Annotated in this window: 45 protein-coding genes; 20 read left to right on the top strand and 25 right to left on the bottom strand. The window is 43.7% G+C overall.

The window, feature by feature from the left end:
* Positions 1-468: 468 nt before the first annotated feature.
* Entirely contained in the window at positions 469-2,100 is a 1,632-nt protein-coding gene (locus EXT47_RS01950) for a response regulator (RefSeq protein WP_039491432.1), read from the top strand.
* 22 nt (positions 2,101-2,122) lie between these two features.
* On the opposite strand, the gene msrB is transcribed toward EXT47_RS01950, so the two are convergent.
* From msrB to EXT47_RS01920, 6 genes are all read right to left on the bottom strand, one after another.
* Positions 2,123-2,563: a peptide-methionine (R)-S-oxide reductase MsrB gene (gene msrB, locus EXT47_RS01945; protein ID WP_039491435.1), complete on the bottom strand. Its 441-nt coding sequence runs from the start codon at positions 2,561-2,563 to the stop codon at positions 2,123-2,125.
* 1 nt (position 2,564) lies between these two features.
* A complete protein-coding gene (locus tag EXT47_RS01940) occupies positions 2,565-3,077 on the bottom strand; it encodes a DUF2919 domain-containing protein (protein WP_039491437.1) in 513 nt (170 codons plus the stop codon).
* Between the two features lie 4 nt (positions 3,078-3,081).
* A complete protein-coding gene (gene ligA, locus EXT47_RS01935) occupies positions 3,082-5,100 on the bottom strand; it encodes an NAD-dependent DNA ligase LigA (RefSeq protein ID WP_130125791.1) in 2,019 nt (672 codons plus the stop codon).
* Positions 5,101-5,166: 66 nt separating this feature from the next.
* The gene (gene zipA / locus EXT47_RS01930) at positions 5,167-5,892 is read right to left on the bottom strand and encodes a cell division protein ZipA (RefSeq protein WP_130125790.1); all 726 of its coding nucleotides are present in this window, start codon (positions 5,890-5,892) and stop codon (positions 5,167-5,169) included.
* 18 nt (positions 5,893-5,910) lie between these two features.
* A complete protein-coding gene (locus EXT47_RS01925) occupies positions 5,911-9,300 on the bottom strand; it encodes an AAA family ATPase (RefSeq protein ID WP_130125789.1) in 3,390 nt (1,129 codons plus the stop codon).
* Between the two features lie 64 nt (positions 9,301-9,364).
* On the bottom strand, positions 9,365-10,099 hold the full coding sequence (locus EXT47_RS01920) for an RNA methyltransferase (RefSeq protein WP_193522075.1): 735 nt from the start codon (positions 10,097-10,099) through the stop codon (positions 9,365-9,367).
* A 127-nt stretch (positions 10,100-10,226) separates the two neighbouring features.
* Between EXT47_RS01920 and EXT47_RS01915 the strand changes: the two genes are divergently transcribed.
* A complete protein-coding gene (locus tag EXT47_RS01915) occupies positions 10,227-10,523 on the top strand; it encodes a hypothetical protein (RefSeq protein ID WP_010378819.1) in 297 nt (98 codons plus the stop codon).
* 32 nt (positions 10,524-10,555) lie between these two features.
* On the opposite strand, the gene gpsA is transcribed toward EXT47_RS01915, so the two are convergent.
* From gpsA to EXT47_RS01895, 4 genes are all read right to left on the bottom strand, one after another.
* Positions 10,556-11,563: an NAD(P)H-dependent glycerol-3-phosphate dehydrogenase gene (gene gpsA / locus EXT47_RS01910; RefSeq protein WP_010607583.1), complete on the bottom strand. Its 1,008-nt coding sequence runs from the start codon at positions 11,561-11,563 to the stop codon at positions 10,556-10,558.
* Between the two features lie 3 nt (positions 11,564-11,566).
* A complete protein-coding gene (secB, locus tag EXT47_RS01905; protein WP_010607582.1) occupies positions 11,567-12,055 on the bottom strand; it encodes a protein-export chaperone SecB in 489 nt (162 codons plus the stop codon).
* An 83-nt stretch (positions 12,056-12,138) separates the two neighbouring features.
* A complete protein-coding gene (gene grxC, locus EXT47_RS01900; RefSeq protein WP_010607581.1) occupies positions 12,139-12,396 on the bottom strand; it encodes a glutaredoxin 3 in 258 nt (85 codons plus the stop codon).
* A 12-nt stretch (positions 12,397-12,408) separates the two neighbouring features.
* On the bottom strand, positions 12,409-12,840 hold the full coding sequence (locus EXT47_RS01895) for a rhodanese-like domain-containing protein (RefSeq protein ID WP_010378806.1): 432 nt from the start codon (positions 12,838-12,840) through the stop codon (positions 12,409-12,411).
* 277 nt (positions 12,841-13,117) lie between these two features.
* Here EXT47_RS01895 and gpmM point away from each other — a divergent pair, with 277 nt between their 5' ends.
* From gpmM to EXT47_RS01870, 5 genes are all read left to right on the top strand, one after another.
* Positions 13,118-14,659 carry a 2,3-bisphosphoglycerate-independent phosphoglycerate mutase gene (gpmM, locus tag EXT47_RS01890; RefSeq protein ID WP_130125787.1) on the top strand — a complete coding sequence of 514 codons (1,542 nt, stop codon included), beginning with the start codon at positions 13,118-13,120 and terminating at the stop codon, positions 14,657-14,659.
* 12 nt (positions 14,660-14,671) lie between these two features.
* Positions 14,672-15,817 carry a murein hydrolase activator EnvC gene (locus EXT47_RS01885; protein WP_130125786.1) on the top strand — a complete coding sequence of 382 codons (1,146 nt, stop codon included), beginning with the start codon at positions 14,672-14,674 and terminating at the stop codon, positions 15,815-15,817.
* 38 nt (positions 15,818-15,855) lie between these two features.
* Complete coding sequence (locus EXT47_RS01880; RefSeq protein ID WP_130125785.1) at positions 15,856-17,067, top strand: S41 family peptidase; 1,212 nt, start codon at positions 15,856-15,858, stop codon at positions 17,065-17,067.
* An 81-nt stretch (positions 17,068-17,148) separates the two neighbouring features.
* Entirely contained in the window at positions 17,149-17,892 is a 744-nt protein-coding gene (locus EXT47_RS01875) for a divergent polysaccharide deacetylase family protein (protein ID WP_045990310.1), read from the top strand.
* A 9-nt stretch (positions 17,893-17,901) separates the two neighbouring features.
* Positions 17,902-18,375, top strand: coding sequence for a GNAT family N-acetyltransferase (locus tag EXT47_RS01870; RefSeq protein ID WP_039491453.1), 474 nt, complete (start codon positions 17,902-17,904; stop codon positions 18,373-18,375).
* Positions 18,376-18,396: 21 nt separating this feature from the next.
* Here EXT47_RS01870 and EXT47_RS01865 read toward each other — a convergent pair whose 3' ends face one another.
* Positions 18,397-19,050: a DUF2987 domain-containing protein gene (locus tag EXT47_RS01865; protein ID WP_039491455.1), complete on the bottom strand. Its 654-nt coding sequence runs from the start codon at positions 19,048-19,050 to the stop codon at positions 18,397-18,399.
* A 136-nt stretch (positions 19,051-19,186) separates the two neighbouring features.
* Here EXT47_RS01865 and EXT47_RS01860 point away from each other — a divergent pair, with 136 nt between their 5' ends.
* On the top strand, positions 19,187-19,606 hold the full coding sequence (locus tag EXT47_RS01860) for an HPP family protein (RefSeq protein WP_010378791.1): 420 nt from the start codon (positions 19,187-19,189) through the stop codon (positions 19,604-19,606).
* 53 nt (positions 19,607-19,659) lie between these two features.
* Here the strand turns inward: EXT47_RS01860 and pepB are convergent, their stop codons facing one another.
* Positions 19,660-20,955 (bottom strand): aminopeptidase PepB, encoded by a 1,296-nt coding sequence (gene pepB, locus EXT47_RS01855; protein WP_130125784.1) that lies wholly within the window; start codon positions 20,953-20,955, stop codon positions 19,660-19,662.
* A 76-nt stretch (positions 20,956-21,031) separates the two neighbouring features.
* Here pepB and sfsA point away from each other — a divergent pair, with 76 nt between their 5' ends.
* The 10 genes from sfsA to EXT47_RS01805 all read left to right on the top strand — a co-directional run bounded on the left by sfsA (position 21,032) and on the right by EXT47_RS01805 (position 29,233).
* Positions 21,032-21,751, top strand: a complete 720-nt coding sequence (sfsA, locus tag EXT47_RS01850) for a DNA/RNA nuclease SfsA (RefSeq protein WP_039491458.1) — start codon at positions 21,032-21,034, stop codon at positions 21,749-21,751.
* A 174-nt stretch (positions 21,752-21,925) separates the two neighbouring features.
* Positions 21,926-22,369, top strand: a complete 444-nt coding sequence (dksA, locus tag EXT47_RS01845) for an RNA polymerase-binding protein DksA (protein ID WP_039491461.1) — start codon at positions 21,926-21,928, stop codon at positions 22,367-22,369.
* A gap of 10 nt (positions 22,370-22,379) precedes the next feature.
* Positions 22,380-23,327 (top strand): tRNA glutamyl-Q(34) synthetase GluQRS, encoded by a 948-nt coding sequence (gene gluQRS / locus EXT47_RS01840; RefSeq protein WP_130125783.1) that lies wholly within the window; start codon positions 22,380-22,382, stop codon positions 23,325-23,327.
* Between the two features lie 173 nt (positions 23,328-23,500).
* Complete coding sequence (gene pcnB, locus EXT47_RS01835) at positions 23,501-24,817, top strand: polynucleotide adenylyltransferase PcnB (RefSeq protein ID WP_029215927.1); 1,317 nt, start codon at positions 23,501-23,503, stop codon at positions 24,815-24,817.
* A complete protein-coding gene (folK, locus tag EXT47_RS01830) occupies positions 24,818-25,300 on the top strand; it encodes a 2-amino-4-hydroxy-6-hydroxymethyldihydropteridine diphosphokinase (RefSeq protein ID WP_039491463.1) in 483 nt (160 codons plus the stop codon).
* A 20-nt stretch (positions 25,301-25,320) separates the two neighbouring features.
* Positions 25,321-26,115 carry a 3-methyl-2-oxobutanoate hydroxymethyltransferase gene (gene panB / locus EXT47_RS01825; protein WP_017216568.1) on the top strand — a complete coding sequence of 265 codons (795 nt, stop codon included), beginning with the start codon at positions 25,321-25,323 and terminating at the stop codon, positions 26,113-26,115.
* An 85-nt stretch (positions 26,116-26,200) separates the two neighbouring features.
* Entirely contained in the window at positions 26,201-27,049 is an 849-nt protein-coding gene (gene panC / locus EXT47_RS01820) for a pantoate--beta-alanine ligase (RefSeq protein ID WP_039491464.1), read from the top strand.
* Between the two features lie 9 nt (positions 27,050-27,058).
* The gene (locus EXT47_RS01815) at positions 27,059-27,289 is read left to right on the top strand and encodes a hypothetical protein (RefSeq protein ID WP_039491465.1); all 231 of its coding nucleotides are present in this window, start codon (positions 27,059-27,061) and stop codon (positions 27,287-27,289) included.
* A gap of 331 nt (positions 27,290-27,620) precedes the next feature.
* Positions 27,621-28,814, top strand: coding sequence for a porin (locus EXT47_RS01810; RefSeq protein ID WP_069022159.1), 1,194 nt, complete (start codon positions 27,621-27,623; stop codon positions 28,812-28,814).
* 11 nt (positions 28,815-28,825) lie between these two features.
* Positions 28,826-29,233, top strand: a complete 408-nt coding sequence (locus EXT47_RS01805; RefSeq protein ID WP_039491468.1) for a phosphate ABC transporter substrate-binding protein — start codon at positions 28,826-28,828, stop codon at positions 29,231-29,233.
* Here EXT47_RS01805 and EXT47_RS24225 read toward each other — a convergent pair.
* From EXT47_RS24225 to EXT47_RS01735, 13 genes are all read right to left on the bottom strand, one after another.
* Positions 29,123-29,383: a hypothetical protein gene (locus EXT47_RS24225; protein ID WP_084204145.1), complete on the bottom strand. Its 261-nt coding sequence runs from the start codon at positions 29,381-29,383 to the stop codon at positions 29,123-29,125. The genes EXT47_RS01805 and EXT47_RS24225 overlap by 111 nt on opposite strands.
* A gap of 184 nt (positions 29,384-29,567) precedes the next feature.
* The gene (locus EXT47_RS01795) at positions 29,568-31,190 is read right to left on the bottom strand and encodes a methyl-accepting chemotaxis protein (protein ID WP_010378764.1); all 1,623 of its coding nucleotides are present in this window, start codon (positions 31,188-31,190) and stop codon (positions 29,568-29,570) included.
* A 209-nt stretch (positions 31,191-31,399) separates the two neighbouring features.
* Positions 31,400-32,368 carry a PstS family phosphate ABC transporter substrate-binding protein gene (locus EXT47_RS01790; RefSeq protein ID WP_017216573.1) on the bottom strand — a complete coding sequence of 323 codons (969 nt, stop codon included), beginning with the start codon at positions 32,366-32,368 and terminating at the stop codon, positions 31,400-31,402.
* Positions 32,369-32,445: 77 nt separating this feature from the next.
* Positions 32,446-33,774, bottom strand: coding sequence for a phosphate regulon sensor histidine kinase PhoR (gene phoR / locus EXT47_RS01785; protein ID WP_039491473.1), 1,329 nt, complete (start codon positions 33,772-33,774; stop codon positions 32,446-32,448).
* A gap of 51 nt (positions 33,775-33,825) precedes the next feature.
* Positions 33,826-34,515, bottom strand: a complete 690-nt coding sequence (phoB, locus tag EXT47_RS01780) for a phosphate regulon transcriptional regulator PhoB (RefSeq protein ID WP_010378755.1) — start codon at positions 34,513-34,515, stop codon at positions 33,826-33,828.
* A 300-nt stretch (positions 34,516-34,815) separates the two neighbouring features.
* A complete protein-coding gene (locus EXT47_RS01775; protein ID WP_017216574.1) occupies positions 34,816-35,769 on the bottom strand; it encodes a porin in 954 nt (317 codons plus the stop codon).
* Between the two features lie 528 nt (positions 35,770-36,297).
* Positions 36,298-37,362 (bottom strand): class II fructose-bisphosphate aldolase, encoded by a 1,065-nt coding sequence (gene fba, locus EXT47_RS01765; RefSeq protein WP_010378749.1) that lies wholly within the window; start codon positions 37,360-37,362, stop codon positions 36,298-36,300.
* Positions 37,363-37,560: 198 nt separating this feature from the next.
* Positions 37,561-38,739, bottom strand: coding sequence for a phosphoglycerate kinase (locus EXT47_RS01760; RefSeq protein ID WP_039491475.1), 1,179 nt, complete (start codon positions 38,737-38,739; stop codon positions 37,561-37,563).
* A gap of 127 nt (positions 38,740-38,866) precedes the next feature.
* The gene (gene epd, locus EXT47_RS01755) at positions 38,867-39,877 is read right to left on the bottom strand and encodes an erythrose-4-phosphate dehydrogenase (protein ID WP_010607557.1); all 1,011 of its coding nucleotides are present in this window, start codon (positions 39,875-39,877) and stop codon (positions 38,867-38,869) included.
* A gap of 109 nt (positions 39,878-39,986) precedes the next feature.
* Complete coding sequence (locus EXT47_RS01750) at positions 39,987-40,604, bottom strand: 3'-5' exonuclease (RefSeq protein ID WP_130125782.1); 618 nt, start codon at positions 40,602-40,604, stop codon at positions 39,987-39,989.
* Positions 40,605-40,607: 3 nt separating this feature from the next.
* The gene (locus EXT47_RS01745) at positions 40,608-42,446 is read right to left on the bottom strand and encodes a DUF294 nucleotidyltransferase-like domain-containing protein (RefSeq protein ID WP_130125781.1); all 1,839 of its coding nucleotides are present in this window, start codon (positions 42,444-42,446) and stop codon (positions 40,608-40,610) included.
* 90 nt (positions 42,447-42,536) lie between these two features.
* Positions 42,537-44,261 (bottom strand): sodium:solute symporter family protein, encoded by a 1,725-nt coding sequence (locus EXT47_RS01740; protein WP_017216580.1) that lies wholly within the window; start codon positions 44,259-44,261, stop codon positions 42,537-42,539.
* Between the two features lie 11 nt (positions 44,262-44,272).
* Positions 44,273-44,536 (bottom strand): DUF4212 domain-containing protein, encoded by a 264-nt coding sequence (locus tag EXT47_RS01735; RefSeq protein ID WP_010607553.1) that lies wholly within the window; start codon positions 44,534-44,536, stop codon positions 44,273-44,275.
* A gap of 410 nt (positions 44,537-44,946) precedes the next feature.
* Here EXT47_RS01735 and EXT47_RS01730 point away from each other — a divergent pair, with 410 nt between their 5' ends.
* Positions 44,947-48,372: a PAS-domain containing protein gene (locus EXT47_RS01730; protein ID WP_039491481.1), complete on the top strand. Its 3,426-nt coding sequence runs from the start codon at positions 44,947-44,949 to the stop codon at positions 48,370-48,372.
* Between the two features lie 117 nt (positions 48,373-48,489).
* Positions 48,490-49,320: a formyltetrahydrofolate deformylase gene (purU, locus tag EXT47_RS01725; protein WP_017216586.1), complete on the top strand. Its 831-nt coding sequence runs from the start codon at positions 48,490-48,492 to the stop codon at positions 49,318-49,320.
* Positions 49,321-49,579: the final 259 nt, after the last annotated feature.

The raw sequence follows: 49,579 nt of genomic DNA, 5'->3' as shown, positions 1-49,579 counted from the left end.
GTTGTTAGCTCAGTTGGGAGAGCATCGCCCTTACAAGGCGAGGGTCACTGGTTCAAGTCCAGTACAACCCACCACTTTATTTTCTAGATAGAGTGGCCGATACAAAACATCACGCTAAATCTAAGCAAGGCTAAAACCATAACTTTAAATCTAGTACAAGACACTTTTTCACTTTATTTATAGTCATTGTTACTTGTCACATACTCAAACAGCACATCAAACTGAATAAATTTAAACCTGCCATAAAGCCCATAGAAACAACCTCGTTTTTCTCATTTATTAACTAATTAGTTACTCTTCTTAGCCTCCCAAATTTTAGTTATATCCTTAACTATTTTGCCACTAACCTCAGTAAATAGTTGGGATAAGCTAAATAGACTAACCTACTAAAAATGAGTTAATTTTTGTTTTCAAAACTACACCTAAGTACTAGACTAGAAGCAAAGCCATTGTCTAAAAATTGTTTCTATGTCAGCTCCATCTATTCAAAATGCCAAAATGTTAATCGTTGAAGATCAACCATTAGCATTGAGCTATATGAAACAATCTTTAGAACAGTTAGATTTCAGAAATTTAAAATTTGCAGAAAGTGCAGACAGTGCAAAAGAGCTTTGCACTATCAATAAGTTTGATCTCATCGTATGCTCTTTTGGTTTAGCAAAAAAGCAAAATGGCTATCAATTTTATGAAGAGTTACGGTCCAAACAGTTAATTCGCTCAAGTACCGCTTTTATTTTTATTTCTTCTGAAACTAGCCCCGAGTTAGTCCATAGTATTATCGAACTCCAACCCGATGACTTTTTAGTTAAGCCCTTTTCAATAAAAGAACTACAAAACCGTATAGAACGAGTTTTAAAGCGTAAACAGGCTTTAAGGCATATAAACTTGCTTGTAGACGATAAGAACTATTCAAAGGCCTTAAAAGCGCTAGATCTAGAACTAGACAACAAAGATCATAACTACACTTCCCTACTCCTAAAGCTAAAAGGAGAACTTCTACTCAGACTTAATCAACTAGAAGAAGCTAAGTCTTTTTACAAGTCGGTTTTGGCTCTGCAAAAGTTTACATGGGCTAAGCTAGGCTTGGTCGAGGCGCTCATTACCAACAATGAAGATGTTATTGCTCAAAAGATGTTAAAAACCTTAATCGAGCGACCGGAAACTCGTCTTCCTGCGCTCGATTTATTGAGCAAACTCGAAATAAAGCTAAACCAATATGAGAATGCCCAACAATTGTTAGAGCAAGCAATTGAGATGGCACCCAGAAACATAAATAGGCAACAGTCACTTGGTCGAGTTGCGCAAATTAATCACGACTATGAAGCCAGCTATAAAGCGCATAAAGATATCGCAAGTTTCGCGCGCTACTCGATCCATGACAAACCCGAAGTGTATTTGAATGCAGCACGAGCTGGAATAGACTTTGCCCTGAGTACCGATCAATCAGACCAAGTTACTCGTCTCACAAGGCAGACACAACAATACCTGAGTGATTTAAAGCACCAATTTCCAAACGCACAAACCCAAGCGCAAATCGATGTCCTCAACGCCCGCGTCCATTATCTAAAAGATGAGCATAAAAAAGCGAAACAACTGCTAGAACAGTTAGAAGATGAACCCGTTATTCGCTCGGTAGATTCCACTTTAGACAAAGCAAAAGCACTACATGAGGTGGGATTAAACCACAAAGCTCAGGAGCTATTTAGTCAAGTTATTGCACACTGTGAGCGCCACAACTCAAGCGCAGATCCCATCACAATGCACTATCTATATCAGCAGCAGCAAGAGAAAAAAGAGATCACTATGGGCCCAAGAGAGCTCAATAACCATGCGGTCACACAGTTTAACAAAGGACAATATGAAACCGCTTTGGAGGCATTCACTCAAGCATTTAGAATTATGCCTAAAAACTCGGGAATAGCGCTGAATTTACTGCAATGTATGAGTGATAGTTGCGCTAAGTCAGGAAGTACATTTAATTCCAATTTAGCAAAGCGTTGTACTACCTTGCTAAATCAGTCTGAGTTGGATAGTGAACAGCAGATCCGCTACGGTAAACTCAAAGCTAAACTAAATGAAATGAAACTCGACTTTGAGTAATCACTTGTTTATCGCAATTGAGCTATTTCTTTTCCATCGCAAGGGCATTAACACAATAACGCAGTCCACTTGGTTCAGGGCCGTCAGGGAATACGTGACCTAAGTGGCTATCACATACATTACAAGTGATTTCGACGCGCGTCATTCCATGGCTCTTATCGCCATGATACGCAACCGCTTCCACTGCTGCAGGCTGTGTAAACGAGGGCCAACCAGAGCCACTATCAAACTTTTCTTCGGCATCGAATAACAACTCGCCACAGCATACACAGTAGTATTTACCAGGTTCAAAAAGCTGACAACTTTGTGAGCTAAACGGGCGTTCAGTCCCCTTTTTCCTGGTGATCATGTAAATTTCTGGAGCAAGCTCTGATTGCCATTGCTGGTCCGATTTTTCAACTCGGCGAGGAGCAACAGGATTACCATTTCTGGCAAAGTTTAGTATATCTAACCACTTTAACATCTCAATTCTCTCTCTTGTTTACTTCTGTCTTTTGCTCTTCAACAGGAAGTGGCCAATCGCCAAAAAAGCAACTTAGATAGCGGCTTTTAATTAAATATAAAAGTACCCAACTCACCAACACAATTTGTACGGCAATATAAGGAGAAAAACTATAATGGGTTTTCCCAGCTTGCAGGATCAACCACGCTAAATCGAGTACTGCTGTTAATATAAGTGGCAAACGCATATAACGCCAGACGGCTGCCAGCTTTGGAGAGCTTGTTGGTCGCCTAAGAGAAAACACAACGGTTGGTATGAGCGCGATACAAGCGATCCCTGTCGCGACAAAAAAGTGAAACTTAGACTCAAAGAATAACGACATCAAATCCAAGTCTGGGCGTCTCGCAAGTGCAGAAAACACCCAAATAAGCAACGGGCGGAGCAACACAACCAGCGCTAAATTAAAAGCGCTTGGCGTACGATAAACGCCATATTTATCCCAGTATTCAGGGCCGTATCGTGTTACTGATTTCATTTTACTACTCGTATTTGTTTAACAGTGCGATCAGCGCCTCTTCATCGAACACCTCAACACCTAGTTCTTGTGCCTTAGTGAGCTTAGAGCCTGCTTTTTCGCCGGCATAAACTGCATCCGTATTTTTCGACACACTACCCGCGACCTTAGCGCCAAGCGCTTGCAATCTCGCTTTAGCATCGTTGCGGTTCAATTGGCTCAAGGTTCCAGTCAATACATAAGTTAGCCCTGCTAAAGGTTGTGTATCCTCTGACGGTGCTGCAACATCTTGCCAAGTTACACCCACTTCGATCAATGCAGTTACCACTTCTTGATTATGCTGCTCGGCAAAAAAGCTATGAATGTGTTGTGCAACAACAACACCAACATCACTTACTTGCTGTAGAGTATCAATGGAGGCGGCCATCACTTTTTCAAGCGTCAGGAAGTGATTTGCCAAGTTTTGTGCTGTCGCTTCACCGACTTCTCTGATCCCAAGCGAATACAAAAATTTGGCTAACGTTGTTTGCTTTGCTTCTTCAAGCGCCGCAACCAAGTTTTTAGCAGACTTTGGCCCCATACGTTCAAGAGATTCAAAATGGCCCTGCTTTAAGATAAACAGATCGGCAGGGGTTTTGATTAGCTCTCGCTCAACTAACTGCTCAACTATTTTGTCGCCAAGGCCATCTATGTCGAGGGCCTTTCTCGATGCAAAGTGCTTAATTGCTTCTTTACGTTGTGCACGGCACACTAAACCACCAGTACAACGCGCAACCGCTTCTCCTTCAACACGTTCAACATGAGAATCACACACAGGACAAGTATCTGGAAACTCAATCTCTTTGGCATCATCAGGACGCCTATCTAACACGACCTGAGTTACCTGAGGGATCACATCCCCAGCTCGGCGTACAATAACGGTATCACCAATCTTTACACCTAAACGCGCAATTTCATCACCATTATGAAGCGTGGCATTCGATACCGTAACACCACCAACAAAAACAGGCTCTAAGCGTGCAACGGGCGTGATCGCACCAGTACGACCGACCTGAAACTCAACATCAAGCAGCTGAGTGATCTCTTCTTGTGCTGGAAACTTAAATGCAATCGCCCAGCGCGGCGCGCGAGCAACAAAGCCAAGCTGCTCTTGCTGCGCTTTATCATTCACTTTGATCACTACGCCGTCGATTTCATAGGGAAGCTCAGCACGGCGCGTCATGATATCTTGATAATAAGCCAAAGCTTGCTGTGCATTATCGACAAGCTTTGTCTCAGGGCTCATTGGCAAGCCCCAACCTTGTAATTGCTGTAGTTGCGCATAATGCTCGTTGGCCAGCTCACCGCCTTCAACCAAGCCCATAGAATAAGCATAAAACATCAACGGACGCTTAGCGGTGATTTTTGAGTCTAATTGGCGCAGACTTCCCGCAGCCGCATTTCTTGGGTTTGCAAAGGTCTTATCACCTTTTGCTTGCGCCGTTTCATTTAGCTTAATGAAACCCGCAGTATCCATAAAGACTTCACCACGCACTTCTACTTCATGCGGAATATGTTCTCCACGCAGTTTCAGCGGAATATTGCGAATGGTTTTGACGTTCTCCGTAATGTTTTCCCCAACTTGACCGTCTCCCCTTGTCGCCGCTTGAACGAGCACACCATCACGATACAAAATAGACACAGCCAAGCCATCGAGCTTTGGTTCACAGCAAAAAGTAACATCTTTACTTGTCAGTAGGCGCTCTTTTAGACGGCGATTAAATGCCGTAAATTCACTCTCGTCAAAGGCATTATCAAGCGACAACATAGGTACTCTGTGTGTTACTTGCTCGAACTTGCTAAGCGCTTCACCACCCACTTTCTGCGATGGGGAATCAGGACTTTGTAACTCAGGATGCTGCTGCTCAAGCGCCATCAACTGGCGCATTACACGATCATATTCCGCATCAGGCACACTAGGGTTATCTAGAACATAATATTGGTAATTGTAATCTTCGAGTTGCTGCCTAAGGGCTACAACTTGGCTTTCAATGTTGTCTGACATTTAAACCTCTAAACGTAAAAAGCCACCAGCGGATGCCAGTGGCTTAAAAATGATTCTAAGTAGCGATTAAGCGGCGAATTCACGCACTTTTTCAACATAACCGCGCACAGCGTCAACCGTTAACGGTTCGCGGTCTTTATCAAGTACGGTTGCGCCAAACTCTTCAGCTAGTTTTTTCGATGCACTGTGAAGCATGTTAAATGCAGCCAAGTTATCGCCTTCACAAGGTAAGGTCATAAATAGGCTAATGCCAGCTGTGCTAAATTGTTCCATGTTATCGATATCAAACGTACCAGGGTTGTACATGTTTACCAATCTAAATAACACAGGACCATTTCCGGACGGCTCTAAATGGCGATTAAAGAAGCCCTCATCAGAATATTTAAATCCAAGGCTTAACACGGTTGGTAACAACCTTGAACCTGCCATTTTCAGGCCTTCAGGCATATCAACGTGAAGAATAATAAAGTCTTGTGGCTCTATTGCACTCTCTTCAGGCTCAGCCTCTTCAGATCCACTGTTCTCGGTTTGCACCTCAGTTTCAGGCTCTTCCGTCGCTATAATGCCCTCAGTCGCAGGCTCGTCATCCACCGCACTAAAGGTCATCTCTCCAATTTCAGGTTCGTCAGGCTCTTTATCGTGATTCGGCGTTTGCTCTTTGAGTTCATTGGGCTCCTTTTTAGACACTTTATCGCTGCTCTTCTTACGAACAGACCAAAGTCCATGTATGAGTAACCCGCCTATGACCAACGCACTGATCACGATTAATGCCCATCTTAACTCTGTGGCCATTGCTCACCTTTTTTGTTGTTATGCCTGTGCCATTTGCACCGCTTGTTCTATATCTACGGCAACCATACGCGACACCCCGGGTTCTGCCATGGTTACCCCCGTCAGTCTACCCGCCATTTCCATAGCGACCTTGTTATGACTGATATAAATAAATTGCACTGTTTGCGACATCTCTTCAACCAAACGACAAAATCGCCCTACGTTTGCGTCATCAAGCGGTGCATCTACTTCATCCAGCATACAGAATGGGGCTGGATTAAGCCTGAATATTGAAAACACCAATGATAATGCGGTCAGCGCTTTTTCTCCACCACTTAACAGATGAATTGTCGAGTTTTTCTTACCAGGCGGCCTTGCCATGATAGAAACACCACTTTCAAGCAGGTCATCGCTAGTCAATTCCAGGTATGCATTCCCCCCACCAAACACTTTAGGAAACAACTCGGCTAAATCTTCATTCACTTGATTAAAGGTGGTACTAAAGCGGGTTTTGGTCTCTTTATCAATTTTTCTGATCACCGTTTCTAACGTTTCTAACGCATTAGTGAGATCATCCAGCTGTGTATCTAAATAGGTTTTACGTGCCTTCGCTTCTTCAAACTCTTCAATTGCGGCTAAGTTTACAGCCCCTAACTTACCAAGATCATTACTGACTCGACTCAAATTGGCTTGATACTGGCCCAAGTTTGCATCTTCAGGTAATTGCGCCAGTTCTGCTTTTAGCGTCCGACCAAGCTCCTGCAAGGGTTCAAGTGCCGCTTGCGCCTTTATCATCAAGCTTTGCTCTTCAAGTTTCACTTGTTGCAAAGACTCATTGAGTTTACTCACTTCGCCTTGTGCATCTTTTAATGCCGCTTGTTTTTGGGAGAGGTTTTCCTTGGCTTGGTTAAGCGTATCCAACATCGTTTGCTTTTGTGCCTTGGCTTCTAGATGTTGGGCGAGCAATAATTCAATGTCTTCATGCGCCTCCGCGAGTGGCTCTTCACAAAGTACAATATCTTCTTGTGTTTGTTCGATGCGTTGGTTTATTTCATCGCGACGATGTTGCAAGTGTTCCAACTTAGAATTACTGAGCTGTCGTTCACTTTCTGCCTGCTGCGACGCAAGTTTAGTTGTATGAACTAATTGCTGCGCGTCTTGTAATGCGGCGCGTCGAGATTGACTATGTTGTTTAAACTCGGCCAACTTAGCCTCGGCCAGTTGTTGTGTTTGTTGTACTTGCGCTAGCAACTCATCACGTTGTAATTGCTGTTCAGTATAATGTTCAAGTTGTTCGATGACCTCGTCTCGTTCTTGAGCAATGGCATCAAGCTGTTCTTGAATTTTTTGTCCTTGCTCACGCCAAGCGCTCAGATTCTCATCCAGCATTTCAACTTTGGTTTTATGGCTGGCGATCGCTTGGGCTTTTTCGTGAACGCATTGCTGTGTTTCTAATAAGCCAGCTTGCGTGTTCTCAAGAACAATGTGTTTTTGTGCTACAACCTGCTTGGCCTCTTCGGCGAGTTGTTGCAAATGAGGAAGCTGAGTATGGCATGACTGCAATTGGGCATAGCGTTTTAACGCGCCACTCTCGTCATTGCTTTTCGCCTTGGCCTTAAAGTTATCTCCCACAATAACGCCACCGACCGTCACGCCGAGAAGGAATTGTTCACACGATTGAAAGTCTGTAGATTCAGCACATAATTTTATTTTCGTTAAAAAGCTGGGGAACAGTCCTGAGCTTATTTTTGTCGCGACGGAATCAACGGGAACTTCGAGTTCAATGGGCCATAGCGTATTCATTTCGCTTTGCTCAACGACTAAATGCGTCAACCCAAGCAGTGCCGCTTCCACGCATTCTTCATACCCTGACTCAACAACAAGTTGCGATAACATAGTCGCAGCTGAAGTCTCCGACGCTTCGTCTGCCCAGCGTGATAACGCTTTTATTTCAGATTGCACTTCTTGTAGCGCCTGAAGCGCTTTTTGAGCATGAGTCTGCGCCTGTAAGATTTCTTCTTTATTGGTTTGCTCTTGGCCTTGCAGCTTACTAGCTTGGCTTTGTAATTTTGCCATCGCTTGAACTAGCTGATGATGTGCATCCTGAGCTTCAGCCAAGTCATTTTCCAACATAGATGCGTGATGCGTTTCGGCCTGTTCCAGCAGCTCAGCCTGACGCTTATCTACGTGCAGTTTAGCTTGCTGTTGTTGCGCTAATTGGCTTGCCCCTTGCTGTACCTGAGCATGTATTTTTTGGTACTGCTTCTGTGCGCCACTAAACTGCGCTTCTAACTGAGTTTGCTCTGTGTCACTTTGCTCATTTGCGAGTTGAATTTCTTCCAGTTGCAATAGCGCAATTTCAAGTCGTTCAGAAACTTCAGCGACTTTTTCAGCGCTGCTCGCCACATACTCGGCTTGCTCATCTTGCGCCTCAATCACTTCTTGCTGTTGTGATTTCAGTATTTGAGACTGCTCAATAAGCTGACGCTTTTTATCAGTTAGATTGACTTTCTGTTGCTCAAGCGTTGCCAACTGGGTTTCAATTCGGTGCACGCTATGTTGTGCTTGCTCATAGCCATCATTGAAATGCTTAATTTCATGTTCTAGCGTCGCCAAAATGCTGTCATGGCCACTGTGAGCTTCATTAAAAAATGCTAATTTTTCGTTGAGTTTGGCAATTTCTTTGGCTTTTATTGCCTGCTTTTGCTCAAGGCTTTGCCACTTTAAAATTGCTATCCTCGACTTTAAGTCACGCTCTTGCGACTTTAAAGACTTATATTCGCTCGCCTGTTGTGCTTGAAGTGCCAGTTTATCTAGCTGAATCTGTAGCTCTTGCCTAACATCGAGCAAACGCTCCATGTTTTCGCGGGTACTCTTGATCCGGGTTTGGGTTTCTCGTCGACGCTCTTTATATTTTGAAATTCCGGCGGCTTCTTCTAAAAAAACTCTTAACTCTTGCGGCTTACTTTCGATCAAGCGAGAGATCATCCCTTGTTCGATAATTGCATAACTGCGAGGACCTAGGCCAGTACCTAAAAAGATATCTGTGATATCGCGCTTACGGCACTTACTACCATTTAGAAAATACAGAGATTGGCCGTCTCGCGTCACTAAGCGCTTAATGGCAATTTGGTTACGATCTGCAAACGTGCCGGGCAACCGGCCTTGAGTATTATCAAAAATCAGTTCTACAGAAGCTTGCGAGATAGGTTTACGTTTGGTTGAACCGTTAAAAATAACGTCCGTCATGGCATCGCCACGGAGGTTTTTCGCAGAGCTTTCACCCAGTACCCAGCGAACCGCATCAATAACATTAGACTTACCACAGCCGTTTGGCCCAACCACACATGTCATCTGGTCAGGAAACGGGATCTTGGTTGGCTCTACGAAAGATTTAAAGCCGGCTAGTTTGATGCTACTCAGTCGCATAGCTTATTATTGTTGTTCGCGGTTACTTTTGAGAATAAGGCAATTCATTAGTAAGATCTATGAGTTAGCAATGACAGCGTTTAATATTATCCAAAATGATCCCGGTAGCCATCGCCACATTCAATGATTCAGCACCACCAAACGCAGGAATAGTCACCTTTTTATTGATGTGAGCCGCTATAGTATCGCTAATACCATGAGACTCGCTGCCCATGACCAACACGGCATTACGACTAAATTGGCACTGATGCACACTCTCACCACCAAGAAATGCTCCATAGCACTCGCCTCGATATTGCTTTAAAAAGGCCTCGAGATCGGTTCTCACCACATTAACACGCACAAATGAGCCCATAGTGGCACTGATCACTTTAGGGTTAAATTGATCGGCGCAGTTTTCGCTTACCACGAGCTGCGTTAATCCATACCAATCAGCAAGACGAATAATGGTACCGAGATTACCCGGGTCTGAGACTCCATCTAATGCCAACACCAGCCCAGCAGTATTGATTTCTTCTGCTGGCGGCATTGCAACGACCGCTATCGCCGCATTATTTGACACCAAAGTACTCACCTTGCTCAACACTTCCTCTTCTGCTTCTACACAGTCAATATTAACGAGTTTGGATTTATACTTTGTCATGAACTCATTGGTCGCGAACAGCTGTTCAACAGCCAACCCAGCATCAACTAACTCAATCACATTCTTTTCGCCTTGTACTAAATACAGGCCATGTTGCTTGCGATATTTTTTTTGCCCTAAAGCACGAAGTAGTTTTTGTTGATTCTTGGAGATCATGTGCACCTCAAAAGTTGGATTCACCATTATACCTGTTCAGTATCAGATAAAAAGCGTTTCCACGAGGCATTAAGCTAAGAAATTATGTTATCTTGTGCCGAATGACACACAAGGCATAGAGGTAATCATGTCACCTGAGCTAACGCTTATTTTACTCAACTTTATTCTACTTTTTGTGGCCTACGTATTCGTTTACCCAAAGTTAAAAGAGAAAAGCCTCGCCAGTATCAGCAAACAAGATTTATTGGTTACTGCGGTTTCTTTAGTCGTGTCTGGAAGTTTGTACTATGGCAAGGATATCGAGTTTTCGTTAGTGTTTTTTAAGAGTAATTGGGTGGTGTTTACGATTGTCGCATTTAGCGTGATTGAAATCCCATTTTTACTGTGGTTTAAGCGTCGCTATAACATTAAGTTCGGAGAGTAATAGAGAGGTAGCTACGCCTCTCTATTCGATTATCACTCAGCTCGCTTCTCGCGACCAAGTAACGCCATTGCAGCTTCTTTCACATCTTTTTGCTCATAAAGCACTTGATAGATCTGCTCAGTGATCGGCATTTCAATACCAGTGCGTTTGGCAAGTAGATAAACTTCTTTGGTATTGCGATAGCCTTCGACCACCTGACCTATACTCGACATCGCCTCATCGACCGATTTTCCCGAGCCAAGCGCAAGACCAAAGCGGCGATTACGCGACTGGTTATCCGTACAAGTGAGAATGAGATCACCAAGCCCTGCCATACCCATAAAGGTTTCAGAGCGCGCGCCTAACGCACATCCTAAACGACAAAGTTCAGCGAGTCCTCGGGTGATAAGCGCCGTTCTGGCATTCGCACCAAAACCAAAGCCATCAGACATGCCCGCGCCAATTGCGATAACGTTTTTGACCGCACCGCCGAGCTGAATACCAATAAAATCTTCGTTGCTATACACCCTAAACGAGCGACCGCAATGCAACAGCTCTGCGAGCTCTTCACGAAACTTTGCACAAATCGAAGACACTGAAATAGCAGTAGGTAATCCTGCGGCCATTTCTTTTGCAAAAGTAGGTCCACTTAGCACCGCCAGCGGCACATCGTCACCTAACACATCCAGTGCCACCTCTTGCAATAATCGCCCAGTATTTGGTTCGAGCCCCTTGGTTGCCCAAGCTACTTTTGCATTCTCAAGTAGCATAGGTTTAATCTTCTTTAAGGTGTCTGCAAACGCATGACTTGGCACAACCACCAAAATACGCTCGCTAGACTTAACAGCCGTTTCTAAATCGGCCTCAAGTTCAAGCGTGTTTGGAAACTGGATGTCAGGAAGATAACGTTGGTTTTTGCGCTCAGCTGCTAGCGCCTCAACGTGTTCGCTATTGCGTCCCCATAGTGTCACTTGGTGACCATTTCGGGCGAAACAAATAGCAAGGGCGGTGCCATAAGACCCCGCCCCCAATACAGTTACAGCTGATTTTGCTGTACTCATCAATTATGCGTCAGCAGTTTGCTCAGGCTGTGCTTGAGCCGCACGTTGCTGCATATACTGAGCGAATAATGCGTCAAAGTTAACTGGCGCAAGGTTTAACTGTGGGAAAGTACCACGGTTAACCAGGCTAGCTACCGCTTCACGCGCATATGGGAATAGGATGTTAGGGCAGAATGCGCCTAGCATGTGTGCCATTTGCATTTCTTCAAGATCTGCAATTGCAAAGATACCAGCTTGTTGGATTTCACATAGGAATGCAGTTTCTTCACCAATAGTTGCCGTTACCGTTAGCGCGAGAACAACTTCAAAAACGTTGTCATCAAGCTTTGCTGAACGTGTGTCCATGTCTAGCTTAACTTCTGGTGTCCACTCTTTTTGGAAGATACCTGGTGAGTTTGGCGTTTCAAACGATACATCTTTAGTATAGATACGTTGAATGTTGAACTGAGCGCCTTCTTGTTGTTGTTCTGCTGCTTGGTTTTGTTCTGCCATGATAATTTCCTAAATTCTGTTGTGATCCTGCTAGTTCCTAGCAGTCATTATAAAAAGTAATCTGAGCCAAAGCTCAATCAATCTTATGCTTGTAATAGCTTATCGAGTTCGCCTTTCGCTTCAAGCGCCATAATATCGTCGCAACCACCAATATGGCGCTCAGCGATAAAGATTTGTGGCACGGTATAGCCACCGTTGGCTTTTTCGATCATCTCGTCACGAAGCTCTGGCTGTGCGCCAATATCATACTCAGTGTATGTGACACCTTTTGCATCTAATAGAGCTTTTGCACGATGACAAAATGGACAATAGTCTTTGGTGTAAATTACGACTTGGCTCATCATAGACCTCAGTTATTTTCCGTTAGAGATTGGTAAACCCGCACTTTGCCATGCGCCAATACCACCTGATAATACGTACACTTGCTCGAATCCAGCTTTGTGCATGTTATCAGCAACAGCAGATGCCGTCATACCTGTGTTACAGACCAATATAATGGGCTTAGATTTATGTTTTTCAAGACCAGCAAAATCTTTTTGCTTGAGTTTTTCCGCATTCACCTGCTCAGAACCTGCAATGTGACCTTGGTTAAACTCTTTTGCTGCACGCATATCGAGTACCTGACCATCTTGGCGGTTAACAAGCATAGTCAACTGCTGGGGATTAATTTGTCTAATTTTAGAAAACTGACTCTTAAACCAACTACTCACTAACATCGCGGCTAACACAACCCAAATGATGCTAAGTACCGGATGGTTACCTAAAAACGCAACGTATTGTTCCATTAATTTATCAACCAAAAATTATTAAACGATAAAGTGGCAGCAAGTATACCTGCTTTATTCTCGACAAAACAGACTTGTTCAACATGAGCAAATATCAATCTCAAAGTTGATAATTCATCACTGTGGGGCTGAATATTCATACAAAAACAGGTATTCTACTTACCAGCAACCAGAGCAAGCTTATCGCAGCGCTGCAGCCCAAGTTAGTTAATCTAACCTTGTAGCGTTTGCTATAAGATATCAACATCGTGCCTAATTCAGGATTTCAGGAGCGCAAATGACAGCTAAGAAAAAGCCATTGGTATTAATGATTTTAGACGGTTGGGGCTATCGCGAAGAAAGCGAGAGCAATGCTATTTTAGCAGCCAATACCCCAGTATTAGATGAACTATGGCGCTCTGCTCCGCACACCTTGATTTCAGGTTCAGGCCTTGATGTTGGTCTACCGGATGGACAAATGGGGAATTCCGAAGTTGGCCACGTTAACCTCGGTGCGGGACGTGTGGTTTATCAAGACTTCACGCGGATCACTAAGGCGATTGACGATGGTGAGTTTGAGCACAATCCAGCTCTGGTTGAGAATATCGACAAAGCCGTGGCAAAGGGCAAAGCCGTTCACCTAATGGGATTATTGAGCCCAGGAGGCGTCCACAGCCATGAAGACCACATTGTTGCAGCAATTAAATTAGCAGCTGAGCGCGGTGCAACCGTTTATTTGCACGCATTTTTGGATGGCCGCGATACACCTCCTCGTAGTGCACAAGCGTCAATTGAGAAAATGGAAGCCTTGATGCAATCGCTCAATTGTGGCCGCCTAGCGTCTATTATTGGTCGCTACTATGCTATGGACCGTGATAATCGTTGGGACCGTGTCGAATCTGCTTATAACCTGATGGTAAGTGGCGATGCTGATTTTACTTATAGTAATGGCGTTGAAGCGCTACAAGCAGCTTACGCGCGTGATGAAAATGATGAGTTTGTTAAAGCCTCAGTGATCACCGGAGCTGGGCAACCAGCCGCAACTATCAATGATGGCGATACGGTTATCTTTATGAACTTCCGTGCAGACCGAGCGCGCCAGATGACCCGTGCTTTTGTCGATGCTGACTTTAACGGCTTCGAAAAACGCAAAGCACCGGACCTAAGTGCGTTTGTTATGATGACTGAGTACGCTGCCGACATTAAAGCCCCTATCGCTTTCGCGCCTGAAGCACTTGTCAATGTGTTAGGTGAATGGCTCGCTAAGCACAACAAAACTCAGCTGCGTATTTCAGAAACGGAAAAATATGCCCATGTCACTTTCTTCTTTAGCGGCGGTCGCGAAGATCTCTTTGAAGGTGAAAAACGTGAACTCATTCCTTCTCCACAAGTCGCCACTTACGACTTGCAGCCAGAGATGAACTCAGAAATGCTAACAGATAAGTTAGTTGAAGCCATTCATAGCGGTGAATTTGACGTCATTATCTGTAACTACCCGAATGGTGATATGGTTGGACACTCTGGTGTATTTGAAGCCGCAGTCAAAGCATGTGAAGCCGTTGATAAGTGTATCGGTCGTGTGGTTGCAGCGTTAAAAGAAACCGGTGGTGAAGCTCTGATCACAGCAGACCACGGCAATGCTGAGCAAATGCAAAACCCGAAAACGGGCCAAGCTCACACAGCACACACTAGTGAGCCTGTACCATTTATTTATGTAGGTCGTGATGCAGAGCCACAAGCAGGAAAAGCCCTAAGCGATGTTGCACCAACAATGCTGCATTTACTTGGTATGGAGCAGCCTAGCGAGATGACAGGCACTCCAATTATGCGTTTAAAATAACGGCCTGCCTGTATGCCGTTAAAAACGACATTTCGCTATGCCGCACTTCTCGGTGCGGCGTTACTCATGGCAACAGCGCCCGCTGTTGCCAACGAATCTAGAACCAAACAAGACTTAAGCGAAGTTCAGCAACAGCTTAAAGCTAGCCAACAAGCGTTAGAAAAGCAGCGCGGTGAAATTAACAGTCACGAAGCAAAGCTCAAAGCCTTCGAACTTGATATTGCCAAAAGTGCCAAAGCTATCTCACTCACAGAAATCGGGATCAAAGAAAACCAAACCGAGCAGGCCGAACTTAAAAAGCAAGAAAGCACGCTGTTAAACGACAAGAAAAAATTTGAAAAGATCCTTGCGGCTCAGCTAAAAAGTGCCTACATGACGGGCTCTCATGATTATTCTAGAATGTTACTTAATCAAGAGCATGCCACAAAGCTCGAGCGCACCATTGCCTATTATGATTACCTAAATAAAGCACGCATTAAACAACTCGAACAACTGAAATCTATCGGCCAAGAATTGGCGCAGACTCAAGCTGAGTTAGCAAGAACACAAGCACGCTTAGAAGCGCTACAAAACCATCAGAATGAACGCTTAGAAGCGCTCAAGAAGGCGCAGCAAGAACGTCAAAACCAGCTTGCAAACCTAAATAACAAACTCAGTGAAACACGCTCTGCTATCGCTTATTTAAAAGAAAATGAGCAAACCTTAATCCAAACGTTAGAAGAGCTTGCCAAGGCACAAAGAGAAGCCGAAGTACGCTTAGATGGGCTAGCCAAACTCAAAGGCAAAATGAGTTTACCGACCAGAGGTCGAATTAAGCATAAATTCGGCCAAAGCAAACATGCTGGCATGAATTGGAAGGGCGTCCTCATTGGCGCAAAAGAAGGGGCTGAAATTGCGAGTGTCGCTCCCGGTCAAGTCGTGTATGCAGATTGGTTAAATGGCTTTGGTTGGGTTATTGTGCTTGATCATGGCCATGGTTTTATGAGCCTATATGGCCACGCTCAAACGCTGCTTCGCGATGTTGGCGATCAAGTTCGTAGTGGTGAAGTGATCGCATTGGTAGGACAAAGCGGCGGACAAAGAGATCCTGGTCTATACTTTGAAATACGGCATAAGGGAAGCGCTGTAGATCCGATAAAATGGTGCAGATCCAGTTAACTGAATAACCCGTGCTGCACCTTGATGAGGAGCAGCACATGAATAGACAAACCCGTTTTTACGCGCTTGCGGCGCGCTATGTTGCATTATTAAGCTTCCTGCTTTTGTTAAGTTTTAGCGCTTTTAGTCACGCGTCTACACAAAAGTTCTCGGCTCAAGAAATCGATGAAATCCTGTATCATATTCACACCTATTATGTTGAAGACTTGCCTCTCAGTCGCTACAACGCGAGCAACTTGTCGAGCCTCTTTGATAATTTAGATCCCTACTCTAAATACCTCAACGAGGAAGACTTGGAATCCATCTTCAGTGCAGCAAATGGACGCTACACGGGGCTTGGTATTGAAGTCGAAGAGCAAGATAATTACGTGATTATCTTGGATACTCTGCCCAACTCACCGGCAGCTCAAGCAGGCATAGAGAGCGGTGATAAACTCCATGCAATCAATGGCGCTAATGTCGCGGGTAAATCGATAGAAGAAGTGTCTGCCCTACTCAAAGCTGCAAATAAAAATCTCATCAATTTAGTGGTATTAAGACAAGACGAGCTGATTGCACTTGAGCTTAAACGTCAAGAGATAGTCATTGAAAGTGTCGCCAGTAAACTCTTAAACGACGGTACCGGTTTTTTAAGCGTCAACAGTTTTAACCACCACACCTATCATGATGTTGCAAGACACATAAACCGACTACAAGTACAGTTAGGCAGTCCATTGAAAAAGTTGGTTATTGATTTACGTGACAACCCCGGCGGCACACTTAATAGTGCCGTGGCAATCTCAGATCTTTTTTTAGATAGTGGCACAATCGTCACGACCAAAGGCCGCTTCTATGACGCCAATCAGGCTTACATTGCAAAGCGGGGAGATATTTTAAATGGTGCGCCTATTTTGGTATTAATCAACAATAATTCCGCTTCAGCAGCCGAGATTTTAGCAGCCGCACTCAAGGATAATAAACGTGCCTTAGTCGTTGGCTTACGTTCCTATGGTAAAGGCTCAGTGCAATCCTTGATCCCGATTGGCAATGGTACTACTGCATTAAAGTTAACGACAGCGAGATACTACACACCAGCAGGTACATCAATTGAAGGTAAAGGCATAGAGCCCGATGTATATTTTACCAAACAAGCGCTTTCCCTGTTGGATAAAAGCGCTATAATCACTGGTGAAGAATCAATCAAAACAACAGGTATTGAACAGCTAGCATCGCATTGGCCTAAGGCGCTGGCGTTAGTTCAATCACAGTAAATAAAAAACAGCCCTGTAGGGCTGTAAACTATAATAATAATTTGTGTGCTAAAAAAAATAATCGGGATAATACTGGCCTGCATGACTTTTGCAGTGCCAGCAAAACAGTTTGCCATTGTTATAGACGACATTGGCAATCACCAACGTGACTTAGAGTTGCTGTCTTTACCGGGTGGGATCACCTTTTCGATCCTGCCCCATACTCCTTTTTCTCAACAATTTGCTTTTGCAGCCAGCCGCCAACAACGCGAGCTTTTGTTACATGTGCCAATGCAGGCACAAGACACGGAAAAGGCCCTTGGCCCGGGAGCATTAACCACCGACATGGAAAAGTGGCAGTTGCAAATGACACTTGGCAATGCGCTATCGACACTACCTCAAGTTAAAGGCGTAAACAATCACATGGGCTCAGCATTAACCGAACAAATAGAGCCAATGAAATGGACAATGGAAATACTAAAAAAGCGCGGATTATACTTTTTAGATAGCCGCACCACTAGCCACAGCCAAGCCCAATATGCAGCCAACCTTTATGGCGTAAAAAACGTAGCTCGACAGGTCTTTCTAGACAATGATATATCCACCGAGGCGCTCAACAAGCAGTGGCAACATATGCTTAAGCTACTTGATAATCACGAGCATGTTATTATCATTGCGCACCCGTATAAGGAAACCGCCGCCTTTCTTGCAGCCAAGTTAGCTGAGCTTGAAAGTATTGATGCCAAACTGGTTCCCGTGTCTCAACTGGTTGAACAAAAATACGTACGACTTGCAGAGATTGCTGAGCAACACGCTATTTCCGGGCAATTAAGGCTCCAAGAATAAAGATTAACAATGATTATCATCAGACAATTTCAAAGCGGCGAAGAAGCCGTGTTACGCAAGCTTATGTTTGACACTATACGCTCAGTAAATATACAGCACTACTCCAATAACCAAGTTAATGCATGGGCACATAGCGACGTTGCCGATAAAGGCTGGCAAGACCGATTAAGGAGCAATCAGCCCCTTGTCGCCGTGCTAAATGGTAAAATTGTTGGCTTTGCCGATATCCAAGCCGACGGTCTTATTGATCACTTTTTTTGCCATGCGGAACATCAAGGCCAAGGCATAGGTAAAGCACTTATGCTCGCACTCTTAGAACACAGCAAAATAACCAACACAACGCGCTTATTTTCCCATGTTAGTAAAACGGCTAAACCTTTCTTTGAATATTTTGGTTTCCAAGTGATAAAGGAACAACAAGTGAAGGTTCGTGGCGAAGTGTTAACTAACTACCTGATGGAAAAGGATATGCCCGCCTGCTAGCAGGCATACGGACCTTCTTCCCTAGTCTATGGGCGCAAACTGGGTTGGTAAGGCACTAAATTGCAAGGATGGATTTTGCTTCATCCACTTTTTCTTATTAGGGATTTGGATCTTAAACTCATCATCCGTCACAAACTTTTGGGTTTTACCTTTTGAGTCCACAAACTGAATTGATGCAGACTCGGTAAATGTGAACTCTAGTTCATCAAAGCTTGGAGCAAGCCAAGACAAGCTACCTGCCATCAACTCAACAAAAGCGTCCATATCCTCTAAAAGGATAAACAAATCGCGATACATAACCCGTAGCTTAGTCAGCGGTGCTATATCCGTATTGACCATAATCGCAACGGCACCTTTTTCTTGATTGATCACTAAGTTAACTTTATCAGCACGTGACTGCGGGAGAATAGGTAAATCAATATTGCCGTCTTTATCTATGATACCGTTGGCAATGATCTTGTCATCTTGCTCCAGCCAAAGTTTAACATCCTCAAGCGCGATATCAGGCTGCTTCACTTCCACAGTAAATTTAGACAAGATATATTGCGACTGCGCTTTGTTGGCGATTAAATCTAGAATTTGATTAATCTCACCATATTCAACACTTCGCTCAGCGGCGAACACAGAATTGCAAAGTAAGCTCGCAACAGCACCTAACATCAGTAACTTTTTCATTGGGTTATCCTTTCTTATTGTTATCTTCATAAGAGCAGTTCTTCAAGAAATAGTTCAAAACTTGATCTCAATTCCATACATGCCAAATAGATCAGGCTAAACTCAACATAAGCATATGGAGTGAAAGGAGTAGCAGATGACCCAAACCGTAGCTGATTTAATGACCCCAGATCCGTTCGCAGTGATTGCTGAAAATACCTTGCAAGATGCGCACAATTTAATGAAAGAAAAAAATGTTCGTCACATTCCAGTGATTGATGAAGCAGGAGCCTTGGTTGGTATGCTCACGCAAAAAATTATGATCGCCAAGGTAATGGGAATAATGGCAACCTATGGCGCCAATGCGCTTGCAAGAAAAGAAAAGCAAACAAAAGTACAAGATATTATGGCGACCGATTTTGCGAGCGTGCGCCCAAGCCAATCACTACAAGATGTGGTGCGCTTTTTTGTCGATAATCGCCATGGCTGTATGCCTGTGGTAGACGAGCAGAACAAATTGGTTGGAATACTAACATCATCAGACTTTGTGCGGCTCGCTGCTGCACTCTTGTCTTAAACGTGGTAATAAACCGAGTGTATTCAGCGGAATACACTCGGCTATCAGCATGATTACGCTTTTTCTTGGAGCGTTCTCGCTACGGTTCTCATACCTAACGTCGTTGCACCCGCAGCCCATTGACCACTAGCGCTATTTTGGAAAGAAGCTGCAAGGTCGATATGCACCCAACCTTGACCTTCATTTGGTACAAAGCGAGATAGGAAACCCGCTGCATTGGATGCACCACCAAAGCCGCCACCTTTTTGTGCTCGGCTGTTAGCTGTATCCGCATAAGGCGATGGACAGTTATTTTGGTGCCACTTTTCTAGAGGCAATGGCCACGCGGCTTCAAATTCGTCACTCGCGAACTGCTGCACATCACCAACAAGTGTTTTGTCTAAACCAAATAACGCATTGTACTCTTGTCCTACAGCAACGAGCGCTGCGCCCGTTAAAGTCGCGGCATCAATGATAAGCTCTGCGCCTGTTTCACCGGCAGCCATCAAGCCATCAGCAAGCACTAAGCGACCCTCTGCATCCGTATTTACGATTTCCACTGTGGTACCATTTTTGTAGGTAAGAATATCACCTAACTTATAGGCATGGCCTGAGATAAGGTTCTCAGCACAACATAGGAACAACTTAACACGACGGTCAAAACCACGTTGAATAGCCAGCGCTAAACCAGCCGTTACAGTTGCCGCCCCGCCCATATCACACTTCATCGTAAGCATGCCTTCACTTGGCTTAATTGAGTAACCACCTGAGTCAAACGTGATCCCTTTACCCACAAGTGCAGCGCTAACTGGAGCGTCATCATTACCCGTCGGATTGTAGTCAAGCTCAAGCAATACTGGTGGACGCTCACTGCCGCGTCCTACTTCATGGATACCAATCCATTGCTGCTCTAACAGCGCATCGCCTTTAATGATTTGATAGCTAACATGCTCAGGTGCCAATGACTGAATAAACTCAGCCGCTTTTCCAGCAAGGCTTTCAGGATAAATGTCTTCGGCCGTCCCGTTGATCATCTGACGCATCCATGTTGCCGATGCTTTTAATGCATCAAGCTCTTTTAGATCTGATTGGTCGTTGTCAACAAACACCACACCATCTAATGCTTTTGGTGACACAAATCCTTGATAAAAAGCCCATTGAGATTCAGTACACCACAAGTCACCTTCTAGATGAACTTGTTTAATCCCTTGTTGTGCGATGCTACGAGCCGCTTTTTGAATATTCTTCAGCGTTTCGTCTTGTTGTAAATGGATAAAAGCACCGTCCTTTTCAAACGACAATGCAACACCAGCAGATAAATACTCTGGTTTTGCGTCTTCACTCAGTCGTACAATAAATTTCTCTGACATTCTCTTTTCACTCTTGTGCTTGTAAGTGTGGTTAAGTGTACACTAGCCACTAAATACACCCAACCTAAAGCGACCAATGAAGTTTTCTAGGCAATTACAGCAAGCAACCTTGCTCAAACGATATAAACGCTTTCTTGTCGACTTACGCGCCCCAAGTGGTGACGAATTCACCGTACACTGCGCCAATACTGGTAGAATGACCAATTGTGCAGACCCAGGATTTACAGCCTATTATTCCACCAGCGATAACCCTAAACGAAAGTACATTCATTCGTTGGAGCTGACGCAAGATAATGATGGTCATTTTATTTGTGTAAATACAGCGGTGGCTAATAAAGTGTCTGTTGAGGCCATAGAGCAAGGAAGAATAACGCAACTGCAAGGCTACAAAACACTTCAAACTGAGGTGAAATACGGGGCTGAAAATAGCCGAATTGATATTTTGTTGAGCAACCTCGAAAATGGACAATCCTCGCAATTCTGCTACGTTGAAGTAAAGTCGGTGACTTTGCTTGAGCAACAGCAAGGTTTTTTCCCTGATGCAGAAACCTTAAGAGGTCAAAAACATCTTAGAGAATTAATCCACATTAAACAGCAAGGTCATCGTGCGGTGTTACTGTTTGCCGCGCTCCATACAGGGATCAATTGTGTCAAACCAGCCAGTCATATCGATCAAAAGTATGCAGCGTTAGTAAAAGAAGCAATTTCTCATGGAGTAGAAATCATTGCTTATCGAGCGCATATTGACGACAACCAAGTACAATTAATTGAAGAAATTCCTTTTGATTACGCTTGACTTTTTTCATGCTGCCCACATATAGCCGTGATAGTTTTCTCCCCCAAATAGTTAAACATTGAAAAAAGTGGCTGACATTTGCAGCAAAAAAGTGTTTGCTAAGGGGTAAAGATTTTGCTATTTATACCCGCCGGCGAAAGCTGGGGTTATGTATTAAGGATTTAGGAGAATGGTATGCCAGACCAGAAAAAACTAGGGTTATTGGCTCAAGCCGGTGTAGAACCTTATCAAGAAAAGCCAGGCGAAGAATACATGAATGAAGCACAACGTGCTCATTTCAAAGCGATATTAGAAGCATGGCGTGCCGATCTACGTAATGAAGTAGACCGTACTAAGACACACATGCAAGACGAAGCGGCAAACTTTCCTGATCCTGTGGACCGTGCAGCGCAAGAAGAAGAGTTTTCTCTTGAACTGCGTACTCGCGACCGCGAGCGTAAGCTAATCAAGAAAATTGAGAAAACACTTCAACTTATCGAAGATGATGATTTCGGCTATTGTGAGTCGTGCGGTATTGAAATCGGCATTCGCCGTTTAGAAGCGCGTCCAACAGCTGATCTTTGTGTTGATTGTAAATCTCTCGCAGAAATCAAAGAAAAACAACAAGGCAGAGGATAATCTCAGCCCTGTGTCCCCAAGCTTAAAGCAAACTGGGAGCTATCGCGGTCGATTTGCTCCCTCGCCTTCCGGACCGCTTCATTTCGGCTCTCTTGTGGCCGCCCTGAGTAGCTATCTAGATGCAAAAGTCAATCAAGGTAAATGGCTCGTTCGCATCGAAGATATAGACACACCGCGTGTAGTTGCGGGTGCTGCCGACAATATATTAACCACTCTTGAAGCATATGGCCTTTACTGGGATGAAGACGTTGTCTATCAATCGCAGCGCCATGCCCTATACCAAGCCTATTTGACGACACTAAAATCAGACTCCCTTATGTATGCGTGTCAATGTACTAGAAAGCAAATTAAAGCAATGGGTGGGTTTTATAACAATCATTGCCGAGCTTTAGCGCTAAGTTGGCAAGATAATGCTTTGCGCCTACAGCAGCGCTGTCCAGTTACTGAATTTAATGATGCAATACAAGGCATGGTTGTCATTCCCCCTGCAATTGCGCATGAAGATTACATCGTTAAACGCCGCGACGGCTTATTTGCTTATCAATTGGTGGTGGTCGTTGACGACATAGAGCAAAAGATTAGTCATATCGTGCGTGGTGCCGACCTGCTAGAACCCACAGCAAGACAAATTAGTTTATTTCGACAACTCAATCAGCCATCACCTGAGTACGCTCACGTACCACTGGCTGTCGCAGAGCCCGGATTTAAGTTATCTAAGCAGAATCATGCTCCAGCTATTGATAACCATAACCCGTTACCAACCCTTTATGCCGCGCTGCGTTATTTGCATGTGCCGGTTGATTCTCTCCATAATTATCAAGACGTTGACGCATTGCTGACTCACGCTATTGATATTTTTAGTCTAGATAGCGTTCCTAAAGTACAGGAAATTCAACTAGACTCTCTAGAAAATGGCGATTTTGCTTTTCGCCCACTGTTTTCAAGTACTTCAATTTAGTCTCATTTGAGTATATGATAGCGAGCCTTAAATGCGACCTGTTTTAAGACAAAAGCAGTGGTTCACAACGACTAGAATAGAAAACTTGATTGCTCAGGAGACGAGTTATTATTTCCAAGCTTGTAAACTTTTGCCGCCAGTTTGTAACTGGAAAAGGCGATGAGACGGTGAAAATGGCCAGCCCGACACCTGCGATAATTCCTCGCAGCGAGCATGGTATATCTCGTAAACAATTTAGCCCTAACGCTATCAAAGTGCTCTATCGCTTAAAAGACGGTGGCTATGATGCCTACCTAGTTGGTGGTTGTATACGCGATATCATGCTAGGAATAGAGCCTAAAGACTTTGATGTCGTTACCAATGCAACACCTGAACAAATCAAAAAGCTCTTCCGTAACTGTCGCTTAATAGGTCGTCGCTTCCGCCTTGCGCACATTGTTTTTGGACGTGAAATTATTGAAGTTGCCACCATGCGTGGCCACCATCAAAGTGATGATTCTTGTGCCACGACAAGTCAAGCCAGCGAACACGGGCAGCTATTACGCGACAATGTCTACGGCAGTATTGAAGAAGACGCCGAGCGCCGCGACTTTACTATCAATGCGCTATATTATTCGATCAATGACTTTACTTTACGCGACTTTGCCGGTGGTGTTGCTGACATTAAAGCGCGTAAAATTGAGCTGATTGGCGACCCTGAAACTCGCTATCGCGAAGATCCGGTACGTATGCTGAGAGCTATCCGCTTTGCAACCAAACTGGATATGGAGATTGCTACCCCGACCCGCACTCCGATTAAAGCACTAGCGCCGTTACTTGGGCATATTCCAGCTGCACGCTTGTTCGAAGAAACGCTAAAGCTATTTTTAAATGGTAAAGCGGAAGAAAACTTTCTTCAGATGCGTGAATACGGCTTGTTTGCACAATTATTCCCGGCGTTAGATAAAATCCTAGCACAGCCTGATAATGACTTTGAACGTCGCTTTATTCAGCAAATGTTTGCCAATACGGATAGCCGTATCAACGCGGATAAAAAAGTAACCCCTGCATTTATCTATGCAGCACTTTTATGGTTCCCGATTTTAGCTAAAAGCGAAGCGCTCGCGGCCGAAGGTATGAATGAATATGATGCCTTTATGCAAGCCATTAATCACGTCCTTGCTGAAAATGCTAAACACGTTGCTGTGCCTAAACGCTTTACTTTAGGTGCCCGAGATATCTGGCATATTCAACAACGCCTAGATAAACGTTCAGGCCAGCGTGCATACCGCCTAAGCTTGCAGCCGCGATTCAAAGCCGCATATGATTTCCTATTATTGCGTGTTGAAAGTGGTGAGCAAGAGCAAGAAGAACTTGCAGCTTGGTGGACTGACTACCTCAAGAATGATGTCACCGGCCAAAAAGACATGGTGCGCAACTTAGGTAACCAAAGCAAACCTAAGCGTCGTTATAATAGACGTAAGCCAAAAAGAAAACCAAAAGAAGATTAAATGAATATTGCGTACATTGGATTGGGTGCAAACCTATCCGAACCGATGGCACAAATACAGCGAGCACTCGATGTGCTCGCCGCCCATCCAGACCTCTCGCTTGTCCAGCACTCTAGCCTGTATGGCTCAAAACCTATGGGCCCTCAAGATCAACCTGATTATGTGAATGCCGTAGCAAAACTGGCGACATCATTAACAGCAGAGTCTTTACTCGATGTGTTACAACAAATAGAGCTTGAACATGGTCGTGTACGCAAAGCTGAGCGCTGGGGACCGCGCACGCTCGATTTAGATATTCTGCTTTTTAATACCGACACCATTAACAGTGATAGACTCACGGTGCCACATTACGGCTTGAAAGAAAGAGAATTTGTCGTCTATCCACTATTAGAGATAACGCCAGAACTCAAATTACCTGATGGCACTGAGCTTAGCTCTTTAACACAAAAGTTACCACTTAACGGATTAGCAATCCTCAAATAAACCAATCCAAGGGGTTTACCATGGCAAAAATTTCCGTCTCAACACTTGCCAAAATGAAGCGTGAAGGAACAAAAATAACAGCCCTCACCGCATACGATGCAAGTTTTGCAAAGTTATTTCACGACAATGGCGTAGATGTCATCTTAGTGGGTGATTCTCTGGGTATGGTTTTACAAGGTGGTGAAGACACTTTAGCCGTTACCACGGATGACATTGCCTATCACACCCGTTGTGTAAGAGCTGGTAGTAAAGAGCTATTCGTTATCGCCGATATGCCTTTTATGAGCTATTCAGATCCACAGTCAGCCTGTCAGAATGCAGCTACCTTGATGCGCTCTGGTGCTAATATGGTTAAGCTTGAAGGTGGTGAATGGCTTTACGACAGCATTGCACTGCTTACTCAGCAAGGGATCCCAGTTTGTGGTCATTTAGGTTTAACACCACAATCAGTGCACGTGTTTGGTGGCTTTAAAATTCAAGGTCGTGAAGAAGCACAAGCGCAAAAGATGATAGCCGATGCACAAGCGTTAGAACGTGCTGGTGCTCAAATGATTGTGATTGAATGTGTGCCTTCAGCACTGGCTAAACGTATTACCGACGCCGTGGCAATTCCGGTCATTGGTATTGGCGCAGGTAAAGAGACCGATGGCCAAATTTTGGTTATGCATGACTTGGTCGGTATTTCTGCAGGCTATATTCCTAAGTTCTCGAAGAACTTCCTGCTCGAAACTGGCAACATGCCAGATGCGGTGAAAAAGTTTTGTGCAGACGTGCAATCAGGTGACTTCCCGGGGCCTGATCACGAATTTAATTAAATTTGCGATGAGCGATGCTTATCGCTGAGTCTGATCCAAGCGTTTTGTTTGGGTTGGTATTGTTATTATTGAATTAGAGTACAACATGCAATCAGTTACTGAGATTAAATCGTTACGAAGCCAGATTAAAGCTTGGCGCCAACAAGGGTTGAGCATTGCCTTCGTACCAACGATGGGCAACCTTCACCGTGGTCATTTTTCCTTAGTAGAAAAAGCGAAAACCCTAGCGGATAAAGTCGTTGTCAGTATCTTTGTAAACCCAATGCAATTTGGTGCGAACGAAGACCTCGACAGCTACCCACGTACGCTTGAGCAAGACAAGCAAGGCCTTGCAGAACTAGAAACCGATATTGTATTTACGCCTACCGTTGAGACCATATATCCTAACGGCCTAAATGCGCAGAGTTTTGTTGATGTGCCGGGAGTATCTGAAGGACACTGTGGTGGTACACGCCCTGGACACTTTCGTGGCGTTGCAACGGTTGTCACTAAACTGTTTAACTTAGTGCAACCTGATTTTGCCTGCTTTGGTGAAAAAGACTTTCAACAATTACAGGTCATCAAAACAATGGTGAAAGACTTGTCTATTCCTGTTGAAGTGATTGGTGTTGCGACTCAAAGAGAAGTTTCTGGACTGGCGATGAGCTCACGTAATGGTTACCTCTCTGAATCTGAAAAAGATACTGCTAAAGTACTTTTTCAAGCGCTAAAAGCAGCAGCTGGCGCTATAGAGAATGGCGAAAAAGATTTTTCGAAGGTAACAAAAAATGCAACAGAAATGCTGCATAATGCGGGTTTAAAGTTGGATTATTTTAACATTTGTCAAAAAGATAGCTTGAAACCTGCTACACTCGAAGATAATCAACTCGTCATTCTTGCCGCAGCTTTTCTTGGCAAAGTCAGACTGATTGATAATATTCAAGTCACAGTCTAAGGAATAATAATGAAAATTGCGTTCGCCTTATTAGTATTTTCTACCACCCTATTGGGGTGCAGTAACTCTATCTCACCTGAGTTGAATCAGTGTGCACAGCAGAACTATCAATGCGAACGCAGCTGTGAGATGCAAAACACACCAGAGACAATGTCTTTACAGATATGCACTGATAAATGTATTGAGCAGTATAATGCCTGCAAAGTACAGGCTGAAAAAATTACCGAGAGCAAACGATAGTTTGCTCTTTTTGGCAAAAAAATTCCCTTAATATTCTTTTAAATACAAGCACTTTCTAATTCCCGCCGTTATTTTTTATTCACCTTTTTAGAATATTTTGCGATACAATAAACTGGTCTGATGAGATAGACATACAACACCAACTTAACTTGGCTCAAGACTTGGTTTCTTAAACAATGCAAGCTGTGAGCACTAACTTTTCTTAATAACTTGTTATTTCTGGTTTTTATTCTAATCTCTAAGACAAAAGTAACACTATTGTTGAGCTCAGTATCAGCGCTTTTAATGAGTGTTACAGACACGACTCTTTGCAAAGAAAATGGGAATCAATATGAAAAAGTCAGCAATTGCATTAGCGATAGCGCTTGGGACAGTGAGTTTTCACAGCGCCGCTGAAATCAGAATTAATGGTTTTGCTTCCATTATTGGTGGTCAAACGCTAGATAGTGACGACACACTATATGGCTATGACAATGATTTTGATATGGAGAATCGTAGCTTATTCGCCCTACAACTTTCCGCCGATCTACAAGAAAGTCTAACTGCCACAGCACAGATCGTAGGCCGTGGTCAGAATGACTTTGATGCCGAGTTTGAATGGGCATACTTAACTTATGCGATTTCAGACTCGTCACAAATAAGCGCAGGTAAGATGCGTATACCATTCTATCGCTATTCTGACTTTTTAGATGTGGGTTATGCATACCGCTGGGTTAAACCACCTCAATCTGTATATAACCTAAGCTTTAGCACCTATAACGGATTGAGTTATATCCATAATTCGACATTAGGGGAATGGGAAAGCACTGTACAGCTAGCTTTAGGCAGCGTAGATGACGACATCGTTGCTATTACCTACTCAGATGAAGCTGAGTTGAACAACACAGTAGGTATTAACTGGACACTAAGCAGAGATTGGTTCAGTGCGCGTGCGGCCTACTTTGCTACCGAAGCGAGCATTAGTGCAGCTAATAGCCCTGAACTATCGGGATTGTTGGCAGGGTTAACTGGCTATGGGCTAACTCAACAAGCGGATGATATTGCTGTCGATAAAGATGATGCTTACTTTGCCGCGATAGGTATTGCTATCGACTACAACGATATCTTGTTCGATGCAGAATACACTCAGTTTGAAGTGGATAACAGCATACTAGCTAAACAACAGCAGTATTACGCTTCCCTCGGTTACCGTATTGATGCATGGACAGTCCACCTAACCTACGAACACAATGAAGATAAGAATGAGAATGACGAGTTTAACTCTGTCCCACTCACCATCACCGCTCCAAATGGTGTCACCATTCCTGTCACGACCGATCCAACCAATCCAAATGCACCTTATTTAAGAACACTTGTTAATGGTGCGCTTGCAGGTGCTCGTGCAGAATCAGAAACGTGGAGTATTGGTGCACGTTATGACTTCCATCCGTCAGCAGCATTCAAGATTGAACTAAACCAATTCGATAACACATTGACAGATCAAAAAGTTGAACTGTTGAGCTTCGGTATCGATTTAGTATTCTAACGGAGGCTAATATGATTAAAAAAATAATGACCTTAGGGCTACTGTTAGCCAGCCAAGCAGCTTTAGCAGATGTTGCCGTTATCGTGAACTCAGCAAATGCATCTACTGTGGATGACGGTACTATCAAAAAGTTATTCCTTGGCAAAAGCAAATCATTTGCCGATGGTAGTAGTGCGACCCCTGTGAATCAGGATGGTAATGCTGTATTTGACGAGTTTAACGACAAAGTGATTGGTAAATCTAGCTCTCAGCTAAATGCTCATTGGTCTAAATTAGTATTCACCGGTAAAGGAACACCTCCGAAGAAGCTAGATAACGATCAAGCGGTAATCGATTTTGTTTCGAGCAATGCAGACGCAATCGGTTATATTGATGCAAGTAAAGTAACCGATGCCGTCAAAGTGATAGGTAAATACTAGGGCCTGTTGACCTTTGCTGTTTGATTTTTGTTCTTCTGAGTGAGTTTTGGTCGCGACGCTCGACTTGCCGCCTAGTGATCTAGGCAAAAGTTGAGCAACAATGAACCAAGCACACTCAGGTGAACCCAAAGGGCAGCGCTTGATTGGCATTTCTACTGTGTTCTCGCCTGACTCACATAGAATGACTATGCTACGCAGGCTCTGACTTGTATAAAGGCCAATCAAACTGCTGCAAAAAGCAAACTTGAAAGATAAACAGGCCCTAATATTCCTTATCAAATAAAAACAGCCACTTAATGTGGCTGTTTTTATTTATTGTTTAAAAATTAAAGCATTAGACTCTAAATTTTGAGGTTGCATCTTTCAAGTTGTCGGACAATACATGGAGGTTTTCAGCAACGTCTTGTACTTCATTCAACGCTTGCATTGTGTCTTGGAAAGACTGGTGCATAGATGTCACATTGTTTACCACCATAGCGGCTACCGAGGTCTGCTCTTCCGTAGCCGCAGCAATTTGACCATTCATGCTATTAATTGACAAGATTTGTGCTGCTATCTGCTCAATCGACTGCCCAGTTTGTGCAGCAGCTTCAGCATTATTAATTGCCATACTGCTTGCACTTGTCATTGCTTTCACCGCTTGATTTGCCGCTTCTGTTAGCACATTTAAAAGTTCTCTTATCTCATTGGTCGACTTTGCTGTTCTTGAGGCTAATTCGCGGACTTCATCAGCAACCACCGCAAAACCTCGACCTTGCTCACCAGCACGAGCCGCCTCAATCGCAGCATTCAAGGCTAGTAAATTGGTTTGCTCAGCGATTGATGTGATCACATTTAATATTTGCGTCACGTTCTGCGTATCATCAGCTAGCTTATTGATCGTCTCTGCTGCATGATTAATTTCTTCACTTAACGCTTGTGATTCGTTAACTGACACCTGAATTTGGCGCTTACTCTGCTCAACTTCTTGTTCGGCCAGCTGGGCAGCATCAGACGCCTGTGACGCCGAGTGAGAGATATCACCCACACTTAACCGCATTTCTTCCATAGATTGACGTACCACTTCCGCGTCATGCGTTTGTTGATTCGTTGCCCCTTCGGCTTTTTCCATCCCTTGAACTAGACGACTTGAGTCTTTCATCAAAGGCTCGACGACACTCATCACCTCGACAACCGCCCCTTTTAGTAACGCAACAAATTCATTGAAGTTTATGGATACTTGGCCAATTTCATCGTGAGAGCGTACATTGAGCGTAGTAGACAAAGAACCCTGCCCCTGCGCTAATAGTTTCAGATTTTGCGCCGCATCCTTAGCAGAGTTGCCAATACCTCTTGCAATCACAACCGCTAAGAAAACCAGCACAAGTAAAGAAATAACGGCCACAATCAACATTATCGTGAGCGCATTTGCTGAGCGCTCTTCGGTATTTTGAAGTAATTCAACAAAACGATCATTCGCGTTCGTTTTAGCCTTGGTAAAATCTGCAACTAGGCCTTCGTAGATTTCAGTTTTCTTTTTGGCATCTTCTTGGATACGGGAAAAATCGGCTGTACCATCTATCATTCCCCCAGCAATTTGTTGCGCAATTTTGCCGTATTGTGCAAGTTCGTCGCTATTATCTGAAGGCATAAAGCCGCTTTGTACCGACTCAATTTTTTGCAGGTTAGCTTGGATTTGCTGTTGATATTCTTTTGCTTTATCTAGTAATTCAGCATCCCCGAAGGTTACAGCTTGAGTGAATAGCTCATCTAAATTCTGCAGCTTATTTGCGTTTTCTGTGGCGAGGTTAAGAATTTTGTATGTCTGCTCCTCTAATTCATTTAATGCCCTTTGATTAGAGCTAATAGCGTTGTAATTAACAAACACGATAACCACAAAAGCGACAACCGCAACGAGCGTAATTGCGTGGATCTTTTTGGTGATACTAAGATCAGCAAAAGCAGTACCTAGACTCATATATACACCTTTTGAAGTAAGACGAGTTCATTATCGACTGATTTATTATAAATTTTAACTAAATATAGAATATTTCCAGCTTTTTTGCCGCTTGAGGATGAAGATTTAAACAAATTATTCAATCTGGGAACATAGAAGTGTGAAAATAAAAAATGCCGCTCAATGAGCGGCATTAATAACAACAAGTAATTAGCGGGTTGAGTAATTGATTAAAGTAAACCTAACTTTTTCAATTCACGTGTCGCCATTTCGCTAGAAAGAGGAACATAACCGTCTTTCTCAACAATTTTTTGGCCTTCTTTAGACAATACCATCTTCAAGAATTCAGCTTCGATAGGTGCTAATTCTTTATTAGGGTGCTTGTTTACATATAGGTATAGGAAGCGAGACAGTGGGTATTTACCCTGTGCCACATTTTCTAATGTTGCATCAACGTAGTTCGTGCCTTTTTTCGCTAGTGGTACGGTACGTACGCCTGACGTTTTATAACCGATACCAGAATAGCCAATCGCATTCACTGAAGACGAGATAGACTGTACTACAGACGCAGAACCTGGCTGCTCGTTAACATTATTGCGGAAGTCACCTTTACACAGTGCTTTTTTCTTGAAGTAACCATAAGTACCAGATACTGAGTTACGACCATAAAGCTGAATGTCTTTTGCTGCCCAATCACCCGTTAGACCAACATCACTCCAGCGATTTGCCTGTGCTGCCGAACCACACTTGCGCGTCGAAGAGAAGATTGAATCAACCTGTTCAATTGTTAAGCCTTCAATTGGGTTATCTTTGTGTACAAATACTGCGAGCGCATCAATTGCTACGCGGATTTCTGTTGGCTTATAACCATAACGCTTTTCAAAAGCTTCGATTTCTTTTGACTTCATCTTACGGCTCATAGGGCCGAAGTTTGCCGTTGCTTCCGTTAGTGCTGGTGGCGCAGTAGAAGAACCAGCAGCTTGGATTTGGATATTTACGTTAGGGTAAATTCTTTTATATTCTTCTGCCCAAAACGTCATCATGTTGGCAAGCGTATCAGAACCTACAGAAGAGAAGTTTCCTGAGATACCGCTGGTTTTATTATACTCTGGTAACTTTTCGTCTAAAGCAGATACTTGAGTAGAAACTAATGTAGTAATAGCCACACCCATTGCGGCAACTAAGCTTTTAAATTTCATTGGGGTCACTCCAGTTGTTGGTCCCAGTTATTTTACGCAGCTCATTGTGCAGCGATAAAATGACAATAAAATTACTCTTAAATTACACTTTTATGACTTTCATCATTTGTCATAAAAATTCGCTTTTGTTTGGGGAAAGCAAACCAAAAACGAGAGCCTTCACCCACTTTGCTTTCAATATGTAAAGCTGAGTCATGGCGAGACAACACATGTTTAGTAATTGCTAAACCAAGGCCCGAGCCACCTGTTTTTCGGCTTCGTGCTTTATCCACTCGGTAAAAACGTTCAGTTAGTCGGTTAATGTGTTCAGGCGCGATACCATCACCATTATCGACAACACTAAACGTCGGCAAGTCGTTTTCTAAATACCAACGTACATGAATATGCCCACCGGGTTTGGTGTAATGAATAGCATTAAAAATTAAATTTGAGTAAGCACTGCGTAACTCATCCCCAGCCCCTTTGATATCCAAAGTCGGATCAATATCAAAAACGAGCTCATGGCCCTTTTCCTGATTAAGTGACTTCGCTTCGGTATGAATAAGGTCAAGCATCGCTGGAATATTCACGGCTTTGTCATTGTCTTGCTTTCTCGCCCCTTCGATTCGAGACAAGGAAAGAAGCTGATTTACCAGACTGTCCATCCGCTTACACTGATCTATCATAGTGCCATGTGCTTTAGCCCACATCGCGGGGGGTGGCATATTATCGCTATCCATCATCTCTAGGTAGCCAGCCATGACGGTTAGCGGCGTCCTTAGCTCATGAGATACGTTTGCGACAAAGTCTTTGCGCATCTGCTCTAATTGCTTTAGTCGGCTAACATCACGCGCCACTAGCATAAGCTGCTCGGCATAAGGCATGACTCGTATTTCCAACACTTGCTCATGTGCAAGCCCGGTCTCAAGCTCTAATGCTTCATCAAAGCGATGTTCATGCATGTATTTTACAAATTTAGGATCTCGGATAAGGTTATCCAATCTTTGACCATGATCTGTAGGCCATTGCAAACCTAACACTTTCAAGGCTAATTGGTTACACCACACAATACTGAGATCTTGTTGCAATACAACGACCGCGTCAGGGATAGCTTCAGCCCCCTCTCGAAAACGTCGGATCAGTTCTGCGAGTTCATTGCGCTTTTTGCGATTACGTTGCTGAAGCTGATAGATCCCTTCAAACACTTGTTCCCAAGCGCCCTTACCTTCAGGTGGATTAAAACTACGTTGGTTGAGCAGCCAGTCGCTCAAACGATAGAGTTGTTTGTAATGCCAAACTAATAAGACGAAAGCACCGATGAAAAGAAACAGAAAAGGTGCACTGACTAAATAGCCAATTAAGGCTAGTGGTAGGAAATACAAAAACAGGCGTCTTGTTAACGCCTGCTTATCAATCACTCGATACATAGACTAAATCCATTTAGGAACCAAATAATTCAGTTCCTCTTGGAATACTAATTACAGTTTACTCGAAAAGCGGTAACCTGCACCACGTACGGTTTGCACTAAGCGATCATGACCAAGCGGTGCGATAGCTTTACGTAAGCGACGAATATGAACGTCTACAGTGCGATCTTCAACGTACACATTAGTACCCCATACGTGATCTAACAGCTGTTCACGGCTATAAACACGTTCAGGGTGTGTCATGAAGAAATGTAATAAACGAAACTCTGTTGGCCCCATATCTAACTCAGTGCCTGCAGATGTCACTCGGTGAGAAATAGGGTCTAAACGTAATCCGTGAACTTCTATCGCTTCTTCTAGCGACGTAGGCGAAACTCGGCGCATTACCGCTTTGATACGAGCCATTAGCTCTTTGGGAGAGAAAGGCTTTGTCACATAATCGTCCGCACCAACCTCTAATCCTTTAACTTTGTCTTCCTCTTCACCTCTTGCCGTTAGCATGATGATTGGGATCTGACGGGTATATTCACTTTGCTTAAACTTTTTAGCAATTTGAATACCACTGCCTCCTGGCAGCATCCAGTCTAGTAGCACCATATCTGGATAAGGTTCTACCATAGCAGCAACCGCTGAATCATAGTCTTCCGCTTCAATTGCTTGAAAACCATTTTGCTCTAGTACGAACACCAACATTTCTCTGATAGGTGCTTCATCATCAACTACAAGTACTTTACGTGACATTCCCAATGTTCTCTCGTTACCGACGTTGTTGATGTCATTATTATGACTAACTGTGACATTTTTATGAAAGTGTAACGTGTAAACGCAAAACAAGCCAAAAAAATCTCTTTTTTGGCTACAAAGGGAATACCTTATTTATTTATAGTCATATGATTTTAAACATATTTTATGCTAAACATTGGTTTCAAAATAGTGTTTTCGAAATATAGACTAAGACCTCCAAGCCATACAATAAAAGCGACGCCGCAATTCACCGCAAAATCAGCACGCCTTTTGTAAATAGCCATACGCTTTTGTAAATTAAAAGTCATACCTCAATGTGACCGCCATCGTGTTGTGATCTTCGTTGTTATCCAAAGAAAATTTCGAATACCAAAGATACATACGAGCTTGTTTACTTAAACTTTTTTCCACACCCACAGAGGCTGCATTGCCAGAGTCCTTCAGCTTACCTGCTGCCCCATCCGAATCTTGATATTGAGCCAGTAAGGTATATGACTCAATTTGGTAGGCAGCACTCACCATAAAACTGTCTACTTCCTCATCACTATCTATCGCTTCATTTTGTTGATACATACCGCCGAGTTTAAAGTCCCCTAGTTTTCCTTGTACCGTCACGCGATTAATGTCTTGTCCCGCGACTTTATTATCATGGGCAACAGCAACATATACATTGGTTTTCTTGAGTTTGCTATCACCGTAACTTGCCGACAAAGATAAGCCATCTTCACCATTTTGTTTGCTGTTGTCTTCGGCAATATAACTCACCGTAAACTGCAAATGATTGATCGCTGGAGTCGTATATTGCACGGTGTCACCAAGGCGATTTTCACCAACAAAGAACGAATTAATATCACCAGAAAAGTCATTCATTAAGTCCACTTTGCCTTGCGACTTTTTCATCGGTGTATCATCACGGCCGATCAGGAGCTGACCATAGCTCCCTTTAACCCCAAGATACTGAGAGCGTGCTGTAAGGTTATCACCTGATTTACCATCTTTGTCTTGATCCGTGATCTCAACTTGGAATTCATATTTATAAAAAATCTCAAGTCCTTCTTGCAGCTTTGCAGCTCCCTTTAATCCCATGCGAGAGTTATAACTTTCAATTGAAGTATCGCTGTCACCATCTTTATCAGAATTCTGTACACCGACATGAGCTCTACCGTATAGAGATACAGCTTCGTTTGCATAACTACAAACACTCATAGAGCAAAGGCTTAGAGCAACAAATGGTAGGTATTTCATTTTCATCTTTGATCACCTTGGATAGTATTTGGGCGCAGTACAACAAGGTTTGAGATGCCGAAGCCAGACAGAGAGGACGCAGCGAACAGATCTCGTATTTTTAAAGTTAGACACTTTTAGCTGGAGATCAAGAAACTGACTCCGGGATCAATATTTTATTAACTGCTAGGGAGCATCCACTGTCAGGATCAGATTTTTACTAACAAGATCGTCCCCAAGATCATTTTCTTACTAACTTCTTACTGCTTCACGCTGGATCAAGTTGGTATAAAAATGATCTAAGCGAAGCTAACTTATTGATCTGAGGTTTTGAAATATATCCACTTAGTCAAACAATGATCTTTGTTAGTAAAGATCTGATCCCTATTTACCTCGCTAGTAAAATGGCGATCTAAGTATATTTTCATCCAGCAAACCCTATTAAGCTAGGTTTCAAATCAAGGATCAGATACAAAAAAGCCTCTATTTCAGAGGCTTTTCGAAGTATCAAAGTGCGATGCACAATTTTACTTAGTCAAATTTTGATCCGGTAAGTTATTTCACTTTAGGATCTAACTCACCAGTTAGATATCTCAAGTGCATATCATCAAGTGAAATTGGCTTGATCTTAGCTGCTTGACCTGCTGTACCGAACGCTTCGTAGCGCGCAATACAGATCTCAGTCATCGCTTTCGTCGCTTCCGCTAAGAATTTGCGTGGATCGAAATTGCTTGGGTTTTGCGCAAGGTGGCGACGAATAGCACCTGTTGATGCTAAACGTAGATCGGTATCGATATTAACTTTACGAACACCGAATTTAATACCTTCAACAATTTGCTCAACCGGTACACCGTAAGTCTCAGGAATTTCACCGCCAAACTCATTAATGATTGCTAACCAGTCCTGCGGAACTGAAGACGAACCATGCATTACTAAGTGAGTATCAGGAATACGAGCGTGGATTTCTTTGATGCGGTTAATTGCTAAGATATCGCCCGTTGGTGGACGAGTAAATTTATAAGCACCGTGTGATGTACCACATGCAATAGCAAGCGCATCTACATTGGTTTTCTTGACGAAGTCTGCAGCTTCTTCAGGATCTGTTAGTAGCTGATCTTCTGTTAATTTACCTTCAGCGCCAATACCGTCTTCTTCACCAGCTTCACCGGTTTCAAGAGAACCAAGTACACCTAGCTCGCCTTCAACAGACACGCCACACGCGTGCGCCATTTCAACGGTACGACGAGTAACGTCCACATTATACTCGTAGCTTGAAGGCGTTTTACCGTCTTCCATTAGAGAGCCGTCCATCATGACTGATGAGAAACCAAGTTGAATTGAGCGCTGACATACAGCAGGTGAAGTACCATGATCTTGGTGCATTACAACTGGAATATGAGGCCATTCTTCTACAGCCGCTAAAATCATGTGGCGGATAAATGGTGCACCAGCATATTTGCGTGCCCCAGCAGAGCCTTGCACGATAACCGGACTATTTGTCTTGTCCGCAGCTTCCATGATCGCACGCATTTGCTCTTGGTTATTCACGTTAAATGCCGGAACGCCATAACCATGCTCAGCTGCATGATCGAGAAGTTGACGCATACTGATTAAAGCCATATTGCTTTTCTCCAATTGTTGATAGCCACCGCTATCGGTTTGAACGGATAATATGTTTACACCAGCCAACGCTGATGAAGTTAACCACTTTATTTGTTGGCTAACCGGACGCTACGCGTCGTCAAGTAAACATCAAGTATGTGAGAGAGTGATGTTTACCTGATATTAAGAGGCAGCTTAACGCTACCTCAATCAATTTTAGTCTTTAGCTCGCTGCTCAAGCATGGCGACCGCAGGAAGTGTTTTACCCTCAAGGAATTCAAGGAAAGCACCACCACCTGTAGAAATATAAGAGATATCTTGCTCAACACCATACTTATCGATAGCAGCTAACGTATCACCACCACCAGCAATTGAGAATGCTGACGACTTAGCGATAGCATTGGCAATCGCTTCAGTACCATTACCAAATTGGTCAAATTCGAATACGCCCACAGGGCCATTCCAAACCACAGTGCCGGCATTTGCAATGATCTCAGCAAGTTGAGTTGCAGTATCAGGACCGATGTCGAAGATCATGTCTTCGTCTGACACTTCGCTTACATCTTTAATGGTAGCAACTGCAGATTCTGAAAACTCATTACCTACAACCACATCAGTCGGAACAGGAATATCACCGTCATTCGCTCTAGCAGCGGCCACTAGCTTGTTCGCTTCAGGGATCAAATCCGCTTCGTACAGCGACTTACCGACAGGGTTACCCGCTGCAGCAATGAAAGTATTTGCAATACCGCCACCAGTCACGAGTTGGTCAACAACCTTAGACAATGAATCAAGCACGGTTAGTTTGGTTGATACTTTAGAGCCGCCAACGATGGCCACCAAAGGACGAGCTGGGTTATCTAGCGCTTTGCCAAGTGCGTCTAGTTCAGCCGCAAGCAATGGACCTGCACAAGCCACCTCAGCGTATAAGCCAACACCATGTGTTGAAGCCTGTGCGCGGTGCGCAGTACCAAAGGCATCCATCACGTAGACATCACAAAGCGCTGCTAGTTTTTTCGCAAGTACTTCATCGTCTTTTTTCTCGCCAACGTTAAAACGCACGTTTTCGAATACGATAACTTCATTGTCTTGTACATCCACGCCGTCAAGATAGTCAGTCACTAAACGTACATCTTGAGATAACGCATCATTAAGATAATCCACAACCGGCTGCATAGAATATTGTGCATCATATTCTCCCTCAGTTGGACGACCAAGGTGAGACATCACCATCACTTTAGCACCTTTTTCTAGCGCTAATTTGATACTAGGTAGTGCAGCACGGATCCGCGCGTCCGACGCGACTTTGCCATCTTTAATTGGCACATTTAGGTCTTCGCGGATCAACACACGCTTGCCGTTTAAATCTAAATCCGCCATCTTAATGACTGACATTGGACATCTCCTTAAAGAACGATACATTTTGTTATCTACAAGGCAGCAATCGTTTGCTACCTCGGTTTGAATTATTGTTTTAATTTTGTGCAGACAATTTGATTATAACAGCGTCTGAAACAAATGATTAGCCACGCATCATCACGCAAGCGGTATCAAGCATACGATTAGCAAAACCCCACTCGTTATCACACCAAACTAGTAGCTTAACCAAGCGCTTGTGACTCACTCGAGTTTGCGTACCATCTATAATACAAGAATGTGGATCGTGATTAAAATCAACCGACACTAGCGGCTCTTCAGTGTAGCTCAGTACCCCTTCTAAACGGCCACCAGCAGCCTGCTTTAGAACTGAGTTTACCGCATCAATTGTGACATTTTCATTGAGCGTCACACTCAGATCCATCGCCGTAACATTGATTGTTGGCACCCTTACCGCGATCGCCTCAAAACGACCTTGGAACTTAGGTAAAATACGTTCAATACCGCGAGCCAGCTTAGTATCAACAGGAATGATGGATTGGCTTGCCGCACGCGTACGACGCAAATCACTGTGATAAGCATCAATCACTTGTTGATCATGCATAGAGGCGTGAATAGTAGTAATAGCACCGGACTCAACACCAAACTTATCGTCTAGCACTTTAATTACCGGAACAATACAGTTTGTTGTACATGAGCCGTTAGACACAATGGTGTGCTCAGGTAACAGTATTTCTTCGTTGATACCGAAGATCACCGTCGCATCAACATCAGCATCAGCAGGATGTGAAAATAATACTTTCTTTGCCCCAGCCTGAATATGCGCAAGTGCGTGCTGACGAGAATGATAGACGCCAGTGCAATCGAGCACCACATCAACATCCAGCGCGCGCCAAGGCAGGTGACTTGGATCTGGCTCTGAAAATAACTGGATCTTATCCTCAGCTACTTCCAAAAAAGATTCTGTTAACGAAACTGGAAAAGCAAAACGCCCATGTGAGGTATCGTATTTTAGAAGATGCGCGATCCCTTTAGGATCCGCCAACTCATTGATGGCTACAATTTGTATTTCGTGGTGACGACCCGACTCATAGAGTGCTCTTACGATATTACGCCCTATTCGACCAAAGCCATTAATTGCAAGCTTGATTGTCATTAAATTGAAAATCCATGAAGTCGCAAGTACGAAAGTTCCCCTTCGTTTTGATGGCGCTATTGTAATCGACCTGAGTGAAATGTGTAAGGGGCTAGGGCAATTTTTTAACTCAAGTTAAATCCGCAATTTTACATTTACCGCCAGCACAAATGGCCTGAGATTGCGCCAACAGTAGTTCCGCTGTCGCTAAAGCATCGCTAAGCGCATCATGCAATTGGTGAGGAGGTAAACCATAACGCATTCTACAAGCGTTTAGTGTTAATGCATCTTGCGCCAACGGATAGCCTTGCTTTAACACACGACGCTTATCTATCTGCATGGTATCTAACAACAAAGCAGGTCTTACGTTTAGCTCAAAGCGCTGAAATGCCGCCTTAAGAAACGCCCAATCCATCTGTACGTTATGACATACCAACACTTTACCGTGGAGCGCGCGCTGAAGCGCCAGCAACAAAATTTGTAAGGACTCACCATCTGCCAATTGACTACTATCAATACCGTGAAAAACTGGACTTTGTGCAAGCGTTCGCACTTCACTGTTCAAATGATACTGTGCATCTTTCACTTGGATCCGCATATTTTTAATCGGCAACCAACCAGCCGACACAATTTCATGGCGCTTAGGATCAAGCCCGGTGAGCTCAAGGTCTAGCACCACCAACTCGGCTTGCGCAAACGGCAGATGTTTATAGCGCCACTTAGCAACAGAGTGAGAAAACCAGTTCATTGCTTATAAACTCCCTCGAGCAAACTTAAACGCACTCGCCTGCTGTGCTTGTTTGACTAAATAAAATGCTTCTTTGAGTTGATGGCGCTCAAGAGAAGAGAGGTTTTCTGGGTTAATACAATTTCCTGGTAACCCTTCACGGTTGATTTGGGTCTTTAACCGCAATTGTGTTAAAAACCGCCAACAGTCTTTTAGATTGTCGATATCCGATTTAGCAAGTAATGGGCTTTTAGTCAGTGCCTCTAGGCGCTCTAAGGTGTTAGCTCTTGCAACCCCAACCTTTAGCGCATACAACCTAACCACATCGTTGATAATGGCAACCCCACGTTTTTTCAAATCTAAATACTTATGTTTACTCTTGTCTTTTTCCAGCTTAAATTGTTGAAAGATCCCGATCGGTACCGAGTTTGCGTTGATGTCTGTCGCCATTGCCGCATAAAACAACTCGTTTCGACTGATCTGCTCCAAAGATTGGCGCAGGGTCGCATAGAGATCGCTGGCGCCATCAATAAAACGCATATCAAAGTAGATCTTGCAATTAAGCATCGCTTTTGGCGTAGGAGACAAGATCCACTTGCTAAATTTGGCGGTCCACTGGGCAACTGTGCCACGGCAATCTGCATTACTAGCCATGATATTTCCCGGGCAAGATTGAATACCGCACTCGTTGAGTTGCTCACAAACAAACGCGCCTAAAGCAGCAAAGTAACGACGATCGTTTTCGCTGATATTGTCTGGTAGCAACAAACCATTGTCTTGATCTGAATGTAAGGTCTGCTCTTCTCGTGCCTGAGAGCCAAAACAGATCCACGCGAAGCGACATGGCGCGGCACCGTACTGCTGTTGATATAAATAGATTAATCTTGATGTTAGCGCATCAGTGAGGCCACTTAGTAGCTTGCCAATCAGTGAAATATCTTCGATATGATAGGAAAATTGACGCAATAGATCCGGGATCTCCTGAGCGCAGTTTTTGATAGCCAGAAGATTTTGTGCTTTATAGATCCTGCCAATAAGTTGCACCGGATCACTTTTTTGCTGTCTCAGTAGATCGGTGCTGGTCAGCATGCCCAATGGTTTATATGCTTCATTTAACACAGGCAAGTGATGAATATTGTGCTTAAGCATTAAATGTAGGGCCGAAAACACACGGTTGTTTTCAAAAATATGTTTTGGCTTTTCCGTCATGATCTCAGCAAGTGGAGCACTGGGATCTTTGTCTTGCGCTAGAACTCGATTGCGCAGATCTCTATCCGTCACAACGCCAACCAAGCGCGCTTGCTCCGTGACCATAATTGATGAAACACGATGCTGGCTCATTAATTTGGCGGCCTCACGAATACTCGCTGTCGGCGCGATAGTAACCGCATCTTTAGTCATTAGCTCAGATATTTTCCGCTCTGACCAAGTTTCGCTTTGCTGTTTATAACGAGAAGAAAGTAGTCGGTTAGCGTGTGCTCTAACAAAGTATTGCTCAAAAGGTTTGTATTCTCGGCGCAAAAAATCAAAGTTCTGCTCATTGAGAATATAAACCAAGCCATCTTTTTGAACTTCGATGCGATTTTGAATGGCATCACCGGTTAATAAGGAAGGATAACCAAAGTAGTCTCCCTCGCTCATACGACCAATGACTTCGTCTTTTGCTGAGATCAGATCAACCACACCTGAGCGCAGCAAATATAGATTTGGCTTGCCATCTTGAAGCCAATCTTGTTGATTCGTCTGGCTAAGATAAACAATTTCGATATGTTTTGAAAAGTAGCTGGCAGCCGCTTCGGGCAATTCAGAAAACGGGGCTTGTTTATAAACAAACTGAAAGACATCTTGAATTTCTGGCGTCATACCTAACTGTCCTTTTAATCGTCTACAATTTTGCACTATCAAAAACAAATTTGCCCAGCACACTGGCTGGGCAAATTCGATTAGCATTGCTTAGTGTGCGTGAGCAGCGCTAGACCCTTTAGGGTTACGGATCCCATCAACCATCACTTTGACTTCTTCAGGTGTATCCGCAGTCACCTTCATAACCAGTGCAGCTACAACGAAGTTCACTAGCATACCTACAATACCGATCCCTTCAGGAGAAATCCCAAACAACCAGTTTGCAGGGGCATTTAGCTCAGGGCTGACAAACTTAAAGTAAATAATATAAGCCGCAGTGAAACCTATACCCGTTACCATGCCGGCAATCGCACCTTCTTTATTCATTCGCTTAGAGAATATTCCCATGATAATTGCAGGGAAGAAACTCGCCGCAGCCAACCCGAAGGCAAATGCAACCACCGAGGCAACAAACCCTGGCGGATTTATACCAAAGTATGCCGAGATTGCGATAGCGACCATCGCCGCTAAGCGCGCAGCCAGCAATTCTTGTTTATCGTTGATATCCGGCTTAATGGTACGCTTCAACAAGTCATGTGATACCGATGTTGAAATAACCAGTAGCAAACCAGCGGTTGTCGATAGCGCCGCAGCAATACCACCTGCAGCGACCAATGCAATCACCCACGCAGGTAGATTCGCAATTTCTGGATTTGCCAATACCATAATATCGCGGTCAATCTTCACTTCGTTTGCACTTGCAGGATCATCAATCTTGCCTGCAGAGTACTGCATTTTGCCGTCACCATTCTTATCATTGAATACGATAAGGCCTGTTCTCTCCCAGTTTTTCACCCATTGTGGTGCTTCTTCATATACCGTGCCACTACCATCTTTACCGTTGATAGTATCGATCATGTTTACACGAGCGAACGACGCAACAGCGGGTGCAGTTGTATATACGATAGCGATAAACACTAAGGTCCAAGCAGCTGAAATACGAGTGTCTTTTACTCTAGGAACGGTGAAGAAGCGAACGATTACATGTGGCAGACCAGCAGTACCAACCATAAGTGCAGCAGTAATAGCAAACACATCAACCATACTCTTAGAGCCTTCAGTGTACTGCGCAAAGCCGAGCTCGGTGCTGAGTCCATCTAGTTTGTCGAGTAGATAGGTGCCCGAGCCATCAGCCAACGTTGCACCAAAACCAGTTTGTGGTAGTAAATGGCCTGTCATCATCAGTGAGATGAAAATAGCAGGAACTAAATAAGCAAAGACAAGTACACAATATTGAGCGACCTGTGTATAAGTGATCCCCTTCATACCACCAAGTACCGCATAGAAGAATACAATCACCATACCAATGTAAACACCCGTTTCAATATCCACTTCAAGGAAACGAGAGAACACCACACCAACACCACGCATTTGACCGGCAATATAGGTAAAGCAGATGAAGATAGCACACAGGATCGCAACCACACGTGCAACCTGAGAATAGTAACGATCACCGATAAAATCTGGTACCGTGAACTTACCAAATTTACGCAAATAAGGCGCTAAACACAGGGCAAGTAATACATAACCGCCGGTCCACCCCATCAGGTAAACACCGCCGTCGTAACCAGCAAAGGAAATAATCCCCGCCATTGAAATAAAGGACGCTGCACTCATCCAATCTGCAGCAGTTGCCATACCGTTTGCAACAGGAGGTACACCGCCGCCAGCAACATAGAATTCATTCGTGGACCCAGCTCTCGCCCAGATAGCGATACCGATATAGAGCGCAAAACTAAGGCCGACGATAATAAAAGTTAAAATTTGAACATCCATCGATTAGCTCCTCACTCATCCACGCCGTATTTTTTATCTAACGCATTCATTTTTGAAACGTAGACAAAAATTAACGCAACAAAAGTATAAATTGCGCCTTGCTGAGAAAACCAAAATCCGAGTTTAAATCCAAAAAAACGAACTTCGTTGAGCACATCAACTAACAGGATGCCGAATCCAAATGAAACGACAAACCAAATAGCGAGTAGCTTAAACATCAAGGCGAGATTTTCTGACCAATATGCTTTCGCTTGTTCTTCACTTTTAAAAGCCATTTTAAATCTCCTATCACCCGCTCCAACATGGAGCAAGTTGTGTTAATAGACCTTATTGAGAGTAGCAACGGCTTGGTAAGTTGAAATTGAGACCTTAGTCGTAACGGTAAGTTAACGTTTACGTAAACTGCGGATGCGTGATATTCATAAGAATTAAAAAGTCTTTATAAACAAAAAGATAAGTCAAAACAGGTTGGATGAAGATGTATTTTCAATGAGTGGATACGACAGTAAGACATTAGTCTAACTTGAATGGTGAATGAACGTCTTCACTCACCAAAGAAAACTCTAATACTTTGATTTTAAATAAGATATAAATCTCAAATAAAATTATAGAGTAAACTAGACTATGGGTGCCATTTGTTTGCTAAAGTATGACGATATTAATACCAAAAACTATAACAAACATTATGACTGCCATTTTACTCCTTGTTGCCGCTGCTTATATTGGTGTACTTTTTTGGCTCGCCAACTGGGGAGATAAAACCACCCCCCGCGCACTCAAAATTAGTCATCATCCGTTTGTTTATGCCTTTTCCTTAGGGATTTATTGTACCTCTTGGACTTATTACGGCTCGGTAGGTACTGCGGCCACCAGTAGTTGGCATTACTTCCCTATTCTTTTGGGGCCCATTTTACTGTTTTTGTTCGGTCAGGGTTTTTTGCGCAAACTCATATTGGTCAGTAAAAAGCAGAATATCACCACCATTGCCGACTTCATTTCGGCACGATACGGTAAACGCCAAACTACGGCCGTCATGGTAACGATGATAGCCCTATTGGCAACCATTCCGTATATTGCGCTCCAGCTCAAAGCCTTGAGTAGTAGCTTTTTGTTATTACAACAGGATGAGCAAGTGTCTGGCACTGCGCTCGCATTAGCTGGCACCTTAATCATGGCATTATTTGCGATTTTTTTTGGCACTAGAAAGGTAGATGTGACTGAGTATCGCTCAGGGTTGATGTTGGCCGTTGCTTTTGAATCTATCGTTAAGTTACTCGCACTCGGTATTGTTGCCGTGCTTGCATGGCAATCTTTAGCTCAAGTTCCAGACTCATTTGAAGCATTGAGCGAACATTGGCAATCTTTTGACTTCTTTAACTTCAACTTCGTTGGACAAACGCTTATGGCAGCGGCTGCCATCGTCTGTTTGCCCCGACAATTTCATGTTGTGGTGGTAGATAACCACAATACTTCACACTTAAAAACCGCACGTTGGGCATTTACGCTTTACTTGTTATTGATAGCAGCCATGATCATCCCAATCGCTACCGCCGCTATCCACCCCGATATTGGCTATGGTGCGGCACCGGATAGTTTCGTACTCGCTTTACCTATCATGATGGAGCATCCGATCCTCGCTACATTTGTATTTATTGGCGGTTTATCAGCGGCAACAGCCATGATAGTCGTTGCGACTCTCACACTTAGCACCATGTTATCGAACGATGTGGTATTACCTTTGTTGTTCAAGCGTAAATTTAAGAAGAACATTCTAAACAGCAGTTTTAAGAGTCAAATACTCTTAGTTCGACGCTTTGTTATCGCCGCAATCTTATTACTTTCATATATGTACCAGCAATGGTTTGGTCATGGTGAGGCACTCGCGAATATGGGTTTAGTTGCCTTCTCATTGGTGACTCAGCTATTACCTGCGATTGTCGGTGGACTTTATTGGCGTAAAGGCCATGCGTATGGCGTATATGCGGGGCTCATCGCGGGTTTTATCTGCTGGATGCTATTTCTTATGTTTCCAATTCTGGAAGCTGGAGGATTACTTGATTATGAAATGCGTCAGACCCTTATCACCCGAGGAACTTTACTTGCACTGCTCGCTAACATTAGCTGCTATATTAGCTTTTCTATCGGTGCACAGGAGCGCCTAATCGACCGTATTCAGGCCGCGGCATTCGTAAACCCTAAAGATCAGGCTGCTCTCTCTAAACGCTTGAATAAACAAGTTCGCGCTACCGTGTATGACTTTAAAGTGCTACTACAAACCTTCTTGGGCGTTCAGCGTAGTCAGCAACTGCTCGGGCACTATGCTCAAAATAATATTTTAGAAGATAATGACGCGTACCCAGCTCCTGAATTTATCTCATTCTGCGAGCGCGCACTCACGGGAGTGCTCGGTGCTTCATCTGCCCAAGCTCTGATCCGTACCGTGTCATCGGGTCGCCAAATGGCATTTGAAGAGGTGGTTAACTTTTTTGATGAAACCACACAAGCACTACAGTTCAACCAAAACCTACTTTATACCTCATTAGAAAACCTAAGCCATGGGATTTCGGTTGTTGATAAAGATCTAAAACTTGTTGCATGGAACAGGCGTTATCACGAGATGTTCGCCTACCCAGATGGTTTCTTAGAAGTCGGACAACCGATAGAGGAAGTGATCCGATTTAACGCCGAGCGCGGTGAATGCGGTCCTGGTGAAATTGATAAACACGTCGATAAACGAGTTCAACATCTGAAAAATGGCACCCCTCACCACTTTATTCGCCACCGTCGTAATGGCCAAGTATTTGAGATGACGGGAAACCCGCTGCCTGAAGGCGGGTTTGTGACGAGTTTTTCAGATATCACCACGCATATTGCGACGCAAAACGCACTGGAAGAAATCAATATGGATCTAGAGAACCGTATTGAAGCCAGAACCCAAGAGATCCGCACCATTAATATGGATCTTAAAGCGGAAATAGCCAATCGTCACGAAACAGAGCAGGCGTTAATGGCCGCTAAAAAAGAAGCTGAACAAGCGAATGAGAGTAAAACCCGCTTCTTAGCGCTTGCCAGTCATGATATTTTGCAGCCACTCAATGCCGCACGCCTGTACTTAGCAGCGATTGATACCCACAATCTAATAAGTAAAGATCAGGGTAACTTTGAAAAACTCACCGATAGCCTAGACTCCACCGTACATCTGATGAGTGCGCTTTTGGATATTGCAAAACTTGAACAAGGTGCAATGAAACCAACCCCTAGGCATTTCAACATTGACGATATCTTACTACCACTGGCAAATGAGTATGCCATCATTTCAAAAGAGAAAGGTCTAGAACTTAAGGTGAGAAGCTCCCACAGCATTGTGCACAGTGACACCACTTACCTGCGCCGGATCATTCAAAACCTGGTTTCCAATGCCGTTAAATATACCGACAATGGCAAAGTGCTCATCGCCTGTCGACGCCGTAAACATAGTTTAAGGCTTGAAGTGTGGGATACCGGTCCTGGTATTTCAAACCATGAGCAGAATAAGATCTTTAACGATTTTTATCGTATTCAAGCAGGCGATAATAAAGGTATTGGGCTTGGGCTTGGTGTTGTAAAACGTCTATGCGATCTATTATCCATCACAATTTCAGTGAACTCGGTTGTTAATCAAGGCAGCCGCTTTGCCATAGACATACCCTATGGCAATGTGGATTTACTCCAAGTAAAAGAAGATATTAGCCAAAAACCGCAAAGCAAAACTCAACTTAATGTCATCGCGGTTGATGACGATCCGAAAAACCTAGAAGCCATGGCGAGCCTGCTAGATAAATGGCATTGCCATTATCAGCTGTTTTACAAAGTAGAAGATGCGCTTGCTTACGCAAAACATAATTCCGCACCAGATGTTATTTTAATGGATTACCAACTTAACGATAACTGTGATGGGATCTCTTTGATCAAATCGCTACGCACCGTGTGGCAAGATACGGTTCCTGCTATCTTAATTACCGCCGTGAGGGATGAAGAAGTAAAAATCGCCGCTAAAAGTGAGCAGATCCATTACCTGTCTAAGCCAGTAAAGCCAGCAAAACTCAAAGCTCTGCTCAACCATGGGCGGTGAGCGCACAGACAGCTGTTGAATACTATAGCAATCGCGAAGTTTTTTGTCGGTAGGCATTTATCTCACTGCCAATTCGCAGTATTCTGAAAGTTCGCTTAGACGAATTGGAGTGAGGAAATGAGCTACATACTAACAACAGAGTGTAAAGATGACATAGGACTGATCGCGAAGATCACTAGCCTTTGTCATGTGCACGACCTAAACATCACGCGCAATAATGAGTTTGTAGATAAAGAAGGACAGCGCTTCTTTATGCGCACAGAGCTCACAGGCACACCCAGTGATAACTTTCTGGCACAACTTCGTCAGTCATTACCAACTGGCGCCAAGTTAAACCTATACGGGCAAGAACGAACAAAAGTAGTGCTACTTGCGACGAAAGAAGCGCACTGCTTAGGCGGCGTGTTGCTTAAACAATACGAACAAGCATTCAATATTGAAGTACAAGCAGTTATCGCAAACTATGATACGTTGGAGCCCCTCGTTAAAGGCTTTGGTATTCCTTTTCATCTAGTATCACATGAAGGGCTGAGTAGAGCAGAACACGACAGTGCAATGGCCGATTTAATCGAACAATATGATCCTGATATTGTTGGCTTGGCAAAGTATATGCGGATCTTAACACCGGAATTTGTCTCATGCTTTGACGGGAAAATTATCAATATTCACCACTCATTCTTACCTGCCTTTATCGGTGCAAAACCTTACCACCAGGCATTTGAGCGTGGTGTAAAAATTATCGGAGCAACAGCTCACTTTGTTAATGATGAATTAGATGAAGGGCCTATTATTGCCCAAAATGTCACGCAAGTTAGCCATGCTCAAAATGCTGAAGAAATGGCAAAAATCGGTAGAGACATTGAAAAAACAGTATTTTGTAACGCGTTACAATTAGCCTGCGAGCATAAGCTTTTCATTAACGGCAATAAAACTGTCGTCTTTTCATAATCAAGTTCAGAACCGCAGTTTAGCAACTTAGGAAATGAACAGCATGGATGCGTGCACTCCCACAATGCTGTGTATTCGGTGGTAGGAGCGAGTTTACCTCGCGAGATTTTCTAATTTTCTATACCTCAAATAGCAAAAAAACCCGTTGCATTGCTGCAACGGGTTTCTCTTATTTGGCCCTAGCTCGCTACGAAGTAGGATGTTCTACTTTCACATGGGTAATCCACACTATCATTGACCGGGGCCGACCCTTCGGCTG

Source organism: Pseudoalteromonas sp. CO342X (assembly GCF_004208915.1).
In the GTDB taxonomy this organism is placed as follows: Bacteria; Pseudomonadota; Gammaproteobacteria; order Enterobacterales; family Alteromonadaceae; genus Pseudoalteromonas; species Pseudoalteromonas maricaloris.
This window is presented reverse-complemented; position numbering and strand designations above follow the sequence as displayed.

Bases quoted from the DNA above. Each gene is read 5' to 3' on its own strand.
- zipA (WP_130125790.1), bottom strand. From the start codon at position 5,892: ATGGCCACAGAGTTAAGATGGGCATTAATCGTGATCAGTGCGTTGGTC.
- EXT47_RS01745 (WP_130125781.1), bottom strand. From the start codon at position 42,446: ATGACGCCAGAAATTCAAGATGTCTTTCAGTTTGTTTATAAACAAGCC.
- EXT47_RS01750 (WP_130125782.1), bottom strand. From the start codon at position 40,604: ATGAACTGGTTTTCTCACTCTGTTGCTAAGTGGCGCTATAAACATCTG.
- EXT47_RS01940 (WP_039491437.1), bottom strand. From the start codon at position 3,077: ATGAAATCAGTAACACGATACGGCCCTGAATACTGGGATAAATATGGC.
- EXT47_RS01740 (WP_017216580.1), bottom strand. From the start codon at position 44,261: ATGGATGTTCAAATTTTAACTTTTATTATCGTCGGCCTTAGTTTTGCG.
- sfsA (WP_039491458.1), top strand. From the start codon at position 21,032: ATGAAGTTTTCTAGGCAATTACAGCAAGCAACCTTGCTCAAACGATAT.
- EXT47_RS01885 (WP_130125786.1), top strand. From the start codon at position 14,672: ATGCCGTTAAAAACGACATTTCGCTATGCCGCACTTCTCGGTGCGGCG.
- EXT47_RS01925 (WP_130125789.1), bottom strand. From the start codon at position 9,300: ATGCGACTGAGTAGCATCAAACTAGCCGGCTTTAAATCTTTCGTAGAG.
- EXT47_RS01860 (WP_010378791.1), top strand. From the start codon at position 19,187: ATGACCCAAACCGTAGCTGATTTAATGACCCCAGATCCGTTCGCAGTG.
- msrB (WP_039491435.1), bottom strand. From the start codon at position 2,563: ATGTTAAAGTGGTTAGATATACTAAACTTTGCCAGAAATGGTAATCCT.
- EXT47_RS01760 (WP_039491475.1), bottom strand. From the start codon at position 38,739: ATGTCAGTCATTAAGATGGCGGATTTAGATTTAAACGGCAAGCGTGTG.
- epd (WP_010607557.1), bottom strand. From the start codon at position 39,877: ATGACAATCAAGCTTGCAATTAATGGCTTTGGTCGAATAGGGCGTAAT.
- EXT47_RS01735 (WP_010607553.1), bottom strand. From the start codon at position 44,536: ATGGCTTTTAAAAGTGAAGAACAAGCGAAAGCATATTGGTCAGAAAAT.
- gpmM (WP_130125787.1), top strand. From the start codon at position 13,118: ATGACAGCTAAGAAAAAGCCATTGGTATTAATGATTTTAGACGGTTGG.
- secB (WP_010607582.1), bottom strand. From the start codon at position 12,055: ATGGCAGAACAAAACCAAGCAGCAGAACAACAACAAGAAGGCGCTCAG.
- dksA (WP_039491461.1), top strand. From the start codon at position 21,926: ATGCCAGACCAGAAAAAACTAGGGTTATTGGCTCAAGCCGGTGTAGAA.
- EXT47_RS24225 (WP_084204145.1), bottom strand. From the start codon at position 29,383: ATGCCAATCAAGCGCTGCCCTTTGGGTTCACCTGAGTGTGCTTGGTTC.
- grxC (WP_010607581.1), bottom strand. From the start codon at position 12,396: ATGAGCCAAGTCGTAATTTACACCAAAGACTATTGTCCATTTTGTCAT.
- EXT47_RS01920 (WP_193522075.1), bottom strand. From the start codon at position 10,099: ATGATCTCCAAGAATCAACAAAAACTACTTCGTGCTTTAGGGCAAAAA.
- purU (WP_017216586.1), top strand. From the start codon at position 48,490: ATGAGCTACATACTAACAACAGAGTGTAAAGATGACATAGGACTGATC.
- EXT47_RS01815 (WP_039491465.1), top strand. From the start codon at position 27,059: ATGAAAATTGCGTTCGCCTTATTAGTATTTTCTACCACCCTATTGGGG.
- panB (WP_017216568.1), top strand. From the start codon at position 25,321: ATGGCAAAAATTTCCGTCTCAACACTTGCCAAAATGAAGCGTGAAGGA.
- EXT47_RS01730 (WP_039491481.1), top strand. From the start codon at position 44,947: ATGACTGCCATTTTACTCCTTGTTGCCGCTGCTTATATTGGTGTACTT.
- EXT47_RS01865 (WP_039491455.1), bottom strand. From the start codon at position 19,050: ATGAAAAAGTTACTGATGTTAGGTGCTGTTGCGAGCTTACTTTGCAAT.
- folK (WP_039491463.1), top strand. From the start codon at position 24,818: ATGAATATTGCGTACATTGGATTGGGTGCAAACCTATCCGAACCGATG.
- EXT47_RS01915 (WP_010378819.1), top strand. From the start codon at position 10,227: ATGTCACCTGAGCTAACGCTTATTTTACTCAACTTTATTCTACTTTTT.
- EXT47_RS01805 (WP_039491468.1), top strand. From the start codon at position 28,826: ATGATTAAAAAAATAATGACCTTAGGGCTACTGTTAGCCAGCCAAGCA.
- ligA (WP_130125791.1), bottom strand. From the start codon at position 5,100: ATGTCAGACAACATTGAAAGCCAAGTTGTAGCCCTTAGGCAGCAACTC.
- panC (WP_039491464.1), top strand. From the start codon at position 26,201: ATGCAATCAGTTACTGAGATTAAATCGTTACGAAGCCAGATTAAAGCT.
- pcnB (WP_029215927.1), top strand. From the start codon at position 23,501: ATGGCCAGCCCGACACCTGCGATAATTCCTCGCAGCGAGCATGGTATA.
- EXT47_RS01950 (WP_039491432.1), top strand. From the start codon at position 469: ATGTCAGCTCCATCTATTCAAAATGCCAAAATGTTAATCGTTGAAGAT.
- EXT47_RS01895 (WP_010378806.1), bottom strand. From the start codon at position 12,840: ATGGAACAATACGTTGCGTTTTTAGGTAACCATCCGGTACTTAGCATC.
- EXT47_RS01880 (WP_130125785.1), top strand. From the start codon at position 15,856: ATGAATAGACAAACCCGTTTTTACGCGCTTGCGGCGCGCTATGTTGCA.
- EXT47_RS01875 (WP_045990310.1), top strand. From the start codon at position 17,149: ATGACTTTTGCAGTGCCAGCAAAACAGTTTGCCATTGTTATAGACGAC.
- fba (WP_010378749.1), bottom strand. From the start codon at position 37,362: ATGGCTTTAATCAGTATGCGTCAACTTCTCGATCATGCAGCTGAGCAT.
- EXT47_RS01795 (WP_010378764.1), bottom strand. From the start codon at position 31,190: ATGAGTCTAGGTACTGCTTTTGCTGATCTTAGTATCACCAAAAAGATC.
- phoR (WP_039491473.1), bottom strand. From the start codon at position 33,774: ATGTATCGAGTGATTGATAAGCAGGCGTTAACAAGACGCCTGTTTTTG.
- phoB (WP_010378755.1), bottom strand. From the start codon at position 34,515: ATGTCACGTAAAGTACTTGTAGTTGATGATGAAGCACCTATCAGAGAA.
- gpsA (WP_010607583.1), bottom strand. From the start codon at position 11,563: ATGAGTACAGCAAAATCAGCTGTAACTGTATTGGGGGCGGGGTCTTAT.
- pepB (WP_130125784.1), bottom strand. From the start codon at position 20,955: ATGTCAGAGAAATTTATTGTACGACTGAGTGAAGACGCAAAACCAGAG.
- EXT47_RS01790 (WP_017216573.1), bottom strand. From the start codon at position 32,368: ATGAAATTTAAAAGCTTAGTTGCCGCAATGGGTGTGGCTATTACTACA.
- EXT47_RS01775 (WP_017216574.1), bottom strand. From the start codon at position 35,769: ATGAAAATGAAATACCTACCATTTGTTGCTCTAAGCCTTTGCTCTATG.
- EXT47_RS01870 (WP_039491453.1), top strand. From the start codon at position 17,902: ATGATTATCATCAGACAATTTCAAAGCGGCGAAGAAGCCGTGTTACGC.
- EXT47_RS01810 (WP_069022159.1), top strand. From the start codon at position 27,621: ATGAAAAAGTCAGCAATTGCATTAGCGATAGCGCTTGGGACAGTGAGT.